Source organism: Lentisalinibacter orientalis (genome assembly GCF_040706535.1).
In the GTDB taxonomy this organism is placed as follows: domain Bacteria; phylum Pseudomonadota; class Gammaproteobacteria; order Steroidobacterales; family Woeseiaceae; genus Lentisalinibacter; species Lentisalinibacter orientalis.
In genome coordinates this window covers 1075256-1132926 of the sequence record NZ_JAPDRJ010000001.1, presented here as the reverse complement: position 1 = coordinate 1132926, position 57671 = coordinate 1075256, and the positions used below count along the sequence as shown (strand labels likewise).

General features: G+C 64.3%; 46 protein-coding genes and 2 pseudogenes (1 of these 48 cut by a window edge). 18 read left to right on the top strand and 30 right to left on the bottom strand.

The annotated features are described in order from the left end of the window. Positions 1 to 121 precede the first annotated feature (121 nt). Complete coding sequence (locus ACJMK0_RS05020; RefSeq protein WP_405236102.1) at positions 122 to 964, top strand: penicillin-binding transpeptidase domain-containing protein; 843 nt, start codon at positions 122 to 124, stop codon at positions 962 to 964. Here ACJMK0_RS05020 and ACJMK0_RS05015 read toward each other — a convergent pair. The 11 genes and pseudogenes from ACJMK0_RS05015 to ACJMK0_RS04965 all read right to left on the bottom strand — a co-directional run bounded on the left by ACJMK0_RS05015 (position 951) and on the right by ACJMK0_RS04965 (position 19215). After that, complete coding sequence (locus tag ACJMK0_RS05015; protein ID WP_405236100.1) at positions 951 to 3104, bottom strand: TonB-dependent receptor; 2154 nt, start codon at positions 3102 to 3104, stop codon at positions 951 to 953. The genes ACJMK0_RS05020 and ACJMK0_RS05015 overlap by 14 nt on opposite strands. 34 nt (positions 3105 to 3138) lie before the next feature. Next, complete coding sequence (locus ACJMK0_RS05010) at positions 3139 to 3906, bottom strand: aspartate/glutamate racemase family protein (RefSeq protein ID WP_405236098.1); 768 nt, start codon at positions 3904 to 3906, stop codon at positions 3139 to 3141. Between the two features lie 14 nt (positions 3907 to 3920). Then, complete coding sequence (locus ACJMK0_RS05005) at positions 3921 to 5012, bottom strand: DUF917 domain-containing protein (protein ID WP_405236096.1); 1092 nt, start codon at positions 5010 to 5012, stop codon at positions 3921 to 3923. Between the two features lie 5 nt (positions 5013 to 5017). Beyond that, complete coding sequence (locus ACJMK0_RS05000) at positions 5018 to 6586, bottom strand: hydantoinase/oxoprolinase N-terminal domain-containing protein (RefSeq protein ID WP_405237894.1); 1569 nt, start codon at positions 6584 to 6586, stop codon at positions 5018 to 5020. A gap of 124 nt (positions 6587 to 6710) precedes the next feature. After that, positions 6711 to 9395, bottom strand: coding sequence for a LuxR C-terminal-related transcriptional regulator (locus ACJMK0_RS04995; RefSeq protein ID WP_405236093.1), 2685 nt, complete (start codon positions 9393 to 9395; stop codon positions 6711 to 6713). Between the two features lie 430 nt (positions 9396 to 9825). Beyond that, complete coding sequence (locus ACJMK0_RS04990) at positions 9826 to 11280, bottom strand: hypothetical protein (RefSeq protein ID WP_405236091.1); 1455 nt, start codon at positions 11278 to 11280, stop codon at positions 9826 to 9828. Positions 11281 to 11385: 105 nt separating this feature from the next. After that, complete coding sequence (locus ACJMK0_RS04985; RefSeq protein WP_405236089.1) at positions 11386 to 13242, bottom strand: DEAD/DEAH box helicase; 1857 nt, start codon at positions 13240 to 13242, stop codon at positions 11386 to 11388. A gap of 140 nt (positions 13243 to 13382) precedes the next feature. Continuing rightward, positions 13383 to 16439: a DUF3427 domain-containing protein gene (locus ACJMK0_RS04980; protein ID WP_405237892.1), complete on the bottom strand. Its 3057-nt coding sequence runs from the start codon at positions 16437 to 16439 to the stop codon at positions 13383 to 13385. Positions 16440 to 16658: 219 nt separating this feature from the next. Further along, positions 16659 to 16949 (bottom strand): annotated as a pseudogene (locus ACJMK0_RS04975) (HIT family protein); the annotation flags it as partial. Positions 16950 to 17014: 65 nt separating this feature from the next. Beyond that, positions 17015 to 18943, bottom strand: a complete 1929-nt coding sequence (locus ACJMK0_RS04970) for a DNA/RNA helicase domain-containing protein (RefSeq protein ID WP_405236087.1) — start codon at positions 18941 to 18943, stop codon at positions 17015 to 17017. Beyond that, the gene (locus ACJMK0_RS04965; protein ID WP_405236085.1) at positions 18940 to 19215 is read right to left on the bottom strand and encodes a nucleotide pyrophosphohydrolase; all 276 of its coding nucleotides are present in this window, start codon (positions 19213 to 19215) and stop codon (positions 18940 to 18942) included. The genes ACJMK0_RS04970 and ACJMK0_RS04965 overlap by 4 nt, the downstream gene beginning before the upstream one ends. Positions 19216 to 19787: 572 nt before the next feature. On the opposite strand from ACJMK0_RS04965, the gene ACJMK0_RS04960 reads away from it, so the two are divergent. After that, positions 19788 to 21104 carry an ATP-dependent nuclease gene (locus ACJMK0_RS04960; protein WP_405236083.1) on the top strand — a complete coding sequence of 439 codons (1317 nt, stop codon included), beginning with the start codon at positions 19788 to 19790 and terminating at the stop codon, positions 21102 to 21104. 52 nt (positions 21105 to 21156) lie between these two features. Continuing rightward, on the top strand, positions 21157 to 21348 hold the full coding sequence (locus ACJMK0_RS04955; RefSeq protein ID WP_405236081.1) for a hypothetical protein: 192 nt from the start codon (positions 21157 to 21159) through the stop codon (positions 21346 to 21348). Positions 21349 to 21430: 82 nt separating this feature from the next. Here the strand turns inward: ACJMK0_RS04955 and ACJMK0_RS04950 are convergent, their stop codons facing one another. Continuing rightward, a complete protein-coding gene (locus ACJMK0_RS04950) occupies positions 21431 to 22939 on the bottom strand; it encodes an FAD-dependent oxidoreductase (protein WP_405236079.1) in 1509 nt (502 codons plus the stop codon). 217 nt (positions 22940 to 23156) lie between these two features. Here ACJMK0_RS04950 and ACJMK0_RS04945 point away from each other — a divergent pair, with 217 nt between their 5' ends. The 5 genes and pseudogenes from ACJMK0_RS04945 to ACJMK0_RS04925 all read left to right on the top strand — a co-directional run bounded on the left by ACJMK0_RS04945 (position 23157) and on the right by ACJMK0_RS04925 (position 24593). After that, positions 23157 to 23459 (top strand): BrnT family toxin, encoded by a 303-nt coding sequence (locus ACJMK0_RS04945; RefSeq protein ID WP_405236077.1) that lies wholly within the window; start codon positions 23157 to 23159, stop codon positions 23457 to 23459. A 5-nt stretch (positions 23460 to 23464) separates the two neighbouring features. After that, entirely contained in the window at positions 23465 to 23665 is a 201-nt protein-coding gene (locus tag ACJMK0_RS04940) for a hypothetical protein (RefSeq protein WP_405236075.1), read from the top strand. Positions 23666 to 23707: 42 nt separating this feature from the next. Then, the gene (locus tag ACJMK0_RS04935; RefSeq protein WP_405236073.1) at positions 23708 to 23905 is read left to right on the top strand and encodes a hypothetical protein; all 198 of its coding nucleotides are present in this window, start codon (positions 23708 to 23710) and stop codon (positions 23903 to 23905) included. A 23-nt stretch (positions 23906 to 23928) separates the two neighbouring features. Next, a pseudogene (locus tag ACJMK0_RS04930) lies at positions 23929 to 24201 on the top strand (type II toxin-antitoxin system RelE/ParE family toxin); the annotation flags it as partial. A gap of 122 nt (positions 24202 to 24323) precedes the next feature. Continuing rightward, entirely contained in the window at positions 24324 to 24593 is a 270-nt protein-coding gene (locus tag ACJMK0_RS04925) for a helix-turn-helix domain-containing protein (RefSeq protein WP_405236071.1), read from the top strand. Positions 24594 to 24636: 43 nt separating this feature from the next. Here the strand turns inward: ACJMK0_RS04925 and ACJMK0_RS04920 are convergent, their stop codons facing one another. Continuing rightward, on the bottom strand, positions 24637 to 24849 hold the full coding sequence (locus ACJMK0_RS04920; protein ID WP_405236069.1) for a type II toxin-antitoxin system HicB family antitoxin: 213 nt from the start codon (positions 24847 to 24849) through the stop codon (positions 24637 to 24639). A 7-nt stretch (positions 24850 to 24856) separates the two neighbouring features. Beyond that, positions 24857 to 25045, bottom strand: coding sequence for a type II toxin-antitoxin system HicA family toxin (locus tag ACJMK0_RS04915; RefSeq protein ID WP_405236067.1), 189 nt, complete (start codon positions 25043 to 25045; stop codon positions 24857 to 24859). A 185-nt stretch (positions 25046 to 25230) separates the two neighbouring features. Between ACJMK0_RS04915 and ACJMK0_RS04910 the strand changes: the two genes are divergently transcribed. Continuing rightward, positions 25231 to 26520, top strand: a complete 1290-nt coding sequence (locus tag ACJMK0_RS04910) for a pectin acetylesterase-family hydrolase (RefSeq protein ID WP_405236065.1) — start codon at positions 25231 to 25233, stop codon at positions 26518 to 26520. Positions 26521 to 26950: 430 nt separating this feature from the next. On the opposite strand, the gene ACJMK0_RS04905 is transcribed toward ACJMK0_RS04910, so the two are convergent. Further along, positions 26951 to 27190, bottom strand: coding sequence for an addiction module protein (locus ACJMK0_RS04905; protein ID WP_405236064.1), 240 nt, complete (start codon positions 27188 to 27190; stop codon positions 26951 to 26953). A gap of 103 nt (positions 27191 to 27293) precedes the next feature. Continuing rightward, on the bottom strand, positions 27294 to 28445 hold the full coding sequence (locus ACJMK0_RS04900) for a Fic family protein (RefSeq protein WP_405236062.1): 1152 nt from the start codon (positions 28443 to 28445) through the stop codon (positions 27294 to 27296). Positions 28446 to 28614: 169 nt separating this feature from the next. On the opposite strand from ACJMK0_RS04900, the gene ACJMK0_RS04895 reads away from it, so the two are divergent. Together ACJMK0_RS04895 and ACJMK0_RS04890 are read left to right on the top strand one after the other, a co-directional pair. After that, positions 28615 to 28881, top strand: a complete 267-nt coding sequence (locus ACJMK0_RS04895) for a hypothetical protein (RefSeq protein WP_405226884.1) — start codon at positions 28615 to 28617, stop codon at positions 28879 to 28881. After that, positions 28874 to 29410: a GNAT family N-acetyltransferase gene (locus ACJMK0_RS04890; RefSeq protein WP_405226887.1), complete on the top strand. Its 537-nt coding sequence runs from the start codon at positions 28874 to 28876 to the stop codon at positions 29408 to 29410. Before ACJMK0_RS04895 ends, ACJMK0_RS04890 begins: the two co-directional genes overlap by 8 nt. Positions 29411 to 29446: 36 nt before the next feature. Here ACJMK0_RS04890 and ACJMK0_RS04885 read toward each other — a convergent pair whose 3' ends face one another. Further along, on the bottom strand, positions 29447 to 31633 hold the full coding sequence (locus ACJMK0_RS04885) for a PQQ-dependent dehydrogenase, methanol/ethanol family (protein ID WP_405226890.1): 2187 nt from the start codon (positions 31631 to 31633) through the stop codon (positions 29447 to 29449). A 153-nt stretch (positions 31634 to 31786) separates the two neighbouring features. Between ACJMK0_RS04885 and ACJMK0_RS04880 the strand changes: the two genes are divergently transcribed. The 3 genes from ACJMK0_RS04880 to ACJMK0_RS04870 all read left to right on the top strand — a co-directional run bounded on the left by ACJMK0_RS04880 (position 31787) and on the right by ACJMK0_RS04870 (position 40765). Continuing rightward, positions 31787 to 37630 (top strand): RHS repeat-associated core domain-containing protein, encoded by a 5844-nt coding sequence (locus ACJMK0_RS04880; protein ID WP_405236060.1) that lies wholly within the window; start codon positions 31787 to 31789, stop codon positions 37628 to 37630. A 110-nt stretch (positions 37631 to 37740) separates the two neighbouring features. Beyond that, on the top strand, positions 37741 to 38313 hold the full coding sequence (locus tag ACJMK0_RS04875; RefSeq protein WP_405226896.1) for an ECF-type sigma factor: 573 nt from the start codon (positions 37741 to 37743) through the stop codon (positions 38311 to 38313). Continuing rightward, entirely contained in the window at positions 38306 to 40765 is a 2460-nt protein-coding gene (locus ACJMK0_RS04870; RefSeq protein WP_405226899.1) for a tetratricopeptide repeat protein, read from the top strand. Before ACJMK0_RS04875 ends, ACJMK0_RS04870 begins: the two co-directional genes overlap by 8 nt. Before the next feature lie 28 nt (positions 40766 to 40793). On the opposite strand, the gene ACJMK0_RS04865 is transcribed toward ACJMK0_RS04870, so the two are convergent. Further along, the gene (locus ACJMK0_RS04865; protein WP_405236058.1) at positions 40794 to 42290 is read right to left on the bottom strand and encodes a hypothetical protein; all 1497 of its coding nucleotides are present in this window, start codon (positions 42288 to 42290) and stop codon (positions 40794 to 40796) included. 229 nt (positions 42291 to 42519) lie between these two features. Between ACJMK0_RS04865 and ACJMK0_RS04860 the strand changes: the two genes are divergently transcribed. Further along, a complete protein-coding gene (locus ACJMK0_RS04860) occupies positions 42520 to 43245 on the top strand; it encodes a hypothetical protein (protein WP_405236056.1) in 726 nt (241 codons plus the stop codon). Positions 43246 to 43290: 45 nt separating this feature from the next. Here ACJMK0_RS04860 and ACJMK0_RS04855 read toward each other — a convergent pair whose 3' ends face one another. Both ACJMK0_RS04855 and ACJMK0_RS04850 read right to left on the bottom strand, forming a co-directional pair. Next, positions 43291 to 44952 (bottom strand): carbohydrate binding domain-containing protein, encoded by a 1662-nt coding sequence (locus ACJMK0_RS04855; protein ID WP_405226906.1) that lies wholly within the window; start codon positions 44950 to 44952, stop codon positions 43291 to 43293. A gap of 91 nt (positions 44953 to 45043) precedes the next feature. Continuing rightward, a complete protein-coding gene (locus ACJMK0_RS04850; protein ID WP_405236054.1) occupies positions 45044 to 46888 on the bottom strand; it encodes a glycoside hydrolase family 3 protein in 1845 nt (614 codons plus the stop codon). 157 nt (positions 46889 to 47045) lie between these two features. Here ACJMK0_RS04850 and ACJMK0_RS04845 point away from each other — a divergent pair, with 157 nt between their 5' ends. Continuing rightward, a complete protein-coding gene (locus ACJMK0_RS04845; protein WP_405236052.1) occupies positions 47046 to 48674 on the top strand; it encodes a L,D-transpeptidase family protein in 1629 nt (542 codons plus the stop codon). 12 nt (positions 48675 to 48686) lie between these two features. Here the strand turns inward: ACJMK0_RS04845 and ACJMK0_RS04840 are convergent, their stop codons facing one another. From ACJMK0_RS04840 to ACJMK0_RS04830, 3 genes are all read right to left on the bottom strand, one after another. Continuing rightward, positions 48687 to 49130, bottom strand: a complete 444-nt coding sequence (locus ACJMK0_RS04840; protein ID WP_405236051.1) for a hypothetical protein — start codon at positions 49128 to 49130, stop codon at positions 48687 to 48689. Between the two features lie 114 nt (positions 49131 to 49244). Beyond that, on the bottom strand, positions 49245 to 49688 hold the full coding sequence (locus ACJMK0_RS04835) for a universal stress protein (protein WP_405236049.1): 444 nt from the start codon (positions 49686 to 49688) through the stop codon (positions 49245 to 49247). Between the two features lie 29 nt (positions 49689 to 49717). Continuing rightward, positions 49718 to 52402 carry an AAA family ATPase gene (locus ACJMK0_RS04830; RefSeq protein WP_405236047.1) on the bottom strand — a complete coding sequence of 895 codons (2685 nt, stop codon included), beginning with the start codon at positions 52400 to 52402 and terminating at the stop codon, positions 49718 to 49720. A 44-nt stretch (positions 52403 to 52446) separates the two neighbouring features. Between ACJMK0_RS04830 and ACJMK0_RS04825 the strand changes: the two genes are divergently transcribed. Next, the gene (locus ACJMK0_RS04825) at positions 52447 to 52686 is read left to right on the top strand and encodes a DUF4160 domain-containing protein (protein WP_405236045.1); all 240 of its coding nucleotides are present in this window, start codon (positions 52447 to 52449) and stop codon (positions 52684 to 52686) included. Next, entirely contained in the window at positions 52646 to 52912 is a 267-nt protein-coding gene (locus ACJMK0_RS04820; RefSeq protein WP_405236043.1) for a DUF2442 domain-containing protein, read from the top strand. Before ACJMK0_RS04825 ends, ACJMK0_RS04820 begins: the two co-directional genes overlap by 41 nt. A gap of 99 nt (positions 52913 to 53011) precedes the next feature. Here the strand turns inward: ACJMK0_RS04820 and vapC are convergent, their stop codons facing one another. From vapC to ACJMK0_RS04785, 7 genes are all read right to left on the bottom strand, one after another. Beyond that, positions 53012 to 53416: a type II toxin-antitoxin system VapC family toxin gene (gene vapC / locus ACJMK0_RS04815; protein ID WP_405236041.1), complete on the bottom strand. Its 405-nt coding sequence runs from the start codon at positions 53414 to 53416 to the stop codon at positions 53012 to 53014. Further along, positions 53413 to 53613 (bottom strand): type II toxin-antitoxin system VapB family antitoxin, encoded by a 201-nt coding sequence (locus tag ACJMK0_RS04810; protein ID WP_405236039.1) that lies wholly within the window; start codon positions 53611 to 53613, stop codon positions 53413 to 53415. Before ACJMK0_RS04810 ends, vapC begins: the two co-directional genes overlap by 4 nt. A gap of 236 nt (positions 53614 to 53849) precedes the next feature. After that, a complete protein-coding gene (locus ACJMK0_RS04805) occupies positions 53850 to 54125 on the bottom strand; it encodes an antitoxin (RefSeq protein WP_405236037.1) in 276 nt (91 codons plus the stop codon). Next, positions 54126 to 54431, bottom strand: a complete 306-nt coding sequence (locus tag ACJMK0_RS04800; protein WP_405236035.1) for a toxin — start codon at positions 54429 to 54431, stop codon at positions 54126 to 54128. Further along, positions 54421 to 55299 (bottom strand): DMT family transporter, encoded by an 879-nt coding sequence (locus ACJMK0_RS04795; protein WP_405236033.1) that lies wholly within the window; start codon positions 55297 to 55299, stop codon positions 54421 to 54423. Before ACJMK0_RS04795 ends, ACJMK0_RS04800 begins: the two co-directional genes overlap by 11 nt. Before the next feature lie 122 nt (positions 55300 to 55421). Continuing rightward, positions 55422 to 55685, bottom strand: a complete 264-nt coding sequence (locus ACJMK0_RS04790) for a hypothetical protein (protein WP_405236032.1) — start codon at positions 55683 to 55685, stop codon at positions 55422 to 55424. 11 nt (positions 55686 to 55696) lie between these two features. Then, on the bottom strand, positions 55697 to 57671 hold the 3' portion of the coding sequence (locus tag ACJMK0_RS04785; protein ID WP_405236030.1) for a choice-of-anchor U domain-containing protein. The gene runs 6149 nt beyond the window's last position; 1975 of the gene's 8124 nt are visible here — the last part of the coding sequence; its start codon lies off the right edge, out of view — the gene reads right to left on this strand; its stop codon occupies positions 55697 to 55699.

Genomic DNA, 57671 nt, shown 5'->3' with positions numbered 1-57671 from the left:
GCAAGCGTGAAGAGGCCTCGCTCAAGCTGCTGCAGGGAAAAATGGATGTCCGATGAAGAAATCCACGTGGAGGCACGATTCGGGTGACAATCATGAGACCGTCCGTCACCCGGTAACCCCAATGCCCACACACCACCCAATCACCCTCCTAACCCTGGCGGTCACCCTACTCGCCACCCCGGCCGCCGCCGACTGGCCCGCCTACGCCGACGGCGACGACGTCTGCCTGGTCATCCACGAACTCGAGAGCGGCCGTGAATACGTGAGCGACGCCGACCGATGCAACGAGCCCCGCCGGCCCTATTCCACCTTCAAGATCCCCAATGCCCTGCTCGGCCTCGAGACCGGCCTGCTCGCGGATGCGGACTCCGTCATGCGCTACAACGCGGCACGCTATCCGGCCGAGGACTGGTGGCCCGCCGGCTGGGACCGGGATCAGCCGCTGCGCAGGGCCATCAACATGAGCGCCGTCCCCCTCTTCCGCCAGCTCGCGGCGGACATCGGCCCGGCACGCCTGCAGGCTTTCCTCCGCGACATCGACTACGGAAACGCCGACATCGGCGGCGAGGCCGATGCCTTCTGGCTCACCGGGGATCTGCGGATCAGTGCGGTGGAGCAGGTGGAGTTTCTGACGCGGCTTGCAACCGGGCGGCTGCAGGTATCGGCCGAGTCGGTCGCGGCGATCAGGGATGCGCTGGGGCGGGAGGTAGCGGCGGAGGCCGTGCTCTACACCAAGACCGGGAGCGGGCGGATCGAGGGGGATGGTGCGAGTGGATTCCTGGGTTGGCAGGTGGGATGGGTCGAGCGTGACGATGAAGTCACCGTCTTCGCCTTCTGGACGGAGGCGGAGACCTATCAGCTAATGAGAAGCAAACGCCAGGAGTTTCTGGAGACGTTCATCGGCCGGGCCCGGCTGACTCACCGTGCCCCTGCCGATCCGGCAGCGCACGCTACTGCCAGTTAAACGTCGCCCCTATCCCATACGTCCGCGGCATCCCGTAGTTCGAGCCGAATCCGACGCTGGAGAACAGCACCTGCGTGCGATAGGTCTCGTCGAAGAGATTCTCCGCCCACAGGAACGCATTCCAGGTCCCGTCCGCATTGGAGATGCCGACACGGGCATCGGCCAGCCAGTAGCTGTCCTCGATGGCCTCGGCCGGTGCGCGGATGATGTCGAAGGTCACCTCGTCCTGGTAATTCGCGGCGAGCATGACGTCTGCCATCAGATCCGGCGTCAGGCTCCATTCGTAACGTACCAGCGCGTTGAAGGTCAGCTCGGGCGAATTGGGAAGCTCGCTCCCTTCCGCCACGCCCGCGACCTCCGAACGGGTGATCTCGGTATCGAGGAGCCCCAGCCCCAGCCGGACATCCAGCCCCACCGCCGGGCGCCACCACAGCTCGGCCTCGGCGCCCGTGACCTCGGCATCACCCACGTTCGTGATCCCGAAGAGCGTACCCACGGGCGAGTCGAAGAGACCTCCGTAGAACTGAAGGTCCTCGTAATCATAGAAGAACACCGCCGTATTGAACTGCATCGTGCCGTCCAGCAGAAGGGACTTCGTGCCTATCTCCCAGGCATACATGGTCTCCTCTTCGAACGCGGTGAGATCGGCCGGGTTGAACGTCAGCTGCCCCTGGAAACCGCCGGACTTGAAGCCCTTGCTGATGCTCGCATAGACCAGCGTGTTCTCGAATCCGGAGTAGTCGACGCCCAGCTTCCCGGACAGGTCATCCACATCGTAGTCGTTGGAGACGGGAGGGAAGACCTGGATCTCGGCCCCGCCGGCGAGCAGGTAGGTGAAGGCGTCACTGAACTCCTTCTCCTCGTTCGTATAGCGCACGCCGGCTGTGAGTTTCCAGTCCTCCTGCCACTGCCATTCCGAGTGGACGAACAGGGCCTGCGAATCCGTCTCCTGGCGGTACTCGTTACCGATCGCATCGACCCCCGCCAGGCCCAGGAGCGGCAGCAGGTCGGATGCGTCGAACCGGTCGCGCGTCTCCACGTCGTCGTTACCGTAGAACGCGCCCCCGATCAGCACCCAGTCGCCGCTGGCGTACGTGGCGCGCAGTTCCTGCGAGAACTGCTCGACTTCATTCAGGAAGACACCATCCAGCTGGATGAGACTCGACGCGTCGCGATCCTCGATGTGCAGCCGCTGCAGTTTCTCGAAGCCGGTCACGGAGGTGAGCGTCAGCGCGTCGGACAGCGCCCAGTCGATGGTCAGCGCGCCGCCCAGGGCATCGAGGTCCATCTCCGACTCGTTGGACGCGGCCGAGGTGAAGGGATCCGTAATATCGTCATCCGCGGGGGTGAAGGGGTTGTCGACCTTGGTCAGCCAGACGTCCGACTGATCCTCGCCGCCGTGCGCATTGAACAGGACGGTGATCTCGTCGTTCGGCTGCCACTGGAGCAGCCCGCGCCAGGAAGTGCGGTCGATCTCGCCGACGTCCTCGCCGGTCAGCCGGTTGGTCTGGTGGCCCTCTCCCCGCTGGTAGGTCTGTGCGGCGAAGCGCCCGTTCAGCCCGGGTACGATCTGGCCGCCGATGGCGCCCTCCGCGCCCATGTACTCGTAATTGCCGACGTCCAGCGTCGCGGTCGCGTTGAAGTCCTCCGTCGGCTTCCGGCTGATGAAGTTCACGGCACCGGCCGTGGTGTTGCGTCCGTACAGCGTCCCCTGCGGCCCTTTCAGCACCTCGATCCGCTCCAGGTCGAACAACTGGAACGTCAGCATGGCGGGTGACACCAGGTACACCTCGTCCACGTAGATGCCGGCGGCCGGGTTGTTGTTGACCGCATAGTCATTGAGACCGACGCCGCGTATCACGACGTTCGGGATGCTGTTCGCGAGGGTCTCGTTGATCTTCACGTTAGGTGTCTGGGCGGCAACGTCTTCGGGTTTGAAGAAGCGCAGCTCGCGGATCTCGTCGGAGCTGAACACGCTGACGGCCAGGCCGACATCGTTGAAGCTCTGCTCGCGCTTCTGCGCAGTCACGATGATCTCTTCCAGCGCCGGCGTGGCATCACCGGCCTGCGTGTGCCCCTGGTTGGGCAGCAGCAAGGCACAGGTCAGAGTGCCGATGGCGGTCCAATGGATTGTCTTCATTTTGCTAACTCCAGGGGATAGTGAGATCAATGTGTCAGCCTTTGTCCGTCATGAATCCCGGCATGTCGTAGCCGTCGATTTGCTTCACGGAAGGCGGCGGATAGGCGAGCTTGCTGTGGCTGAGTCCGGTCTTCACCAACGCGTCTGCCATATGCACCGCAAGCGGTATTGGGTCGATGACCGGGACGTCGTGACCGGCCTCCTGCAAGGCCGCACTCATGGCGTCCGCGCAGCCGAGAAAGCCGGTGCAGCCGAGGATCATGTAATCCGCATGGTCCGCCTCGATGGCGGCGATCGCCTTCCCGGTGAGCGCCTTGTTCAGCGCCTCCATGCTGTGACTGATGTCGAGCACCGGGATGTCGACGGCCTGGAAGGAGGCGTAGTTGTGGGTCAGGCCATAGGTCGCGACCAGATTGTCGATCAGAGGCCTCAGCCGCTCGAGCACGGTGATGAACGCGAAGCGGTGGCCCAGCGTGCTGGCCACATGCATCGCGGTCTGGCACGGCCCGAGGACCGGGATGGACACCACCTCGCGGCAGGCGTGCAGCCCCGGATCGCCCATGCAGTCGATGATGATGGCATTGGCGCCTTCGCGCTCGGCGTCGATGGCCTTGCGTATCGTTCCCGGCAAGCTCAGCGCCTCGTCGAACTCGGATTCGATGGACGAGGGACCCTGATCGATCAGGCTGTGGCGGATCTCGAGATCGTCGCGCAGGAACGGCTCCACCTCGTCCAGCGTGCGGATACCGCGCGTCACGATCGGCGTGATCAGCTGAATGATGGTCTTTTTGGGTGTAGTCATGATTGGCCTCCCGGTCAGTCCGGAATCTCTTCCAGCGGCACGAAGTCCTCTTCGATGCCGAAGCAGCGCGGGCCGAATACGGCCAGCGACTCCGGCCGCCGCATGATCGGTGCAGCGCTGGTGGCAATGACTTTCACGCGCTGGCCGTATTTCAGGTTCTCGACGGTGATGGGTGTCGCCGTCTCCCGGTCCACCAGGCTGATCAGGTCCGGCACGATGGCGCGTGTCCTGCCGTCCTCGCGGGCGACGAGGTGCTCGTTCTGGAAGGTCACCTCCATCTTCCGGCCGGACCCGTCCAGCGCGGCCAGGTGGCAATGACCCACGGAGAACCCGGCCTTCGTCTCGCGCTGGATGTCTGCCACCTTGCCGTCGAACAGCACCTTGCAGTGATTGTAGTAGGGCGTGGTACGCAGATAGCTGACCAGTGTCTCCACCGGGTCGCCCTCCCGGCGGCCCTGCTCGATGGCGCGGCCGATCTCCATGGCGAGGGTCAGCGTGCCGCGCACGGCGCTGCGCTTCAGGTCGGCGCCGCTCATCGGGTAGCTGGATATGATCACGCTGCAGCCGAGGTGCACCGAGGTGATTCGCACCAGATCCTCTGCCGACTTCGCGTCTGCGGTATCGACGATCACCGATGTCAGGTGATCGTCCGTCACCGACAGCGGCGTGCAGGGCACCCCGAAGATGTTGAAGGTGACCATCTGGATCTCGGGGAAGGCGCGCCCCATGCCGTCGGCGTCGATCAGCGGCAGTCCCAGCCGGGCAGCCGCCATCACCGGTATGAGAGAGTTCAGCCCGCCGATCTCGATGCCGACCAGCGCATCGGGTTTGCGGCCCAAACGCTGGGCGAGACGCTCGATCGCGAGGTCCACGTCATCGCCGCAGGCGGCCTTCTCGCCAAGCACCGCGGGCACGCCGAGCATCGCAATCGTGAAGACCAGCGCGTCGTCGTCTATCTCTTCCGCATCGACGATCTTGGGCGCCCCGTGTTCCTTTATCGCATTCAGCGCCAGCAGCCGGCCGATGTACGGATCGCCGCCGCCGCCCGTGCCGAGGAAGGCGGCGCCGGTCGAGATGTGGTGCAGGTCCTCGGTCGTGATCTCCATAACGCTCAGCCCTCATCAGCCGTCAGGGAAGCGGCAAGTTCGCCCGCCACCTTGAGGCGAATCCGCACGGCCCCGCCGGGCATGTAGGCCAGCGGGATCTCCTCCTGTTCGATCACCTGCAGCGTGCCCGCATCCGCGCCGGCCGCGACCGCACGCTCGATGGCCTCCTCGCGGGCCGTCTCCAGCGCCTGCTCGCGCCCCACGGCCTCGTAGGCGAAGATGCGATCCGTCTCGCCGCTCACCTGGGCGATGGAGGCGCCGATGGCATTGGCGACGCCGGCGTGTTCCGGGACGATCATCTCCGAGGTCCCCGGGATCTGCTCTGCCACCAGCACCGCACCGCCGCCCACCAGGATCAGAGGGATCGGGTCGCCGCTGGTCTTCATGCGGTCCACGCCTTCGGCGAGCATCTGGTGGATACGGCGGCGGGCGGCCTTCACCAGGCCGGCGTCGAGATCGGCCACCCGGGAGGCATCGCCGATGTCCGCATCGCCGGCGGCCACGGCGATGTCGGTGGCGCAGAGCGTATCGCCGCCGAACACCTTCGCCTCCTCGCGCAGGCGGTAACCCACCGAGCGCGGCCCGATCCGGATACCGCCGTCCGCATCCCTGGCGACGAGCGAACCGCCGCCGAGACCGACGGCCAGGATATCGGGCATGCGGAAGTTGGTCCGCACGCCGCCGATGTCCACGGTGATAGAGGACTCGCGCGGGAAGCCGTTCGACAGCATCCCGAAGTCCGTCGTCGTACCTCCGATGTCGGCCACCAGCGCATCCTTCAGGCCCGACAGGTAGGCGGCACCGCGCATGCTGTTCGTGGGGCCGGAGGCGAACGTGAGCACCGGGTACTTCTCCACGAAGTCCGCGCTCATCAGCGTGCCGTCGTTCTGGCTGACGAAGAACGGCGCCTCGATGCGCAGCTGCTCGAGTGCGGAACGGAAGGAGGCGAGCACCGAGGCCGAGAGGTCGGCGAGACTCGCGTTCATGATCGCCGCGTTCTCGCGCTCCAGGATGCCCATGCGGCCGATGCGCGAGGACACGGTCACCTGCGCCTCCGGGAACTCGTTCAGGACGATCTCCTCGGCGCGCTGCTCCATGTCCGCATTCACCGGCGAGAAAAGGCCCGTCACCGCCACCGTCTTCAGGCCCTGCCGGCGGATGTCTCTGGCCGCCTCCGCCACCGCCTGCTCGTCCAGGGGATCGGCGATGCGTCCGTCGAACTGGTAGCCGCCGCGGATCAGGTAATGGGCGGAGCCGACGACGGCGGCGATGTCCTCCGGCCAGTCGGTCAGCGGAGGCAGGCCGCGGGTCGAGGGCATCGCGATGCGGATCACGCCGACCGGCAGCAGGTCATTCCGCTGGACGAAAGCATTCGTGAAATGGGTGGTGCCGATCATGACGCCGGAGATGCGCCCGGCATCGATGTCCGCAGCCTTCTGCACTTCGCGGATGGCCGCGATGATGCCGTCGCTCACGTTGGCCGAGGTGGGAGCCTTATGGGTCGACAGCACGGTCCGGCCGTCCATGACGACAGCATCGGTATTGGTGCCGCCCACATCCACGCCGATACGGATCACTGATGCGTACTCCCCGCCTTACCCCGCTCACTGGGAACCTTGCATCGGGCCTCCCGGTGGCAGAACACCTGCCCCGGGTAGGGTGGGGTATCAGATCGGGTAGGTCAGGCCTCCGGCCGGCTCAGAGGAGGCGGCGCCGGATGGTGGCGGAAACCGCATCTTTCCGGGAGTTCACGCCCAGTTTGCCGAAGATGTTCTTCATATGGAACTTGACCGTGTTGATGGAGAGGTCCATCGCATCGGCGATCTCCCGGTTCGAGCGGCCCTGGATCAGGAAGCGCAGTACCTCCTGTTCGCGGGGACTCAGGGCGGATTCCGGCTCGCCGGGGCGGCGGGCGGCGCTCCGCATCTCGGTGGCCAGCTCGGTCAGGAAAACGTCGCGGAGCCGGTTGCCGCGGCGCCGCTCCGAGGCGGCGGCCAGCTCGGCGATCACGTCCGCCAGCACGTCGCTCTCGTCGAGGAAGGGCCGTTTCAGCCCCTCGAACAGGGCCGGCGCGAGCGCGGCCTCGAAGGCGGCATGGGCCTCCTCCTGGCGGCCCAGCTTCCACAGCGCTGCCGCCAGCAACAGCGACAGCGTGATCAGCGAACGGTGATGCCGCCGCCGACGCGCCCGGTCGGCCTCGGGCGCGAGCAGACGCGCGGCGCGGTCGTACTCTCCGGCGGCGAGCAGAGCGCGTCCCGCCCGCCAGATGTGGAGGTGATGCATGACCGGGTCGGTCGATCCGTTGTGATCCTGCGCGGCACCGGCGTTACCGCCGTCGCCCGGCGGTAACTCACCGTACCCCGCCTGCAGCAGATCGATGGCCAGAGCGAGCCGCGTGATGCCGCGATTGACGGCGGTCGACTTCGCCCGGCGCACGATGTTCTGCTGGGCGGCGGCATCCCGTCTCGCCCGCGCGATCTTCAGCGCCGTCGAATACGCCGCCAGGTACACGTCGAACCAGGCATCGAACCGCTCGATGTGCGCGAGCGCCTCCTCCACCAGCTGGCCTGCGGCATAGAGATTGTTCTTCTCGTATTCCACTTCCGCCAGGAACGCCCGGCCGATGGCCGCAGAGTCATGCCCGGCCCCGAAGTTCTCCACCGCCAGCTCGTAGCCCTCCCGGTACAGCGCCTCGGCATCCCTGAGGCGCGCCTGCGCCATGCAGGCACAGCCCTCGTGGAAATAGATGAAGACCTCGCCCCACTGCGAGCCCATCCGGCGGAAGTGCATGATCGCCTGGTCGCCCGCGGCCATCGCCTCGTCCAGCCGTCCGGTCCGCCCGTACAGCGCACACAGCAGGTTATAGCAGACCGCCTTCATCACGTGGTTGTCGTTGGCCAGCGTCTCGCCGAGCTGCTCGAGCTTGCGCACCTCGCTCTCGCCGATGTCGCGGTCTCCATAGCGCGCGAGCAGACTCTCCATCAGCCGCCCCTCGCACTCGAGCTGCCGATCGGTGGATGGGTCGTTCAGGTGCCGGGCCGCGAACTCGCCGAACTCCCGTTCCGCCGCGGCAACCTCACCAACACGCGCAGTCAGAAACATCCTCGCGAGCCAGACCCTGGGATAGCGCTGCGTCACCTCCGCCGGGATCTTCGACATCGCATGCTCGACGATGCCCACGTGGCCGAGCAGCGCATAGTGCCAGCCGCCCAGCGACTCCAGCAGTCCGGCGATCCGCTCCGGATCGCCGCTGCCGAGTGCGTGCTGCACGGCCTCCTGGGTATGGCCGTGCTCGCCGAACCAGCCGGCCGCCATGCCGTGCAGCTCACGGAGCTGCGCCTCGGACTGACGGCGCAGACGCTCCTGCAGAAACTCGGAGAACAGGCGGTGGTAGCGATACCACGCGCGGTCGCGATCCAGTGCATGCACGAACTGGTCGCGGCGCTCGAGGCGTTCCAGGATCTGCCAGGAATCGTGGCGCCCGCAGAGCAGATCGCCGAGCTCGCCGTTCACCCGCTCCAGGATCGAGGTGCGCAGCAGGAAGCGCTGCTCCTCGGCGCCGAGGTTGTTCAGCACCTGCTCCAGGAAATAGTCCACCAGATCGGAGCTGCGGCCGGAGACCTCCCGCAGCGTATCCTCCATGGTCGCGCCCTCGGCCAGCCACAGCCGCACGGTCTGCAAGGCGACCGGCCACCCCTCGGTGCGTTCGAAGAGCTCTTCGGCCCAGCCCGCCCTGACGCCCGGTTGCACCAGAGATCCGAGGAAGCTCTCGATCTCGGCAACGGAAAACCGGAGGTCCGCCTGATCGACCTCGACCAGCGCTTCGCGCATGCGCAGATCGGCGAGCGACAGCTTCTCCGGATACTCCCGCGCGCTGATCACCAGGTGGATGTCTTCGGGCAGATCGGCCAGCAGCATGTGGACCAGGTCCCGGACCTCCGGGGCATCGGCGCGATGGAAGTCGTCGAGGATGATGACATGGGGTCCGCGACACCGGCCGAGCGCCGTCACCACGGCAGCCCGCACCGCCACCGACGGAGAGTTGGAGAAGCCCTGCCGCGAATCCGGAAACTCGAACCCGGCGGAAAACCCCGCGGCCCGGCAGGCCTCCGTCAGATAGGTGAGAAACTGGAAGGGATCCTGGTCGTACTCGTCCAGCGAGTACCAGGCAACGGGTATCGACCGGGACAACAGCGACTCACGCCACTCCGCCAGCACCGCGCTCTTGCCGCAACCGGCCGGCGCATGCACGAGCCCGGCACGCGCCGTGAGAATCTCGTCCAGCCGCGAGAGCAGACCGTCGCGCCCCACCGGCTGGCGCAGCCTGACCGATGGTGCCAGTTTGGATGCGATGACCCAGTCGGCGACGGGGGTTTCGTTCATAGGTTGGAGGGCCTGGGAATCGTCTTCCGGGTGAGCATACCGAAGCGGCCGACCGGCGGCACCAGTATGTCGAATACGGCACTGCCAACATCGGCGGCGAGGCCGATGCGTCCTCGCTCAGCAGGGATCTGCGGATCAGTGCGGCGGAGCAAGTGGAGCTTCCGACGCCACTTGTGACCGGGCGGCTAGAGGTGTCTACCGAGTTGGTTGCCGCGCTCAGGGGTGCGCTGGGACGGGGTGTCGCACCAGGGGTATTGCTCTATGCCAAGACCGGACGCGGGCGGATCAAAGGGGATAGAGCGAGTGGATTCCTGCGGTGGCAGGGGGGGTTAGGTGGAGCCTGACGGTACGATCACCGTCGCCGCATTCTGGACGGAGGCTGAGATCTATGAGGTCATGCGAAACCAGCGGCGCGAATTCCTAGAGACAATCATCCGCGAGAATACCAGTCCGGTAGCTCTATCATCGACCGCTCCCTTGGCACATCCTCTGACCTCTTTTCCGGCATGTCTCTCGCCGAACCTTCCTTAGCCTCTGTGGGTTCTTTGTTCACATCGATATTGCCTTCGCTATCCGACTTCGATGCCTGCTCCTTCGACTTGAGCTTCGGCGGCGGCGCAACCCACGCACGCAAATGCTCACCGACATCTTTATAGAACGCAGGAACTTCATTCGCAGCTGACTCCACGAACGTCTTAACCCCGCCAAATTTTCCAGCCAAGTCAATCACACGTATGACCTCGAAGGACTGCGGCAGGTCTTTGGTGTTTTCGTGAATCAGGCAGTTCACGTCTTCTCTGGCCTGAGCGAGGCTAGCAGTAGTATCTGGAGTTCGCCGCGGCCAGATCGCACGGATCAAGAGATCATCACGCTCCAAACCCTTGAGTTGGCGAAGTAACCAGTTAATTGTCGCCGACGCTCGTTTCTTATCTCCCGGAGCTTCCAGTTTCATACCGAGATTCAACGTCCGTCGCCTAAGATCGGCCGCCACAAGCATAGGGCTAGCTGCATTCGGAATCGATAGTTCAGAAATAAGGGTCGCACTCTTGAGAACCCGGTCTTTATCATCGGCCACTCTCTCCGACGACTCCTTGATGTACTTCCGCGCAAGCTTCACTTGTACTGGTTCACTCACGCTAGCAGTCAGCTCAAGCGCCAAAAATCGAACCAGTTGGTGCCAGCTCAGAACTACTTCAGAAAGCATTGGGTCGGTCTTCTTGAGTGCAGCACCTTGCTTCACCGCACTACAAAGTGTCGTCCAGTCTTTCGGCATGCGACTAAACGTCGACACGCCCGAACTCGGATGCTTCAAGAATCTTATTAGCTCTTTTAGTAGAAAAGCCTGCTCAGGATCTTCGATTGAGTGGGAGTCAATCTGAAGCGTCGCCGAATACATTATCGACAGCCACGAAAAGTGGAAGAAGCCCACCTTTTTCGTCTTGGCTTTCGAAACCCGAATTGGATGGTGCGTGGGGACGGTCGAGTATTGGTTCGAGATCGTCAGTACTGCATCGATACCGAGCAACTTAGCGAGCTGCAAATATTCTTCGCACTGATCCTGCTTTAGCTCGGAGGTGCCAGTCTTCGATTCTATGAACGCCGTCCAGCGTTTCTTCCCCGTCGTAATGACTATCAAACCGTCCGGCCTTATCTTCCTCTTTTCCCCTGGTATTTCTAGCGCAACCTCGGTGTAGCATTCTATTTGTGAGCGCTTGCCGACTTTGATTCCCGCTCCAGACAGCATGGCTCTGGCAAAATCGGGAACGACTCGGAATGTCGCCAACAGTATCGCAGTGGCCTTTTCCTCTTTCTTCGAATCCGGCACAGTCGGGTGCAGTCTTGCAGCTTCACCCGATTTCATTTTTTCGAAAATTGAGTCAACCACGGATGTCCTCCCTTACTTAGTCGCCCGCTTCCCGTTCACAACGAGGAAAATACTCGATTGGCTCTGCCATTTCTGTCCCTGCGCTGCATTAGCGCCATCGGCCCGCTAGGCGACTCGCTCTTGACGATGACGCTCGAACATCTCTTCCAATTTCACGGTGAAAGGTGAGTCTTTGGAACTCGTGATCAGCAGATTCTGGGTCGCCCGCGTCATAGCGACGTACAGTAACTTCGCGTCATCCTCGACTCTTGCATCCTCGAGGCCGAGCGAGCCAATGCCGCATGCTGCAACCGTAGGAAATTCAAGACCTTTACTGCTGTGCATCGTAAGAAGCTTCACGGCGTTCTCGGAAGCTTTGAACTGATGTTTACTGGTCCGATCCCTTAACCAGTTAAAAGGGACCTTGGCTTCTTTCAGTGCGTTTGCTACTGCTTGCCCCATCCAGTTGTGGCAATAAAGTACGCACATATCCGACCAAGCCATATCTCGCCGCTCGTGCAGCTTTCTGAATACTCCCACGATGTACTCTGCTTCCTGCCCGAAAGACTCGAAGCGCTTGACCGCCGGCGGAGAGCCATTTCGCCCTGCTGTATCTGGTTCCACGATTGGAACCTTGTCATCACTACTGTCCGTAGGCTTCACATAGTCATCGACGAAGTCGTAAGCGAATTTCAGAATCTCTGCCGTGTTGCGATAGTTGAGCTTCAGAACGGTTGTGCGTCCCTGGGCCTCGATGCCTACCTCTTTGAGAGAAAATCCAAGCCCAGAGGATCGCTTATAAATTGACTGCGCGGAGTCGTACAGCAGGAGTAGTGAATTCGAGTCTGGGTCGACCATGTCGACAACCAAACGGAGCCACTCCTTCTTGAAGTCATGTCCCTCGTCGATAAGGATGGCGCCGTATTGCCCTCTGGGAATATGTCCTTCGGCAATTTTCTTGATAACGAGGTCCACCGCCGCGTCGAAATTTCCATTGGTCACCGACGGCGGCGAGAAGTTGTAGCTCCTCAGAATCGTATTGCACCAGGCATGGAAGCTGTAGACGTTTACCTTGTCGCTGACACCATGCTCCTCGATGAGCGCCCGCAGCCGCGCTGCGAGCGTGACGTTGTAGCAGAGAACAAGAATCGGACGGTGCATAAGCTTCGCAAGGTGCAGGCACCGGTAACCGAGGATCATTGTCTTTCCGGACCCGGCGACGCCGTGGATTACACGATGGCCCGCGCCCAGACCGCGCGCAAGCTTCTCTTGCTCGAGATCCATAACCTTGACGATATCCGGGACCTCGAAGGCCTCGCCCTCCCTTTCCGAACCGAAATCAAGTTGCGGCTCGGGCTGCATTCGAATCTCCGGGAAAAGGTGCCAGCGAATACGGTCAATCTGCGGCTGTGTGAGTAGCCGATTGAAGCAGTACTCAGACATGTCCCAGAGACGCTTCTGGAACTCCTCAACGTCGGTTGACTCAAGCATCTCATCCTTACAGATCGCCTGAGCCTCGGGAATCACATTGCCCAAGCCGGCCCGTTCAAACTGATGCCGAGTGATGTTCGCGAAAACGACACCATAGCCATACGGCATGATGAGTTTTCCTTTGTACTTGCCTCTCGTCGCGATAAGCTGGGGATCCCGTTCCAGCTGCTCTTTCAACCTGTACGCACAAATGCGTGCCTGCTGTAGCGGGTTGGCTACCGTCTTCAGGCCCGTATTGAGCAATAGCTCGAAGGAGTCCGGATTTGCTCGGCGGATGGTCTCCAGGCGCCAGTCTTTCACTTCCAGCAGTAGAAGACCGCGCAGCGCATGCAGGATCACGAAATCGGTGTATCGCGGGCGATGCCCGACACCGGTCTCATACCAGCACAGATAGTCATCCTCGAGATGACTAGCGAGTCTGCGGGCAAACCGTTTCTCCCCCGATTGCATGCGGGGCAGGCAGCTGTTCAGCGGTGGGATCAGTTCTGCCATACTGAGAGACTTACGTTGCGTGCCAGCTCCCCGGAGAGGATAGCAGTTGCCGGTGAGATGATCTTGATCCAGTCGGCAGTTTCTACGTTTCGAGACAATCGCAGCACGACCGCCTCCAAGTCCCTGCCTCCTACGTCACCCTAGCCTAGCAGGCCAAATCGATCTTTCAGCCCTGCGGGCACTGCTTCAGGAAGCTGCCAACGTACGGTTATTGGCTGATCCCCATCCCAGTCCACAAAGGCTACCTCACCACAATAGACGAAAGGAGCCGCCGTCCCCTTTGGTGTCTTACGCTTATCCCGGACGAATAGATGGACGTCTATTCCTCTATCACCGTGTTCTGCAATCCGCTTGCCTGTCGGCGAACTTCGCTTTGTCCGATTCTGGCTAACCCATTGAAATAGGCTTGGAGATAGGAACTTATCTTCGTATTGATGTTCGGAGGCTAGCCCGCCTTTATCGAGTGACACCAACAGAAAGATGTCATTGCCATCCGAGATGAATCCCTGATTCCATTTTGACGGTGAGAATTCCTTTCCCCAGAGCGGCGGAATCTCTTCTCTCATGTAGTGGCCCCAGAGTTCTGCTGCCCCACCAGCTGCAACGCCTATCGGCCGCAGGTGGTAGATGTCGTTCTCAAGTACGAACTTCGCAGAATCCGCCTTTCCAGGTGTACCGGCGTCATCGCCAAACATCGAACGGAGTACCCAAGGCAAGCCATTCTCCGTCTCACCCTCCCTAACAACTACATTGACCGCTACTTTCTGGAAATTGGCTTGGTGCGGTTCTCCGTTGACGATAATCGGGACCCATCCGGTGGGGATACCCGGGTTTCTGTCGCGCTTCGGTAGGAAAAGTATCGGCTTGCCTCCCGAGTGACTCACCCGGCACACGATAGATGGCGACAAACCGGACTCTCCCTGCGATCGATCCAAGTATTGCGCCAAGCGCCAATCACATATCTCTCGCGTAAGGTGTCGTATCGCTGATTGAAGCGACTCGGGAGCAGCAAAACTCCGGAATTCCTCGTCCTCGTAGCTAAAGTAAGACTTTCCCGCGGTGCCCTGCCCCTCAGACCATGCTTTCATTGGGTTCTTTTCCAACAATACACGCATCTCGTGAACGTCCCCTAGAGCGGCACCAAATTCTTCCTTGAGGGTCCGAATCCGCCTGGCAATCTGCTGAACCTCTACGACAAGATGTTCGATGGGAATAGATCCGGGAAACTTCTCGGCGGCAATCATTGCTAACAGTAGAACCATCTTGAAGCTTTTAGTCATTGGGGTGGTTTCAAGGGCCTCAAAGAATGCCTGGAACCTCTCGAAGGCCTCTGCCTCGTCCTGGCCTAGATCCCCCTCCGCCTTCACAAATCCGAACCACGATCCAAAACCTGTTCTAACTGTCTTGGGGTCGTACCCCTCATGATGGGCTTCAGTCGCCGTGGGCCGCTCACCCTGAAGCTCACGAAAACTCCGATACCATGCAGCCGTTTGATTGGTGATGCCCGATGGTTTTGCCAACTTCTCAAGAATATCCAGGGCTTCGAGTTCGTATTCGATCGCACAGCCTTCCGGCAACTCCAGTTCCCCTGCCTTCAATTTCATCAATGCCCGCTGGATTCCCCCGATACTCGAATCAGCGCCCGGTAGCAACAATGCTGGCACCTGCAGGAACGAACGGTGGTTGCCGATGTAGTCGATGACATTTAGCTGCTGCTTACCCTCGGACATGCGGAGCCCTCGGCCGAACTGCTGCAGCCAGATGATCTTTGACTCCGTGGGTCGCAGCATCATTACCGTATCGACGGAAGGGACATCCACGCCCTCGTTGAACATGTCGACTGCAAAAACGACCCTCAAACGGCCATCCTGCAGGGCTTTTAGGGACTGAGTACGCGGATCAGAGGACGGACCGGAGTGCACCGCCGCAACAGCTACTCCACGCTCCTCAAAGAACGCTTTCATAAAGTCCGCATGCTTTCTTGATACGCAAAAGGCCAAGGTTCGTGACTGAGCGCACTTTTTCCATTGCTCGAAAGCGTTCCGGGCACGCTTCTCTGTTGCGACAGCATGTTCAAGTAGCTCCGGATCGAATCGTCCGCTTCGCCAAGGAATGTTTGAAAAGTCGATCTCGTCTGGGACGCCGTAATAGTGGAACGGTGATAGCAACTTCCTGCCTATCCCGTCAGACAAATCGCACCGGAAGACCAAATTCTCCCCGCAGAGGGCGAGGAGATCGCCGCCATCCGTGCGTTCCGGAGTGGCCGTTAGCCCGAGAAGAAATCTGGGCTCGAAGTAGTCGATGAGCCTCCGATATGTGCTGGCGGCCGCATGGTGAAACTCGTCTATGACGACATAGTCGAAATGACTAGGACCAAACCGCCGAAGGTGATTGACTTTGGAGAGCGTTTGAATAGATGCGAACAGAACATCCGCATCGCGCTCACGCTCCTGGCCCATATAGAGGCCCAATTTCGCATTGGGCCGAATGCGACGAAACGTGTTCAGCGCTTGCCTTAGAATCTCTTCACGATGAGCGACAAACAATACGCGATCGTATTCTTCGCTATCGAATGCTGCGAGCCAGGTTTTTCCCAGCCCTGTCGCCATCACGACAAGGCCCGCCTCGTTTCCTTCTTCCCGTGTCTCTTGGAGCGCATCGAGTGCTTCTGCTTGAATGCCGTGGGGAGTTGGGACTTCCGGCGGTGATTCGTCATCAGGATGCACGCCCGTAACCGCGGGCAATTTTTGCACCTTACGTCGCGCTTCGTAGCTTTCGATCCATCGTACCGTCAGCCACTCGCTATTCGGATGCTGAAACAGACGCTCGAACTCTTGCGTGACGCTCCGGATAAACGTGCCGCGTGATTGGCCAACTAGGCGCTGGTTCCACTCGATACCGCCCAACAGCGCATGCCGAGTTAGGTTCGAACTCCCAATGTAAGCAGTGACGCCCTGATAATCCCTACCGATCAAGTAGGCCTTCGGATGAAAGCCTAGCTCCGCATTGGTACGAAAAATCTTGGCGCGTACTTGGGCCGGATACTGCTCCAGCCAATCAATAACCCGCAGGAGTGCGTTCGGCTCGGTGACGTCAAGGTAATCGCCGGTTAGAAGTCGAATGGCGCCCCTCCGATCGAGGAGATCTAGGAGATGCGGCTCGAGCTGCGTCAGACCGGATTCCGTAATGAAAGCCACCGCCAAATCGATGCGCGACGCGTCCGCTAGATCGTGGGCAAGCGCATCAAGTAGCGGCCTCTCGTTTGACCCGTATACCCGCTCCCCAACGCTGTGATAGCGGGAGTCTCTATCGGAGTCCTCGACACCTTCGGGCACAGCGAGGTAATTCGCCTTTGAGGGGATTACGTAACGCACGCCACCGCGTGGATCAGGAACGTCCCCCATATATCTGGGAATCACGTGGACGTGTAGATGAGGAACCGTCTGCCCACCTGCCTCGCTCACATTCACACCAATGTTGAATCCGGAGGGCGAATGTTTCGCAACAATCGAGCGACGCGCCGCATCTATGCCATCTAGGAGAGCAATCTGTTCGGCCCTAGTGGCTTCAAACCAATTGGCCACATGCCGCCTGGGCACAACTAGCGCGTGGCCATCGGATACCGGGAATCCGTCCCAAAGGCACAAGAAATCTGCCGCCTCATGAAAGACCCTGCTTGGCTCTGGATTGCAGAATGGACAGGTCATCAGTGCCCTTGCTTCAGTACATCACTATGTCGGCCTAGCCCTGTCGGTTCGGGTCTCGCGCCTAACTAACTGGAATAAGAGTCCTTAGGCTCGGCTGCCTGGGCTAGATCGTGCTCGCCAATAGTAGCCAACCCGGCTCCGAGGCCGTTATTGGAGAAATATTCGTTTGTTTCCGGATCAGTGCAGTAGACGAAACACCCCTTCTGCCCACGCGTCATGAGCGTCCGGTACGTATTCTTGATGATCCGATCGGCGAGGGCTCTAGCCTTAGACGGATCCTCCTTGAGCATCTTTTTGTACCCGTGGACTGACCGATCCTGAGAGGATCGCTTGGATGCATCCGTCACGACCTTCCCATCCCGGACTACCAAGTCCGGGCCTATGATGACTCCCACATAATCCAGTTCCAGACCCTGGCAAGTATGGATACAACCGACCTGCTCGACCGAACCCGGGGTAACGATCCATAGCGGCCCATCCGTGTCGAGGTTCCACTGCATGGCGAAATCATATTCAGGAATTGCCACATCCCTGATCGCCGGGTCCTTCTTTCCCTTCCAGTTCCAGCAGTAACCAGCGACAAGCCGTGCCTTCCCGGCGGCTTTGTCCTTCTCGACAATCAGGTTGTAGAGATCGACCGGGCTTTCCAGGACACGAAAATCGTAGTCGATACCTTCGAGAGTCTGGTTCGCCGTCTCGCGAATCTGCAGAGCATTATCGACCCAGGCCAGATACCCTTCTGATCCATTGCAGCGGAACTGGGATTGCAGTTCCATCTGTTGGACATCGGCTCCAAGCTCCTTGCCCCACGCAGCAATCACTTCCTTTTCGCCGATGTCCTTCAGCGTTACCCGCTGATCCTCATCGATGAAGAAGATGCTGAAGCGCGCGGCCTGAATGATCTCCTTGATCTGGTTCTCACCCTGGTTCTGGTAGAGACCCGACTTTTCATTGAGCCGGTGCGCCTCGTCGACGATCAGAGCATCCATGGTGTCCGGGTCCGCGTCGGTATAGCTGCCGGAACCTTTGAACAGATTCGTCAGATGAGACTTCTTGAAGCTTCCGGTCAGTTTGCTGAAATAGACGTTTCTCGGTGCGGCGTTCCGAGTGACATAGTGGGCAAGCCGCCCACGGCTCGTCAGCTCGACGAGCAGGTTGATCGCAACGACCGATTTGCCCGTCCCTGGACCACCCTCGACGATGAGGACCTGCTTCCGCTGCTTTTGCGCCGCATCCGCTAGTGCCAATGCCTGCTCATAGACCAGCTTCTGATCGTCAATCATCTCGAAGGCCTTGTTCCCCTTCAGAAGATCGACGAGATGGTCAGCGAGATTCTTGGAAGGCCGGAGTCGGCCGTGCTCGATCCGGTAGAGGATTCTGGAGTTGTCGCCGTATCTGACGTATTTCTCGATGAAGGCTCGGAGCTTCTCGGTATCCGACTTCAGAAAAGAGGGCGCCCTCTCCGTATGCTGTTGATAAAAGGCAGAGTTTATCGCCGCACCGTCTTCACAGTTGTGCAGGTAGGCACACGGCCTTATGGCGATAACGTCAGACTGGACGGTCTCGTTGAAATCCTGAATAAGACTCGCGTACGTCCATGCCTGATACGACGGATGCAGCACTTCTCGCTCGGCACCGCCGACATACGTCCGCACTACGGCATCCTTGGGAGTTTCGTGCACCGTCTCCCACTGTTTCAGCTCGACGATGATGGCCGTATCCCGCTGATCCCCGTCGCGGCCAGTGAGGATGAAATCGACCCGCTTGGACGTAAGCGGGATGCGGTACTCTATGGCAACATGAGCATCCTTCGGCGTCGACCCTGACACCAGGACGTTATTCATGTACTGCATCGAGTTCCGCCATGAACGGATCTCGTTCTTGCTGGTTCGGTGACCGAGACGATCGACGAACGCCCTCTGGATCTTCTGTTCGATCCGATTGGCGAACACGTCGTCGGTGAACTCCCCCGCAGTTCCCGAGTAGACAATCATCCTTTCTCGTCGTGCTCGTACTTTGTGTACTTGTCCGCGCTGCCCCTGACCTTGTCGGCCGGGTACTTCTTTTCGTTGATCTCGAGTTTTCTATCTACCGCGGTTGGGATGTCAATATCAAGCTTATCGGCTAATCGGATTAGGTAGATCAGGATGTCCGCTATTTCCTCACTGACGGCCTCAAGCTCGCCCTGGGCTAGAGAAAATGATTGCTCCTCGGACATCCACTGAAAGCACTCAAGAAGCTCAGAAGCCTCCACCGCGAGCGCCATAGAAATATTCTTCGGAGAATGGAACTGGTCCCAGTCTCGTCGATGTGCGAAGTCGACGAGCCGATGCTGGAGACTCTTAAGATCTAGCTGATTCGACACCCCACGAGCATAATCAAAAGCTCATAGCAACAGAAGTCCTCGCTCAACTATCGATCCGGAAAGCACCCGCGGCTGTTGGTCAACGACCTCGCGGTTCACTTCCCGTGCTCAATGCGCTCAAGGACGACGGATGACAGTCGGTGGACTTTTCTCGCGTTGGAACCCTATCGGCGGATCAATCGGCTCTACTCAAGAGAATATGCACTTCCAGCTGGCTGCATCTCGGATCGCACGACGGTGGGGAGCCTCTGGACTTGCACTAAGAACGCGGAAGTTGAAAGGCTAGGCTGTAGTCTGCTGTCCTTCTTGGGTGAAGTGGCATAGCCACCGGTCGCCTATCACGGCGCCCCCTCGCACATTCAGGCGGGAAACAGCGCCGATTGTGGATGGAGCGCGTGTGGCCAAGCTACGCTCACGACCAGGAAATTTGATAACGTCAAGAAACTGCTGCATCTGCTCGGATCAAGCTCGATATGACAACCCACACCCAGCCGCCCCCCACTAAAGTCGCCGACGCCTCGCACCCTTTATACGAAGCAATCAAGAACCGGGAGATAGCAATTCTTTGCGGGAGAAATAACTCAGGCAAGTCTTTCCTGTTGAGACAAATGACGAGCGAGATAGGCGAAACCGCATCCTACCTCGGCCCCGCTCGATACCAAAATTTCTCGTTGCTGAGTCCCCATTCGCCGCAAACTAATCGAAAACGCAAGAAGTATGAAGAATTCCTGAATTACTACAGAAAGGATCGCGCTGAGAACCGGGATAACTCCCCGCTCAACCTCCAAACGGCGATCGCTGAGCTAACCGATGATCAGCGGTCCACGCTCTTTACGTTAGTAAACGCGCTATTGGGTTCAGAGGTATCGATCGAAAAGACAATACCTGAGAATGAGATGTCGCAGCGGTTTATTCAGGTAGATGAGTACAACCTGTCATATACCAGCTCTGGGTATCGCCTAGTCACGACATTGCTAACGTGCCTCTTGGATAGCGATTTCGAACACTTTCTGATCGACGAGCCGGAGTTAGGAATATCGCCCGAAGTGCAAGGAGTGGTCGCGGATTTTCTCTTTAATCCATCCAACCGTGAGAAGTATTTTCCCCACATTAGATCCATTACATTAGCCACACACTCTCCAATCTTTCTTGATCGCACCTCATTTCCAAACAACTTCTATGTTGAAAGGTGCAACACGGAAATTCAGATACGCCAAGTAGAGTCCGTACAAGCGCTAAATTCGCTTCAATTCTTTCTGCTTGGGAACAGATTCGAAACGCTTTTTTTGCCGGCAGTCATTGTATTGGTCGAAGGCGACTGTGACTCGCACTTCTTAAGAAAAGCGATAAAACTGAGATTTCCGGAAAGCCTAATATCGATCATTCAGTGTAACGGGGATGGGCAGGTAAAGCAGAAACTGCATATTGCTAGAGAAATGCTTGCGGATCTGAGGAAGAGTCCATACCACGACCGACTATTCGTTGTCTTGGATGAGAAGCATGGTGCGTCGATTCCCAATGAAGTTGAATCGATGGGAGTACCAAGGGAGAACATAATAATCTGGGACCAAAATGGCATTGAGCACTACTACCCAGCAAGCTTACTGCGAGCAATATTCGGCGGTAGCAATGCAATCGAAATTGAAGGCGATGTCGTTTCAGCGAATGGAATTAGCTATCGGAAGGCAGAACTCTGCAAGATTGTTGTTGAAGATATGAGACCAGAAACGGAGCTACCTACTGAAATCGAAGAAAAGTTGCTTGAGCGTCTTGAGCGACTGTTGCGCTAACGCGCGCATCCAGATTGCTGAGGTGACGCGCGCGAGCAAAGGAGGAAGACTGATGCCGATCGATGACTATGAAGACCCAAAGCAGGCGGTCGATGGGATTGCCAACAACATCTTTCATTTGTGTGCAAACGTTGAATCACGCACCCAGAAAGGAGAGGAGTTGCCGTTGGAAGAGGTGCAGGCCATTGTAGAACGGCTTAAAGACTATGCAGCCGATTTGCAAGTGGCTGCTGCAAGAATCTAGGCATTCCGCGCATTGTCTAAGAGTCACCTGGTGCGACTGGCAGCAGGCCAGTGGTTTTTGGCCGATCGGAGTGCGATCAGAGTTAAGGGAAATCAATAACCCTCTCCCCCAACAACCTCCCAAACGTCACCGCCGGCGTCACCAGCATCCCGTTCGTATAAGCATTCCCCGACGTAGCCCCGGCCCCGATCACCTCCCCCACGGCATAGAGATTCGCCACGGCCTCTCCTGACCGCTTCACCACCCTCAGATCCGCATCCACCGCCAGCCCCGCGAAGGAGACCACCGTCCATCCCTGCAGCCGCGCCGCGTAGAACGGCGGCTGCGCAATCGGTAGCGGCCGGTGCTCGCGGCCTAGCGGGTCGGGCTTGCCCGCCGCCAGCGCGCGGTTGTAGTTGTCCACGGTCTCGGTCAGCGCCCCCGGCGAGAGGCCGGTGGCTGCGGCGAGTTCGCCCACGGTCTCGCCGCGGAAGATCATCGGATGGTCGCTCACCGCCTGGCGCATGCGCTCCCGGGTCCAGTCGTCGAAGAGCGGCGGTGCCTGGTCGAGTATCTCGTCGTCGAACACGGCCCAGTGGGTCTCGCCGGGCTGGCGCCCCACCGCCACCTCGATGTGGTGAATGCTCGGGTGGTCCTCGCGCACGAAGCGCCGGCCGTCCGCGTTCACCACCACTTCCCAGGGCGGGCGCACGGGCGGGTTCAGGACGGCGTAGGCCGAGAGCGGCGCCGGGAAATCCGTGCTGGCGAGGACGCCGCCGGCGAGCGGCAGGTAGTGCTCGCCGCCGCGCACGTAGCCGCCGGCGGACTCGCCCAGCGTAATGCCGATACCCTGGGCGTTGTGATGGGCGACGCGGCAGCTGAGCAGTACGCCGTGCAGGGCCTCGAACATCTCCGGGTTGCCGGCGCAGCCGCCGGTGGCCAGCACGACGTTGCGGGCGCGGATGGGTCGGGGTTCGCCTTCCAGCGGGCGGGCGATGACGCCGGTGACCGCGCCGTCCGCATCCAGCATCAGCTCCTCGACGCTGGTGTTCATGAGCGTGGTCAGGCGTCCGCTGCGGATGCGCTCCTCGATGAGCGGCAGCATGGTCTCGTAGATGGACCAGCCGCCCTTCGGGCCCCACTGGTAGCGGGGCGTGCGGAAGTGTTCGTGGCCGGAGCCGGTGACCGGGTGCTCCGGCAGCACCTCGTAGCCGTGCCGGGCGAGCCAGTTGAGCGCCTCGCCCGCGTGCTCGACGAAGCGGCGCGTGAGCGCAGGGTCAGAGGTGCCGTGGTTGATGCGCATGATGTCGTCGTAGTGCGCATCCGGCGAATCCTCGATGCCCTTCGCTTCCTGCCAGACGGTGTTCGCGGCGGCCACCTGGCCGGTGGAGCGGTCGAGCGTGCCGCCGAGGATGCCCGCCTTCTCGATGACCAGCACCCGCATGCGTTTGGAGGCGAAGTACGCCGTGGGCATGCCGGCGGTGCCGCCGCCGACGACGATGAGATCCCAGACCTCGTCGGCCGCGGCGCGGAGGGGGTATGGGAGGAGGGTCAGGCCCAGGGCGGCTGAGGTTGAGGTGAGGAGGGTGCGGCGGGTGATGGGGGTGGGCATGGGCAGGGTTCGTGTGGCGAGGCTCGGGGTAGGTTAGCAGAGGCGGCAGACACAGGTCTCAGGGCCTCTGGGCTTAGAGTTTCTGCAGCAAAAGGCCGGTTTTGGTCTGTAGACAGGTGTTGGCGCCTGCCTTAAGCTGAATCAGCAGTGGAAGCACCCGACCCTTTGGGCGGTCATCGTGCACGCAAGCGCCGATTGATCTACAAGCGGGAGACAGGTGAAGTATCAGTATCGCTTTTCCTGGGATCCGGCAAAGGCGGCCACGAACCGGAAGAAGCACGGTGTGAGCTTCGAGCAGGCTGCAACGATTTTCCGCGATCCGTTGGCGATCTCGGACTACGATTCGGAGCATAGCGGGCACGACGACGAACGCTGGATCACTTTGGGGCAGTCGGAGAACGGGTCCCTTCTCGTTGTGGTACACACTTTCGAGGAGACAGAGAACGACACCGCCGACATTCGATTGATCTCGGTGCGCGTGGCGACCAGGAACGAACGGCGGCAGTACGAAAGCAGGTGACGGCAATGCGAAAAGAGTACGACTTTTCTAAAGGCGAGCGCGGCAAGTTCTTCCGGCAGGACGCCGAGCTGCAGTTGCCAGTGTATCTGGAGGAGGACGTGCTCGAGTATCTGCAGGATCGTGCGCGGGAGAAAGGCGTGGAACTGAACGAATTGGTTAACGCACTGCTCAAGCAGGATATCGCTCTCATCGAATCCGCCAAGTGAGGTCCGGCGGATACGGCCGTTGAGTGCTGCGTGAGCAGGTCTGTGCCAAGCGTCAAAGAAGCCGCGCGAGCCGTCATCGACAATCTGCCGGATGACGCCACGTGGGAGGACCTGATGTACCGGCTCTGTGTCAGGCAGAAGATCGAGGCCGGGCTGAAGACGGCTGATGAGGGACAGACGACGCCTCATGAGGAGATCAGGAGCCGCCTGATCGGGGATGAGTCTTACGACACCCGGTGAGAATCGAGTGAACGGCGCCTGCGGAGGCCGATCTGCGCGCGCTCTTCGATTACATTGCCCGCGACTCTGGCGCTTACGCTGAGCGCTTCATCGATCGAATCCTGGAATCAGTCGGCAAGCTAGCCGACCACCTGCAGATGGGACGGAGCGTCCCCGAAACAGATTCCCGGGATATCCGAGGACTCGTTTTCCGAAAGAGCTACCGCATCATCTTTGCGGTGAGAGGCGACCGCATCCTGGTCCCAGCTATCGTGCATGCGAGCCGGGATATGGAGGAAACGCTGACGAGGCCGTGAGATGTGGTCTAGACGTAGCCGTCTTGGATCCTTTGCTCTGCTATTGCAGCCTTACGGCAATGCCGTATAATTCTCGCCCATACGCAGGCATGTGCGGACAAGTTTTCGAGAGGAGATCGGGGATGCCGAAGAAACGTGACCTTGGCGCGGAGATTCTCGAGGGCTTGAGAGAGCTGAAGGCCGGCAAGTCTGGGCGCGTCATCAATATCCCGCCGGTCGCAGAGATTCGCGAGAAGACCGGCCTGTCGCAGTCTCGCTTCGCTACCCTGCTGGGTGTGTCCGTGAGGACGCTGCAGGATTGGGAACAGGGACGGAGGGCTCCGTCCGGGGCGGCGCGTACGCTGCTGCTGATCGCGTACCGGAATCCGCAGGCGTTGCTGGATGTGGCGTAGTTCTCGCCTGCGAAACTCCAGCCCTACCGCTGGAGGGTAAGACTTACGCGGCTACCTCGACATAGTCGACGCGGCTGGACGCCGGAGGGATCGGGAGATTATCTGCCCGCAGGCCTTCCAGGTGAAACTCGATGGCTTCGCGGATCTGCGACTCGGTTTCCTCCACCGTCGCGCCCGTGGCGACGCAGCCTGGCAGATCAGGCACGTAGGCGGAGAAGTTGTTCTCGGCCGCTTCAATCACTATCGCGTATCGCATTGCCAGATCACTCCTTCAGGCCTGCCTGCTTCAGAATACTGTTGAGGGTGCCCGGTGCCAAGTCGTCCGAGGGTTTGCCTGGAACCGTTACGCGGCCTGGCCGCGTCGGATGCTTGAGCTGACGGTGACTACCGCGGCGCGAGACTTCGACCCAGCTCTCGGCTCGTAATATTGTCAATACTTCTCGCACCTTCATGTTCAGAGGGTGACCGATCGTCTGTTCTGACAGCGACCGGCGATTCCGGGTGAATGCGCGAGGAACGGCGATCGCGACCTTATGTGAAACGCGAGAAACTGCCAGGCGAACAAACCGCTTTGGTCTATACTCATCCCTCACGAACGCCGCCGAAAAACAACCACTGGCGTTCAGGGGGAATCAAAATGAAAAGAACCATCCATTCGATCCTCGTCCTGTGCCTGGCCATCGCGTCCGGATCGGCGCTCGCCGCCCCGTCCGGCCTCAACGACAAAGCCATGGACGAGCTGCGAGCGGCGGGCGTCGACAAGTATCTCGGGACGGCCCAGTCGATCCCCAGTGAGTACGGCGTCTGGACGAAGCACGACTTCGATCCTCGGTATTCGCCGAACCCGTCCTACCCTGGTGGCTTACGCCCTGACGGGCCGGTCTGCATCGCGGGCACGCCCTACTCCGTGTTTACCCGGCAGGGCGATCCCAAGAAGTTGCTCGTTTTCATGCAGGGAGGCGGCGCCTGCTGGCAGAACTTCCCCCGGTGCAACATCCTGGCGGACGACCAGGCTCCGCCCGAGCAAGGTCCTTTCCCGGGTGTTTTCGATCCCACCAACCCGGAGAACCCGTTCGCGGATTACTCGGTGGTCTACATGCCGTACTGCGACGGCTCCACCTTCGGCGGCGACAATGACGTGAAGGGCGACGCCGCGTTTCCGTTCGGCCCGAACCGCTACCACCGCGGGCTGCGCAACCTGAGCGCGGGCATGGACGTGGCAGGGGCGATGTTCCCGAAAGCGAAGCAGATCACGGTGATGGGCCACAGTGCCGGCGGCGTCGCTGCGGCCGCGTTCGCTCCGTTCCTGGCGCGTTTCACCTTCGGCAACAACGTAAAGCTGACCGTGTACAACGACGCCGGGCCGATCGCGGTCAATCTGGGCACGCCGCCCACGCCCACCACGCCGCCGGATATTACGTGGCTGTCGGTCGCTGCACGTGCGAATGACTGGCAGTTCCAGCAGTTCTATCCGGCCAGCTGTGTCGCCGAGGGCCTCTGCAACCCCTTCGGTCAGCAGACCGGCATCATTCACTGGCGGCTCGCCAACGACTCGACCATCCGCGAGGCGTTCTACGAGACCGACTCCGACGCCACCAACCGGTTCTTCGCCCAGGGCGACGGCACGCGGATGGATCCGGAGGAGTACCGCGAGCTGATCCTGACCGAGCACGGCGCGCTGAACGAGGCCTTTCCGCGACGCTACAAGCGCTTCATCGTGAGCGGCGACGACACCCACGGCGGCATCCAGGTGACGGCGGCCTCTCCGAACTCGCCTGAGCCACAGCCCTTCCTGTTCTACACCCAAGAGGCCAACGGCACGAAGCTGAGCTACTGGGCGGGCGAGTTCATCCGCATCGGACAGCGCCAGTCGAAGTTCGGCTGGAAGGACATCGTGGAGGACTACGAGCCGGTAGCGATTCCGTAAAACCCGACGCCGTAGGAGGGCCTTCAGGCCCGACCCGTAGCAGGGCCTTCAGGCCCGACAGGAGACGAGAGGGCCCCTCGGCGAGGGGCCCGTTCTCTAGCTAAGCGCCTGCCTGATCATCCGGGCAACCGACTCTGCCAATATCCAGGTCGTCGGGAATGGTGAGCGATCGCGACGACGATGATATCGGTAGACTGTTGGATGACGACGATGTCATAGGGGAAGCGACCAAGACCCAGACGTCTCGCCCCCTCCTGGCCGGCTCTGCCCGGCATTGTAGTAAGAGGAACGACTTCTTCTTCGAGCAGATCCAACGCGGCCAGAATGGCTTGGGCGAACTCGCCGCCCAGACCGGGCCGGGCATTCTCGTACCATGCGGCGGCCTCCGTCGCCTCTATCGCTGCCTCCTCGAGGACCCGGACACGTGCCACTACGAAGCGCTGAGCCGCTTCTCGAGCCTTCTCCGCAATTCGTCGCGGTCGATGAGTCTGGCTGTGCCCGTATCAATGGCACGTAAACGTTTCAGGATTTCTTTATCCCACGCGGAATCGGCGTCAGCATCCGCGGGCTCGTCGAGACTCCTGACGAGTTCGTACGCAAGCTGGGCCCGCTCCAGCTGGGAGAGAGCGAGCGCCTCTGATCGCAGCTTATCCAGGGTAGCGGTGTCCATTAAGTCCTCCGGCGCATTTGCTTCGCTCTAGATTACCGTTGAACACCATACGCGCCAAACGGAAGCTGTTGCCATGTCACTAATACACCGAACAGATCAGGAATTATTCCAGCAATCGCAGATACCCGTCGTACCGATACAGCCGATCCCGCTTCCGCTCCCCGATCTCCGACAGTATCCCCGCCTCACTCAGCACGTCGATGGCCTTGCCGGCAGTGGGTTTGGTCGTGGAGAGCAGATCCGTCACCAGAGGCATCGTGATGACAGGATGCTCCGGCAGCAGCTCGAAGAGCCGGACGCTGGAGACCGTCGCCTCCGGCATCGCCAGCAGCGTCTGTCGGTCCTCCGTGACCCGGGCGTACAGGGCGCGGGTGGTGCGGGTGACGTCGTCGGCGATCTCGGAGACGCCCGTCAGGAAGAACGCGAGCCAGCCGATCCAGTCGCCCTCGGTCCGAATCGAATCCAGCCGGCGGTAGTACTCTGTCTGGTTCTGCCGGAAGTAGAGGCTGAGATACAACAGCGGCCCGCCCAGCACTTCCCAATGCTCGAGCAGCAGCGCAATCACCATGCGGCCCAGGCGGCCGTTGCCATCGAGGTACGGGTGGATGGTCTCGAACTGCACGTGCACGAGGCCGGCGCGGATGAGCGGCGGGAGATCGTCGTCGGAGTGGATGTAGCGCTCCAGGCCACTCAGCAGATCAGCGACGTGCGTGGGCGGCGGCGGGACGAACGTGGCGTCGCCCGGGCTCGCGCCTCCGATCCAGTTCTGTGACCGGCGGAGTTCACCCGGCTGCTTCGAAGCGCCGCGGACCCCGTGCATGAGGATGCGGTGGCAGTCGTTCAGCAGCCGCACGGAGATGGGCGTGCCGCGCGGGGAACGAATCTGCTCGAACGCGTGGTTAATCGCCGCGACGTAGTTGGTGACCTCTTCGACGTCCTCGATGCCCGAGGCACCCGGCTGAGCCGTCTGCTCCCAGGACAGCACGTCCTGTAGCGTGGCCTGGGTGCCTTCGATCTCGGACGAGAGGAGCGCCTCCCTGCGGACGAAGGCGTAAACGAACCAGTCAAGCGACGGGATCATGGCGCCGGCGAGATCGAGCTGGGCGAGTGCGGCTTCGGCTCGGCGCAGAGATTCGGTCAGGCCCGGGAGCTCAGCCTTGGTCAGCCGCGGTGGGAGAGCATCGGGCACGAACGCCTGCACCGACTCTCCGGCGACGGTCGTGGTGACATAGTGGCCTGTGTGTCTGGTCGTCATAGTAAAGCATTCTTTACTAGTTTGTCGCCCAAGTAAAGCTTTCTTTACTAGCTCTCGGGTGGGGATTCGGCGCCTTTCCAGCCCCAGGGACGGCAATTGCCGATAGTCGATCTTCCTGAGGGCTGATATCTTATCTACAATTTGGTAGAGATTTTTACGAGATACCGAAATGACCACGACCACCCAGATCTCCGCCCACATCTCGAAAGAGACCAAAGCCGAGCTCGAGGCGTATGTGCGTCAGAAAGGGGTGAAAAAGGCCTTTCTGATCGAGGAGGCGCTGCGGCACCATCTCCAGGCGTTACGGGAAATCCCGGAGGACCTGATGATTCCTTCCCGACTGGTACTGACGCCCGAGTCGATGGAGCGGGTTGCCGAGCAGATCGAGCGGGATGAAGAGCCTACGGAAGCGCTGAAATCGCTGTTCCGTGACTGACCGGAAACCGGAGGTTCGCGTCCGGCAGTTACGAACTGACGATAACCGAACCGGTTTCGACAGCGGCAATATCGAGCTCGACCGCTTCTTCCGGCGCTACGCCGGTCAGAACCAGTTTCGTCACCATGTCGGCAGCACCTACGTTGCGGTGCACGGCAATGCGATTGCCGGTTTCATGACCGTCTCCATGGCGGAGCTGACTTCGGAGAAGCTCACGAAGAAGCTCCGACGACGGCTACCCGGCTATCCGATGCCGGTGCTCCGTCTGGCGCGGCTGGCCGTGGACCGGCGCTGGCAGGGGCACGGTGTCGGCAGATTGCTGCTTCGTTCAGTGCTCGAGCTGGCTCTCGAGATGCGCGACCGCGTGGGATGCACCGGGGTTGTCGTGGACGCGAAGGCGGATGCCGTCGGGTTCTATGCCTCTCTCGGCTTCGGAGAGCTCGACCTCGCGAGTGGCGGCGTCGGCGACCGACCCCCGCCCGAGGTGATGTTTCTGCCGATCGCGAGGGTCGCAGCGGGTCGCGGCTGATCGCGGCTGATCGCGGCTGAAGCCGCCTACGTGCTGCTACAGGGCCAGGTCTGCCTGTTGGCGGACGTAGTGGCGGAGCGACTCCAGCTCTGTGTCGGTCAGGTCCGCGAAGGCCGGCATGCCGTTGGCGGCCAGTGCGCCGCCGCGGACGATGCGCTCGAAGGCTTCGGCATCCAGCACCGCCGCGGAGGCGCGCAGGTCCGGCGCCTGGCCGCCGGAGATGGCGCCGCCGCCGTGGCAGTACCAGCAGTAGCCTTCGATCTTGTAGCGCTCGAAGAGGATCTTGCCCGCCTCGGCGAGTTCGGCATCCACCTCGAAGTCGGCCTGGATGGGCTTCGGCACCAGGGGTGGCGGCTGGGGCGGCAGCGTTGCCGTGCCGTCGAGGGAGAACGTGATCAGCCGGCGCGTCTGCGCGCGGTAGGCCCAGCCGAGGTCCGCGGCATCCTGGCCCCCGAGACCGGCGAAGCCGCCGCCGAAGCCGACCAGCAGTGAGAGGTACTGCCTGCCGTCGATGGCATAGGTGATGGCTGGCGCCGAGATGCCGAGGCCGGCGTCGAAGGTCCAGAGGGCATCGCCGGTGCGGGCGTCGTAGGCGACGAACTTACCGTTCGAGCGGCCCTGGAAGACGAGGTTGCCGGCGGTGGTGAGCGTGCCGGCGTTCCAGAAGTTGTCCTGGGGGATCTCCCAGACGGCCTTCTGCGCCACCGGGTCCCAGGCCTGCAGCGAGGCCGGATAGTCACGCGGCTGGTCTTCCGGGTAGGTGATGTTGGCGCCGACGCCGCCCTTCAGCGGTTCCGCCTGGAAGTTCTTGCGGTCGATGCCGACGTCGTCGAAGCCGAGCTTCATGTGCAGCGTGGGGAGATAGACGAGGCCGGTGCCCGGGTTGTACGACATCGCATGCCAGCTGTGCGCGCCCCAGGGGCCTGGCATGACGTCGAAGCGGTCGTCCTCGTAGCGCGCGCCTTCCACTTCCACCGGGCGGCCGGTCTCGAGGTCGACGTGGGTGGCCCAGTTCACGTCGGCGAAGGGCTCGGCGGAGACCAGTTTGCCGGTGGCGCGGTCGATGACGTAGAAGAAGCCGTTCTTCGGCGCGTGCATCAGCGCCTTCACATCCTTGCCGCCGATCTTCAGGTCAGCCAGCACGATGTCCATGTTGGAGTTGTAGTCCCAGGTCTCGCCCGGCACGGTCTGGTAGTGCCAGCGGTACTCGCCGGTGTCCGGGTCGAGCGCGACAACGGAGCAGAGGAACAGGTTGTCGCCGCCGCCGGGGCTGCGGATATTGCGGTTCCAGGGCGAGCCATTGCCGGTGCCGATATAGACGGCGTCGAACTCCGGGTCGTAGGTAAAGCCGTGCCAGGCGTTGCCGCCGCCGCCGTGTTTCCACCACTCGCCGGTCCAGGTCTCGGCCGCCATCTCCATGGCCGCGTTCTCGAAGCCGTCCGCCGGGTTGCCGGGCACGATCCAGAACTTCCAGGCCTCCTCGCCGGTCTCGGCGTCGTAGGCGGTCACGAAGCCGCGGGTCGGCCCCACCTCCGTGCCGCCGTTGCCGATCAGCACCTTGCCCTTGAAGGCCTTCGGGGTGCCGCTGATGTAGAGGGCCGCGTCCTCCGGGAAGGTGCGCACCGACCAGACCTGCTCGCCGGTCTTCGCGTCGATGGCGATCAGCCGTCCGTCCCAGGTGGCGGCGTAGACCTTGTCGCCGTAGAAAGCGAGGCCCCGGGCCGCGCTCATGCCGGGCTGGCGCTTCTCCGCGAGGACCTTGCCGACCTCCGGGTCGAACTCCCACAGCAGTTTGCCGGTGACCGCATTCACGGCACGCACCACGTTCAGGGTGCCGGTGAAATACATCACGCCGTCGACCACCAGCGGCGTGGCAACCAGGCCGACGTCCCGGGGCAGGTCCAGATACCAGTCCACCTTCAGGTCGGCGACGTTGGTGACGTCGACGTCGCTGAGGGGGCTGTAGCGGCGCTCGTAGTGGGTGCCGCCGTAGGCCAGCCACTCGGCCGTGCGGGACTCGTCGGCGAGTGCGGCGTCGGTGATGGCGAGTCCGGCGGGTGGCGTGGCGGCCGGAGTGACAGCGGCCGGGGTGGTTTCAGCGGCCGGCGTGTCTGCCGATTCCGGCGGCGGCGCCTGCTTCGAGCACGCGGCGGCCAGGAGGGCCGTCGTAAGCATAGCCGGCAGCATGGCGAGCCGGGACGAGGTTCTGATTCCTGTTGTCATCGCTGCTCCCCCGAGCTTTAGCAATTGGACAGGATTATGCGTCAGGGTCCGGTGAAAAGCCATTGCCGGGACGGCGCGTACCGCCGCCCTGGCGCAAATCGCGCCCGTTTCTCGCATTGGTCAGTGAAGCCTCACGTGATCGGGAGAACTGCGATGAAGACGGGGATTAGCCGCAAGAACGAAAATTCCAATCCGGCCGGGTCCATGCTGCAGACGGGCTCCGGGAGCATCGCCCGCCTTGCCCTGCTGATGATGATGCTGGCTGGCCAGCCGGCGCTGGCCGAAACCTACAGCTACGACGAAGTCGGCCGCCTGGCGACCGTGACCTTCGACGATGGTTCGAGTATCGGCTACGAGTACGACAAGGCCGGGAACATCACGCAGATCGCCCGTGCACCGGGTGCCTTGCCGCCGGACGGCGAGATCGATACGCCCGACGACGACGTCACGATCGACGCCGGCCAGAGCGTCGATTTCACGGCGACCGTCTCGGATCCCGACAACGCGCTGCCGCTGGTCATCCGCTGGGACTTCGACGGTGCGGCACCGGACTCCGACGAAGAAGACCCCGGCCCTGTGACTTTCGCCGATGTGGGCACCTACACGGTGGAGCTCAACGTGACCGACGCGACCGGCCTTTCCGATCCCACGCCGGCCACACGCGTGATCACGGTCCAGGCCGTGGACGACGACGGTGGCGATGACGGCGGCGATGACGGCGGCGACACCGGGAACGGTGACGACAGCGGTGACGACGGCGGTGGCGGCTCCCTGGGACTGCTGGAGCTGGCCCTTGCGCTGGCCATCGTGTTGCTGCACCGGCTGTTCGTGAGCGGGAGCCGCCTGACCACCCACTCCGGCCGACGGTCTGCGGCCCCTGTCATCGGCCGAGGCCTTGGTGCCTTCCTGCCGGCACTGCTACTCGCTCTCATGCTGCCGGGGGCGGTCCTCGGGCAGTCGCAGTGGATCCAGCTCGACCCGGGAACGGAGGCAAACCTCAACGACGTCTGGGGCACCTCGCCGGACAACGTCTTCGTGGTCGGCGCAGGCGGCATCATCCTGCGCTTCGACGGCACTGACTGGACGGCGATGGACTCCGGCACGACCGCCGATCTGAATGCGGTCTACGGCCGCGGTCCGGACGAAATCTACGCGGTGGGTGCCGGGCAGACCTTCCTGCGCTTCGACGGAACGTCCTGGGCGCCGTTCGCGGGTCCGGCCGATGCAACGACGGCTTTCGTGGACGTCTGGAGCGCGGGTGCCGGTGAGCCCCTCTGGGTACTCAGCGCCCGGCGTGCCTGGTACTGGGATGGTGCGGTATGGACCGTCCAGAGCTTCAGAGACAACCTGAATGCATCGCTGACGCCCAACGCCGAAATGCGCGGCATCGGCGGCACCGCGTCATCGCGCATCGTGGTGTCTCGCCCGGCTGGCGGGACGGATCAGGTAGACGGCGGGCTGTTCGCCAATTTCCGCCAGATATCGGAATACGACACCCGGGGCGTCTACGCCGCGAGCGACAGCGACATCTTCGCGGTCGGCCGAAATTCCTACCGCTTCCAGGGCGACGACGTCCGCAATGCCGGTCAGTGGCGGCCGATATCCATCATGCGCGAGGCCTTCGACGCCTGGGGCAGCTCGGCTTCGAACGTGTATGCGGTCGGCATCGGCGACCTCACGACCGGCGGCCAGATCTCCCATTACGACGGCAACGGCACGAACACCTGGACGAAGGTGTTCGAGATGGGCCTGTTCCGCCTCAACAGCATCTGGGGCGCGAGCGAGGCCGATATCTTCGTGGTCGGCAACGGCGGCGTGGTCCTGCGATATGCAGAGGCGGAAGCGCCGCAGACGGCTGCCAATTTCCCCAACTCGGGCTGGGTCGGTGATTTCGTCAATGCTCATACGGGCGAGCTCGTGCTCGAACAGATCGATTTCGCGTTCAATGCCTGCGTCCCGTTCGAGTTCGCCCGCTACTATGCATCGGGCCTGACGCCGGAGGGTCAGGCGGGCGGGAGCCTGGGGCCGAACTGGGCCCACAGCTTCGAGTGGAAGATACTGCACGACGCCGATACGGCGACGGTCACGACCTGGCGGGGACGCACCCTGGAGTTTGCCCGCGGCGCCGCCGGCTGGGACAGCACCGACCCGTCCGATAGCGGCTACACGTTGCTGGAGGACGCCACCTCCGGTGACCTGATCCTCGTCGACGACGAGGCGCAGCGCCTGTATGTCTTCGACGCGAACCGGGACCGGTTGACGAGAATCGAGGACCGCTTCGGCAACAGACTCACCATCGAATACTCCATAGCGACCGGCAAGCCGGTCTTCGTGAGCGATGGCAAGGGCCTCGCCATAGAACTCATCTACGGCCTCGAGGAACTCGCCTCGATACGCACGGGCGTCGAAGGTGCCTACCGTGAGGTGGTCTTCGAGTACACGGACGGGCAGCTGACATCCGTCACGGATCCGGAACAGGCACGCACGGACTTCCTCTACGAATCCCCGGTCGGCGATCGCCTCATCACGGCGGTGCGCCTGCCCGAGGGCAATGTCCCCTATACGTGGACCTACGGCGCCGACGTGCGCGTCGCGAGCGAGACCGACGCCTTTACCAACGCCTCCACGATCGCCTACCAGAGCGGCACGACGCCCACGGCGATGCAGGCACCGGACGGCAGCGACATCCGGCTGCAACATGACGATGAAGGCCGGCTGGTCGCACTGACGAACGGCGAGGGCGAGACCACGGCCATGGCCTACGACGGCGCCGGCCGCGTCACCAGCGTCACGGCACCCACCGGCGTGGTCACCACGCTCGAATACGACCCGGCCACCGGCAGGATCGTGCGGCATGGCAAGAGTGGTCAGAACGAGACCGTGTTCTCCCATGCCGAAGTGGCCAGCGTCCTCGGCCACCCGTTCTACGACGTTACCCGCATCGAACAGGCGAACGGCGATGCCCTGACGATAGAGCACGATTCCGCGGGACTGCGTTCCGCCATCGTCGATCAGAATCAGCAACGCTGGACCTACGGCTACGATGCCGCCGGCAGCCTGATATCGGCCGGCCTGCCCGGCGGCGCCGGCTTCACCATCGAGCGTGACGAACGGTGCAACGCAGAGACCATCACGGACTCGGCCGGCAACGCGACCCGCTACACCTACGATCGCTACAACCGCAACGTCGCGGTCATCCATCCCGATGCGACGCGGCGGCTCATCGCCTATGACGATGCCGGGCGGATCGTCTCGCTCACGAACGAGCGCGACAAGACCGTCTCCAGGACCTTCGACGGCAACGGCAACATCGTGGCGATCTCCGTGCCGACCATGCAGGATATCACCTATGTCTATGACGACATGGATCGCGTTACGGAGATGCGCAGCCCGAAGGGCGATGTCACCGGGTTCGTCTATGACGAACTCGGTCGGCTGGAGGAGATCTCCGGACCGCTGGGCCGGCGCAACACGTTCGGCTACGACAGGGCCGACCGGCCGGTCTCGCTGTCTTTGGGCGGCAGGACACCCTTCGAACTCCGCTACACGGCGGAGGGTCTGCCCGACGCTTTCGTGGCTCCCGGCATACTGACGCTGGACGCCGAATCGACCGGGGCCCGCCCCGGGCGCACGGACCGCTACTCGGACGGCGCTACCGCACTGACCAAGATCTACGACGATCGCGGCCGGTTCATCGGCTTCGACGATCAGCCCGGCGATGAGCTGCTGCGGATCGAGTACGACGAGCGCGGCAATGTGACGGCTTTCCGGAGCTATGGCGGTGCCATCAGCACCGGGATCGCCTATGACGCGCTGAACCGGCCGATCCGTTTCCGCGACGCCAACGGCAACGACTGGCTCAGGGACTTCGACGGGGCCGGCCGCCTGACGGACATCGAGGATCCACTGGGCCGCCGGACACAGCTCGGATACGACGATCGCAGCTGGGTAAGCAGCGTCCAGTTCCCGGACGGACTGGGTTCAGTAACGATCACCCGCAACCCGTCCGGATTCGAGACCGAGCGAGCCTACAGCGACGGCACGCTGCTCGAGTACGAGTACGACGATCTCGGACAACCGATCTCGGCCAGCGGCGTCGCCCTCGGCTACGACGACAACGGCAACGTGGCGAACAGCAACGGCATCGTGGTGGCACATGACGCCGACGATCGCCTGGAGACCGTGGAGCTGGCTCCCGGCAAGACCGTTACGTACCGCTACGACGACCGTGGCATGCTGACCTCGGTGGAGGACTGGATGGGCGAGGCCGTGACCTTCGCGAACGACGAGGCGGGACTGCTCAACGGCATCTCCCGTGCCAACGGCGTGAACACCGCGCTCGACTACGACGTGGCGGGCCGCCTCGACACCATCGAGGAGCCGGGGATCGCGCTGATCGATCTCAGCTACGACGGACAGGGACGCCTCGCCGAAGCCACGCGAAACGTGCCGCGGCCGGCCGGACTCGCCGACGCGGGCACGACCGCGTACTCCTACGATGCGGCCAGCCAGACCGAGCAGTTCTCCCATGACGCGCTCGGTCGGCGAACCGCCGATGACCGCCGCAGCTACGACTGGAATCTCGCCTCCCGGATGACCGGGTACACGGCCCCGGGGGCGAGCGTGGCGTTCGAGTACGACGCCATGGGCTACAGGACGCAGCGTTCGGACGCGGCGGGTACGCGTGAGTTCGTGTGGAACTACGCGCTGGGACTGCCCTCGGTCTCGGTCGAGCGGAGGGACGGTGCGGACAGCCGGTACTACGTGCACACGCCGTCCGGCGACCTCCTCTACAGCCTGGAGCCGGACGGGGAGCGGCGCTTCTATCACTACGACGAACGCGGCAATACGCTCTATGTCACCGGCGACTCCGGCAATGTGCTGGCCTCCTATGCCTACACGCCCTACGGTGAAGTGATCGCCGAGCAGGGCGGCATCGACAACGCGTTCACTTTCATGGGCAAGCGCGGCGTCATGCGCGAGGCCGACAGCGATCTGTACTACGTACGAGCGCGCTACTACGACGCGAGGACGGGTCGATTCCTGTCCCGGGATGCCGAGCGCTCCTTCTCACCGAAGCGCGGCAACCCGTATCAGTACGCGCGGGGCAATCCCCTGATGTTCACCGACCCGACGGGACTCGACGAAGAAGAGGGCTGGTTCTCGTCCATGGTACGAAGAGGAGGCAACTGGCTCGGTAAACAGGTCGACAACGTCGTGAACGCCGGGCTGGGCGGGGCGACTCTGGCCGGACGGAAATGGGACGCCATGGCGGACGCCGTCCGTGCGGATATCGGCGGCGCCTGGCAGAGCGTCTCTTCGAGGCTCGAGGAGTTCGTCGGCATCCGCGCCGACATCCGCAATAGCACCGGCAGACCCGGCGTTTTCGGCGCCGGGAAGAACATCCGGCTGAGCGCGGAGCAGAATCGGATATTGCGCTCGGTGGCACGGTCCGCGAGGACCCGGGCAGAGGCGAGCGCAAGTGCTGCAAGGAAGCTGCTGAAGACGAAGGCATTCAACATCAATATATTCGGCGCCCTGGTATCGGGGCTGATGGAGTCGTCGCAGCAGTACACGACAACCACCGCCGGGCAGATCGCCGGCAAGGGCCTGATCGGCGCCTCGAATGCAGCCATCGGGCATTCCGGCGGCCCGTTTGCGACCTTCGTCGGCGTCTCGTCCCTGATGGATGCGGGAACGGAGTTTTATTACTCCCAGCGCTACGGCTCTGGAATGGAAGGCATCCGCGTCGGGGCCCACGAAGTGCTGTTCCAGCCCGTGCGCTTGTTCGTCGCGGCCGCAGAGGACTTTGCCACGAAGCCCACCAGCAACGGGGATTCGGCGCTGTACAAGCTGTCACAGACGATGAAGAGCGCACAGGACGACAATCTGGGCGCTTTCACACACTATCTCTACGATAAAGGCGAAGACCTCGAGGAGTACTTCGGCATCTCCGACTACCTCGTGGGTCTGTTCGCAGAGGAAGACGAGGAATAGACCGCATGCGCTTCGCCACCCGCCGGAGCGGCACCGCGCCGATGCCGCTCCGGCGTTTCTTGCGGCGAGCCCGGCGGGAGGCAACAATTGGCCGACAAGGAGGCCGGCTGTTGCAGAACAATCCCGTCACCCAGTTGATAGAGGCAGCCGCACGCGGCGAGGCCGGTGCTTCCGACGAGCTCTTGCCGCTGGTCTACGACGAACTCCGCAAGCTCGCCCATGCCCGCATGAACCGTGAGCGGCCCGGCGCGACCCTGCAGCCGACGGCGCTCGTCCACGAGGCCTATCTGCGGCTCGTCGGCAGCGACACCGAGTGGGACAACCGACGGCACTTCTTCGCGGCGGCGGCGGAGACGATGCGCCGGATTCTGATCGAGCGCGCACGGCGTTACGCCGCCGCGAAACATGGCGGTGAACTGCGGCGCACCGAATTCGACGGTTTGCAGTTCCCCGACGACGTCGACGTCGAGCGCCTGGTCGCGTGGGACCAGTTGCTGGAGCAACTGGCAGCGCAGGACCCGGTGATGGCCGATGTCGTCAAACTGCGCTCCTTCGCCGGCTTCACCATTGCGGAGACCGCGCAGGCACTGGACCTCTCACCCCGCACCGTCAACCGCCACTGGACCGGGGCGCAGGCCTGGCTGCGGCTGCGCCTCGTTCAGACGGAGCACGCGGGTGAGTGACAGGCGCTGGGAACGGCTCTGGGAGCTGTTCCACGAGGCCCTGGAGTTGCCGGAAGGCGAGCGCGAGCGGTTTCTGGACGCGGCCACAGGCGACGATGCGGAACTGCGCGCGGAACTCGCAGCACTGATCGGCGCACACGAGGACGGCAGCCTGGACGAGGGGATCGGCCGCGGCATCGAAGCCCTGCGCCGGCTCGATCCGGACGCGATGATCGGACGCGATATCGGCCCCTACCGCCTCACCGCCGTCATCGGCCAGGGCGGCATGGGGGTGGTCTACGCCGCGGAGCAGTCCGAGCCGATCCGCCGCACCGTGGCACTGAAGCTCATCAAACTCGGGATGGATTCCCGCGAGGTCATCGGTCGGTTCGACGCCGAGCGACAGGCCCTCGCGATGATGAACAATCCCAACATCGCCCGGGTCTTCGATGCCGGCGCGACGGACTCCGGCCGCCCGTACTTCGTCATGGAACGGATCGACGGCGTGCCGATCACCGAGTACTGCGACACACGGCGATTGAGCACGGCCGAACGCCTGACCCTGTTCCTCGCCGTCTGTGGCGGCGTCCAGCATGCACACCAGAAAGGCGTTATCCACCGCGACCTGAAGCCCACGAACGTGCTGATTACCGAGGAGGACGGCGCACCCGTCCCCAAGATAATCGACTTCGGCATCGCCAAGGCCACGGCGCAGAGGGCGGCCGAGAGGACGATGTTCACCCGCGCCGGTGTCTTCATCGGGACACCGGAGTACATGAGCCCGGAGCAGGCCGGTCTGTCGATTCAGGACGTGGACACACGGACCGACGTCTACTCGCTGGGCATCCTGTTGTACGAACTCCTGGTGGGGTCCCTGCCGCTCGATCCCACGGAATTGCGGGCCGCGGGATACGACGAGATCTGCCGTCGTATCCGCGAGGAGGAACCGTCCCGGCCCAGCATGAAACTGGGCACGCTGCAGGGCGGGGCCGACGACCTGGCGCGGAACCGTGGCACCGACAGTGCCGCGCTCGTGCGCTCGCTGCGCGGGGATCTCGACTGGATAACGATGCGGGCGCTGGAGAAAGACCCCGAACGTCGCTACGGGTCGCCATCGGAGCTCGCGGCCGACCTGCACCGGTACATCAACCATGAGCCGGTCGAGGCGGGCCCGCCTTCGGCCGCGTACCGCATCAGGAAATTCGCGCGGCGGCACACGTTGACGGTGGTGGCCGGGAGCCTGATCACCCTCTCGCTGCTGCTGGGCATCGGCGCCGCAACACTCGGCCTCCTGCGGGCACAGGAGGCCGAGCGGATCGCCAATGCCGAGGCCCGCACCTCCGAGGAGGTGACAGAATTCCTGACCGGGCTCTTCCGCGTGGCGGCACCCGGCGCCGCCGACGCCGATTCCGTCACGGCCCGCGAGATTCTCGACCGCGGTGTCGCGCGTATCCGCAACGATCTCACCGCCGAGCCGGTCGTGCAGAGCCGGCTGATGCAGGAGATGGGTTCCGTCTACGCCCAGCTCGGCCTGCTGGAGGAGGCCGAGCGTCTTTATCGGGAGGCGCTGAAGATCCACACCGAACGAGGTGCCGACGCCGAACACGCGGAGACCATTGCCGGGCTGGCCAACGTACGCTACCTGCAGGGCGAGTACCTGAATGCAATCGACCTCTACCGCGACGCGATCGTGCTGGCGGAGACCTCGGATGAGGAGGTGGAGGTGCTCTGGCTCGCAACGACCTACGGCAACCTCGGTTCCGTGTACGACACGTTGTCCCGCAACGACGAGGCTCTCGCAGCGCTGCGGACGGCCCGTGACATGCTGGCATCGTCCGGCAACGCGGACAGCCGCGAGTACGGCCGCATCATGCGCAACGTCGGCATATCGCACTGGCGCGCCGGCGACACCGAAGCCGCTCGTGAGGCCTATGCGGCTGCCCTCGCCGTCTACGACCAGGTCCTGAAGCCTGGCCACCCGGACGTCTCTTACGTCGTCAATTCGCTCGCTATCCTGAACTACAATCTGGGCGACTACGGCACGGCGAAGACCCTGTTCGAACGCGAACTCGCCAACCTGGAGCGGACGCTGGGACCCGAGCACCGCGATACCGCGAGTGTCATGAATAATCTCGGCCTGCTTTTGCTGAAGATGGACCGGCCGGACGCGGCCGGCCCCAGAATCGAGGAATCGCTGCGCATCCGCGAAGCGGTGCTGGGGCCCGAACACGAGGAGGTAGCGACCAGTCTGTGCAACCTGGCGGAACTGCGGCTGATCGAGCAGCGGCCGGATGCCGCGAGGTCGGCCGTCGATCGGTGCCTGGCCATCCGGGAGGAGAAGCTCGGACCGGATCACCCCTACGTTGCCAGCGCGCTGGATATCTACGTCAGTGTTCTGGATAAACTCGGCGAGACGGACCAGGCACGAAACCTCGCGCAGCGAGCGGCCCGGATCCGCGACGCCGCGCAGTGAACCTCATCGCACGCCACGTCGCCTGACCTCAGGGGCAGGCGGGTCCGATACAGCGGCCGTCGGTGAACAGCAGCGTATTGTGACCCCGGTCGCCGCCGGGCTCCGGTACGCCGGCGGCAACGAGGAATAGCGCGGAGTGCGCGCCGTACATGCCGTCCGGCAGATCGGTGGCGGCGTTGACAATGAACACCTTGCCCATGCGGAAGTTGATGGAGTGGCGGTTGCGGTAGCGCTCCGCGTCGAAGTCCTCGTCCTGCGCGAAGCCGTCGAGCCAATCAGCCAGATCGGCCGGGGTAGCCGGCTCCAGTACGCCGGATTCCTGCAGCTGGGCCAGGCCGAGCTTGCCGGGCAGTATCTGCTCGGCCGGGTCGAGCACCACGTCCTCGATGCGGCGATCGCCCTTCAGGGTGGGCTCTGCGGTGAGCTCGCCGATGCGGAAGTAGGTGCCGCCGTGCACCGTGTGCATGCGCGAGACCGGTTCGGCGAAGATCTCGAACAGCCGGTCCTGCACCTCGTCGTACTCGTAGCCCTCGTCCTCGTGCGCGAAGAACGACCGGCAGGCGTTGCGCGCATTCGGGTCGAGCTCCCTCAAGGGCACGCCGGGCTCGAGACCGATGACCCGCTGCAGGCCCCTGCCGCTGGCGATGACGCCGGCAATCTCCGCGTCCGGCGTCGAGAGCACCTTCCAGACCGTCGGTTCACCCGACATCAGTACGAGCACGACCGGGACATCGGTGCGGCCCACCGCGACGGCCTGTTCGCCGGCGCTGTCGTCAGTCGGATCGATGGCGACGCCTTCGAGGTCACGGTCGCCGCGCCGCACGCCGACGGCCTGCAGCTCGATCGCGTCCGGCAGCGCCCCGAGGCCGCAGGGATGATTCGCGTCCCGCGTCGGCGGCTCGACGTGGGCGTACAGCAGGTCGTTCGCCGGATACGCGCCGGCCAGCCGGCCCGCCAGCGCCTCCTTGAAGCCGTGATCGAAGCCCTGCTCGGGGCCGGCGATCAGCACCAGGCCGCCGTCGTCGAGGAAGAGGAAATAGCTGAGCACGTCCTGGCCGTGCCGGGTGTCGCGGTGCTCGTAGGCGGCCACCTGGCGGCTGCCGGCCTCGATGAACACCTCGGCCATCTTGCGGTTGCCGCCTTCGGTGCCCAGCACGAAGCGCTGCAGGTCGCGGTAGGTGCTCTCCTCGGATTGCCGGTCGTTCGAACGGATGGCGAGCACGATGGTGTGCTCGCCGGGACTGAACTTGATGGATTTTCCGCCTTCGAAGATCGACTGCGGATCGGCATCCGCCGGGATCAGCGCAACGACGCTGGCCCCCTGGACGCCGAAGAACCCGATCTGCATGCCGAAGGCCCCCTGGTAGCCCGGCGGCACCGAAATGCCGAAATCCTCGCCGAGCTGCGTCTCGATCTCGGCGGCATCCGCCGTGATGGTGCTCGAGTTGATGAGGCCCATCAGCTTCCCGATACCGAACGGGATGCCGAGCATCAGCAACAGGATGATGACGAGAATCTTGCGCATGGCACTGCCCTGCCCGGCCGAAAGCTGCGACTGTCGAAATCCTAAGGCGATGCCGTACGAGCCGCGCATGCGCGGCACCAGCCTGTGACGATCTTCACCATCGGGCAGCAGATACCGTGATCTCCTTCACAGTCGGATTGCGCTATCTCCGCCCGCAACACCCGTTGACGGACACTCGAGCGGACATCAGCAGGCACGGCGGTCCCGACGACTCCGGCACACCAGAACCATGAAGTGGATCCTGAACATCACGCTCGCCGTGGAGGTGCTCGTCGCGCTCTTCTGGACGATCGCGATGTGGACCGAGACGGGCTCCAGCGGCATCGCCGTGCTCGGCTGGTTCGCGGTCGTCATCGTGGTCTTCGTCGTCGCGTTCCTGCTCGCCGCGCTCATCGCATGGCGGCGCCCGGCGCTGCGGCCGCGGGCGACGATCGCGATGGTGCTGCCGTTCGTCGGCGGCTTCGCGCCCTGGCTGCTGCGGGTCCTGTCGGGCGGGCCGGCGGAACCGGGGTTCGTCTGGCGCGTCGCCGCTATCGTGACGGCGGGCATCGTTGTAGTCGCTTTGCTAAGACCGCGGGCTACAGCGCGACGACTGCCGGGCGCGCTCTTCCGCAGCCGCGGCTTCAACGCCGCGGTGGCGGGCATGCTCATGGTCGGGTGGGGACTGCTGCTGCTCGTCGGCGGCTGGGTGCTGACCGAGGCGGGTCAGGCAGCGCTGTACCGGACGGAGCGCGGCAGCACGGGCATGGCTGCCGCCTACCTCGTGCTGGGCGTCTCGGCCTACCTGCTGCTGCTCGGTGCCGCCTCGCTGCTGACGGCAGCCTGGGGCTGGCTCGGCCTCGCGGGCGGGGTCGAGGGCGCACGGCGGCGCCTGCATGTCGCGCAGCTCGCGGCTGCCGTACCCGGGATACTCGCCGCCGCGGCGGCCTGGGCCTGGCTGATCAGCCAGCGCTGAGTGTGACCGGGGCGGGCTGAGCGCCGGATTCCGCCTGGCGGCGGATCACCGCACCGGCACCTTCTCCACCTGCCGCAGCGCGAGTTCGTAGTCGCGCTGCAGCCGCGGATTGTCCGGGTCGTTCTCCATCGCCATGCGGTAGTAGCGCAGCGCCGCCTCCCAGTCGCCACGGTCGATGGAGGTCACCGCGAAGCCCCACAGCGCGAGCGCGTTGTCCGGGTCCAGCAGCCAGGCCTGGTTGAAGCGGCGGATCGCCATCACCTTGTCGCCGGAGTAGAAGACGTACCAGGCGTTCTTCGCCGCCACTTCGGCGGCGTCCTCGCGGGAGCGGCCGCCCTCCGTCATCATGCGGATGTACTCCTCGTCGGCGCGCTTCTGCTCGGGCGTCTTCTCGGCGAGACCGTACATCGGCCGCTCGTTGATGGGCCAGGCGTCGGCCCCGGGCGCGGAGCGGGTGCCCGGTACCGTGCGCACCAGCGCGAAGTCGTCCACGTACCAGGTCGCCGGCCCGTCCGTGGCCGTGGCGCCGATGGCCCAGCCGTGGACCGCGTCGAGACCCAGCCCGTCGTTCGGGGCATGGGGGCCGCTGTCCTTGCGCATGAACGCCCCGAAGGGGATCTCGATCGTGCGCCATCCCTCGAAGTCGTCTGCCAGATCGTAGACGTAGCGCTCGGCGGTATCCCCGGGCAGGTGCGGATTGCGGTTGTCGATCACGTCCACGAAGAACCCTGCGCCACTGCCGCGGCCATACAGCCGGAAGCTGATGCCGTCGCAGGCGCGCCAGTCGTAGGGGACCCAGAAGGTCGCCTCGTGGCCCTCGTAGAAGAAGAAGTGTGCGAACGCGGCCCAGTTCTGCACGTCGAAGTCGAGCCGCAGCACCCGGTTGTCCGCAGCAGCATCCGGGAGCGGCGGATACTCCGCCGTGGTCGAGAACGCGACCGTGCTGACGCCGTCGGTGAAGGTGACGAAGCCGACCGGGATGCCCTCGTGGTCCGCCGTGGTCGCGACCGGGGTCTCGAAGTCATCGAAGACCACCGTCTCGTGCTCCGCTGCGGCGAAGGCGGCCAGGCGGCTCGCCTTGCCCCGCTCCCGCTCGATGTTGGCCAGCAGCGCCTGGACGGCGATGGCCGTGGCCCTCGACTCCATGGCCAGTCTCGCCTCCTCGGACTCGTCCTTCGTCTGCAGCCCGGCCTCCCGGAAGATGCGATGGTACGAGTTCAGCAGGAACGACATCGCGTTGTTGCCGTCCTGGTCCAGCACATAGCACTCGATGCCGAATATCCACTCGTCGCTCACCGGCAGCAGGAACTCCAGCACCAGGTGATATTGAGCCTGCGGCTGCCGCCCGCTGACGGCCTCGGCGACCTTCGTCATGTCGGTCTGGAAGATGTCCCACTGTGAGGTGCCGAACAGCGGCCCCAGGTCGATGCGGCGCCCGCCGCGCACCGCGTTGATGCCGGCGGCGTTCAGCTGCTCGATGATCCCGGCCTGGGAGCGGAACGAGGCGGCCGTCCTCGTCTCACGGCGGACCAGGGTCGGGTGGACGGCAATGGTTGCGGTGTCCAGGGATTCGACGAAGGTAGCTGCTCGAGAGGCATACGGCCGGTAGCCGCCCTCGTCGAGCATCTGCTGAACCTCGTCGGCCGGCGCCCAGCTGCTCACGAATGCGAGACCCACCGCAGCACAGATGCCCGGAATCAGTCTCATGCAGCGGCCGACGGCCATGACGGAATCAGAATGTGGCTTCGTTAGCTACCACTGTCCTCCGATTCGCGGCCGATCCAATACGGGAAAACCGTTAGCGGGCCGGCCTCCTACCCGTCATTCCGAAGCCATAAGGGAACAGCGGATCGTACTCCTCGTCCCCGACGTTGATCGGGATCTGCGCGGCCTCCCGTGGCCAGGAAAAGCCGAGTCGGCCGGTGAAGTCATAGTCGCCGAACAGCACCTGGGCAACCCCCTCGCCTTCCGAGCCCGGCAGCCAGGCGGCGACGAAGGCGGCCGAGCGCTCGAGCTCCTCGTTCACCAGCAGCGGTCGACCCGAGATGAGTACCGTGACCACCTTCGTGCCCTGCTCGTGGTAGGCGCGGATGAGTTCGCGCTGCTCTTCGGTCAGCACCAGCTCCTCCGCCTTGCGGTCGCCCACGCCCTCGGCATAGGGCTCCTCGCCGACCACCACGATGGCGATGTCGGCGTCGTCGCGCACGCCGGCGGGGCCGGCGTCGATCACGTGCTCGGCGCCGATCACGTTCCTGATGCCGTCGAGGATGCTGGTGGCACCCTCCACCGGCCGGGCCGCGTTGCCATAGAGATCCTCGTGGGCGCCCTGCCACTTCTTGGTCCAGCCGCCGCTCTGGTAGGCGACGTTGTCGGCGTGGCTGCCGGCGACGATGACGGTGCGGTCTTTGGAGAGCGGCAGGATGCCGTCCTCGTTCTTCAGCAGCACCAGGGATTCGCGCACCGCCTGGCGGGCCACGTCGCGGTGCGCGGCAGAGCCCACGGTGTCGGCGCAGGCGTCGGAGCTGTACGGCCGCTCGAACAGGCCGAGGCGGAGCTTCATACGCAGGATGCGGGTGACTGCATCGTCGATGCGGGACATCGGCACCTCGCCGGCCTCCACCAGCCGCACGATCTCGGGGATGCCCTCCTTCCACGACTGCACCAGCATGAACATGTCGATGCCGGCCGTGAGCGACTCCTCCATGGTCAGGCCGCCGAGGCGCACGCCCTCCCAATCCGTGAGCACCACGCCGTCGAAGCCGAGCTCCTCCTTCAGCAGATCCGTCAGCAGCGCCTCCGAGCCGTGGATCTTCTCGCCGTTCAGGGAGCTGAACGACGCCATGACAGAGACCGCGCCGCTCTCGATGGCGTCGACGTAACCCGGCAGGTGGACGGTGCGCAGCTCCTCTTCCGTGATGACCGCATTGCCGCGGTCGACGCCGCCCTCGGTGGCGCCCTCGGCGACGAAGTGCTTGGCGGTGGCGCCCACGCGCTGCTCGTCGGTGAGGTCGTCGCCCTGATAGCCCTCGATGAGGGGGCGCGCGAACAGCACCTGCAGCTCCGCGGTCTCGCCGAAGGCCTCATAGGTGCGGCCCCAGCGGATGTCCCGCGCAACAGCAATGGTGGGCGCGAAGGTCCAGCGGATGCCGGTGGCGGCGAGCTCCCGGGCGGTGACCCGTGCCAGGCGCCGGGCCAGATCCGGGTTGCGGGTGGCGCCGATGCCGATGTTGTGGGGCAGGATGGTGGCGGGGCCGTCGAAATACGCGTGCCCGTGCACGGCGTCGATGCCCGCCACGATGGGGATGCCGGTGCGGGTGGCGAGCGCGGCACGCTGGTAGGCATCGAACATCTCGCGCCAGGCCGCCGCAGTGCCCAGGTTGCCCTCCGGCACGGTGCTGATGATGGAGCCGAGGCCGTATTCGCCTACCTCCTCAGGCGTCGCGGTGGAGACGTCGGCCTGCACCATCTGCCCGGCCTTCTCGGTCAGCGTCATGGCGGCGACAACGGCGGGGATGTCGGCTTCGGAGCGGAGAACGGGGATGCGGGCATCGGGCGCGGGGCGATCCAGCTGGCGGTTGCAGCCGGCCAGCACGGCGAGGGCGGAGAGGGTCACGATGAGTCTCAGCTGGTGCGGGTTTCTCATGGGCATGCGGCCCGCTGAATCACGGGGACTGTCGGCTCGCGGGCTAGTGTAATCGACTGTTGCCGCCGACAGGCGACCGCGGCGTCACGCGATTCTCTGGGCGCTTTCGGGGAACCGTGCTAGAAGGGGTCGCACCCGCGATTTTCCGGAAACCGAAATGCCCCAACCCGCCCGTATTGCCATCGCCATCGCCATCGCCATCGCCATCGCCGCCTGCGTCTTCCTGGCGCTCGCGCCCGCGACCTTGCAGGCCGGTGCCGAGCCCTCCACGCCGCGGGACCACATCCGCACCTACCTCGAAGGCCTGGACGCGGGCGACTTCCCGGCGGCCGGCGGACAGCCGCTGCTCGAGCCCGTGCTGCTGAGTCGGGTCTACCGGGAGCGGGATCACGAGCCGATCTGGCTCGACGACGGCCCGCTGGCCGGCGAGGCGTCGCAGCTGCTCCTGGCCATCGGCGAATCGGTGGCGCACGGCTTTTCGGCGGAGCATTACCACCGGTCCGCGATCGAGCAGCTGATGCAGGCGGGCGACCTGCCCTCGCGCCTCGCGCTCGAGCTGCTGCTCACCGACGCCTTCCTCGCCCAGGCGCTGCACCGCGGCCGCGGCGCGGTGTTCCCGCCGAATCTGGACGCAGACTGGCAGCTACCGCAGGCGGAAGTGGATGCGGCGGCCTTCTTGCTGCAGACGACGGATGCGGCCGGCGACGTGGCCGCGCGGCTCGCCGCGCTCTGGCCGGTGGACCAGGAGTACGCGGCGCTCGTTCGCCGCCGCGCCGAGATTGCCGCCACCGGCGACGAGATGACGGCGCGCGTGGCGCCCGGCCCGCTGCTGCGTCCTGGCCAGTCGGGCGACCGCGTCGTCATGCTGAAACAAAGGCTGATGGGGCCCGGCGATTACTCACCCGTGTACGACGCGGACCTGGAACGCGAGGTGAAGGCGTTCCAGCTGGCCGCGGGGCTGGAGCCCGACGGGCTGGTGGGCGACGGCACGCTGGAGGTGCTGAACGCTCGCCGGGGTTCCTGGATCGATCGAATCGACGCGAATCTCGAGCGCTGGCGCTGGCTGCCGCGGACGACGCCGGAAACCTACATCCGGGTGAACATCGCGGCATACCGCCTGCGCGCGATAGAGAACGGCGAGACCACGCTGGCCATGAACGTCATCGTCGGCAAGCCCTACCGGCGCACGCCGGTGTTCACCGAGACCATGAAATACCTGGTGTTCAATCCGTACTGGAACGTGCCGTTCAGCATCGCGACGAAGGACAAGCTGCCGCTGCTGAAGGCGGATGCCGCGGCCGAGGCGGCGAAGGGCTTCGACGCCAAACCGCGGGGCAGCGACGTGTTCGTGCCGGTGGACGCCATCGACTGGTCGGACGTTACCCCGCGCGGCTTCGACTACCTGCTGCGCCAGCGGCCGGGGCCGCAGAACGCACTCGGCCAGATGAAGTTCATGATGCCGAACCCGTACTCCGTGTATCTCCACGACACCCCGAGCCGGGAGCTGTTCGGGAAACAGGAGCGGAGCTTCTCCTCCGGCTGCGTGCGGCTGGAACGGCCGGAGGCGCTCGCGCGATGGCTGCTCGCGCGCGACGGGCATCGGGACGCCGGCCGGGTGGCGAATCTGGTCGCCTCGGGCGAGACGACGACCATCTACCTGAAGACGCCCGTGCCCGTGTACATCGTCTATTTCACGGCGTTCACCGACGACGACGGCCACGTCGCATTCCGGCGTGACATCTACGCCCGGGACCGGGCTATCGTGGAGGCGTTGCGCGGGACGTGATCCGCGGGGCGCTCAGTCCCAGAACTTCCACCAGGGCTTCTTGCCTTTCTGCGCCTGCTCGTCTTCGGCGTCCTCGCCCTCCGCGGCTTCGCCGCCTTCACGATACTCTTCCATGACCTGCTTGCGCTCGTCGCGGCGCTCGCGCATCTCCTGCGCTTTCTCGCTGCCCTTGTCGGCGCCCTTGCCTGCGGCCTTCGCCTTGCCCTCGGCATCCTCGCCGTATTGCTCCCGGGCGCGTTCCTCGGTCATCTCCTCGGTGCGTTCGCGCTGGCGCTCGAGTTCGCCCGCCTGCTCGCCCAGTTCGGCTTCGGCGCGTTCGCGTTCGGCCTCCGCTTTCTCCTTCGCCTGGGCGGCCTTGCCGGGCTTGTCGTCGGGCGGGCCCTGCTGTGCCAGGGCCGGCGTCGCGGCCAGGGTGAGGCCGAGGAGTATGCTGGTGACGATGATCGGTGCTTTCATGGGGTTTCTCCCTGTGGCGTAGCGGCCATCATGGAAACACTCGACCTAATCGGCGCCCGAGTCAACCGTTGCCGGAACTCCACCGCCCGCAGGCATCCGCGCGAGGGTGGTCAGCTAGTCCGCGCGCTCACGCAGCGGCACCACCAGCACGGGCAGACCGGCGCTGCGCACGACCTCCTCGCTCACGCTGCCGAGCGTCTTGCGATAGAGCATGTCGCGGCCCTGGGAGCCGATGACGATCACCTCCGCGCCCCAGCGCTCGGCCTCGCGGACGATGGTGGGGGCCGGTCTGCCGCGGATCATCAGCGTCTCGCAGTCGACGCCGGCGGCATCCAGCGCAGCGGCACAGCGGTCGAGCAGTTCGCGCCGGTCCCTGAGTTCTTCCGGCACCGGGTCAGTGATGACCTTGCGCACGAGTTGCTGGCCGAAGACGTCCGGCTCGCGCGGCGCGACCTGGATGAGGAGTACTTCGGCCTGCCGTCCCTCGGCGAGGCGGCGGGTGAAGTCGATGACCCGGTCGGCATAGTCGGACCGGTCGACGGCGGCGATGATCTTCATGGGTAATCCGTTGCCCGTGGCCCGCCGGATTATAGCGCCACGACCTGCCCGCTTCCCACGTGTGCGAACCGCCCCGGCGTGCAGGTGAGGATGATGATCTGGCAGTCACGGCCGGCCGCAGCGATGGCGGCGCCCATGGTCTCCAGGCGGGTGGGGTCCGAGAAGCCGAGGGCATCGTCGATGATCAGCGGCACCCCGCCCTGCTCGGCGACGATGCGGGCCGCGGCAAGGCGGGCGAGGATGCCGAGCTGTTCCTGCGCGCCGACGCTCAGTGCCTCGAATGGCAGCGTCTGCTCATCCCGGGTGACGGCCTCCAGCTTCCAGTCGTCGCCGATCGCCACCTCGAAGCTCTGGCCGAAGACGATGCGGCCGAGTCTTTCGATGGCGTCTTTCAGCGGCCGGACATACGCCTGGCGGGCGGCGTCGCGGTGCTGGTTGAGCGTGGTCCAGAGGCGCTCGGCGGCGGCGGCGCGGCGGCGGGTGGTTGCCAGTTCGTCGGCGGTGTCCGTCACCCGGCGGTCGGCGGTCTCCAGGGCGTCGTAGCGGCCGTCGGCCCGGGCGCGCTCCAGGCGGTCGTGGAGGACGGCGAGCTGCTGCTCGGTCTGGGTCAGGTCGCGTTCGGCCCGGGTGAGGGCGTCCCTGGCGTTGGTGTAGAGGGACTCGACGGAGTCGGGGTCGAGCTGGTCGAGACGGCGGCGGATGGCGGCGGTGTCGGCTTCGAGTCGCTCGACCGCGGCGGCGGCGGCGCGGACTTTCGCTTCCAGGGCATCGTCCGCCGCCTCGGCGCGGGCGGCCCGCAGGCGCTGCTGCCTGTCTTTCAGGGTGGCCTCGCGGCCGATGAGAGACTCCTTCGCCTCGCGCAGTGCGGCATCGGCCTCGGCGTGTTCGGCACGCAGCTCCGTTTCGCGTTGCTGGGCGGCCTCGTACTCCGACTCGGCATCCTTGAGGGCGTGTTCGGCGGCGGTCAGGGCTTCGCGGGCCGCGGCGGCGTCGGCCGGGAGGCCATCCTGCCCGTCCCTCAGCTCCAGGAAGGCCTCGCAGCGTTCGCGGAGCGAGCGGACGGACTCGGCAATTTCCTCCGCAATCTCCTCGGCGGTCTCCTCGCCCTTCACCTCGCCCTTCTCCTCGCCCTTCTCCCGGGCCCCGCCCGAGGACAGGATCTCGGCGGCCCGGGCGCGCAGGCGCTGGCGCTCCGCCTCGGCGCTGCGGCGGATCTCGTTCTGCTCGATGGCCTCGGCGAGGTTGTGCACCCGGTAACGCTCGAGGGCGCTCGCGAGCGCCGACTCGGCCTCGCTGAGGTCGCTCTCCAGCTCGGCAGCGGTGCGCGGCGGCGCGATGCGCACGGAGGCGAGTCCGGGGAAGCGGATCTCCAGACCGCTGGCGATGGTGCGCTTCTCGGCCTCGCCGGTGACGAGAGAGACGTCCTCGTCCTCGATGATGAAGTCCACCGACTGCTCCGCCGTGACCGTGACCGCGGTGGCGGCCAGGTCGCGCTTGCTCTTCGCCTTGTCCAGCTCGTGGCTCGCGTCGCGGATGGCCTCCAGGCCGGCGTCGTCGATGGCGATGCCGTTGAGGGTCTTCGAGGTCTGCTTCAGTTGCTCGGCGACGGCGGCGTGGTCTTTCAGGCGCTGCTCGTTCTTCGCCAGGCGGTCGCGGTCCTCAAGGTAGCCGAGATCCCGGCGGGCGGCCTCGACCTGTTCGCGGGCGGCGTTGCGGCGCTTGCGTTTGTCCTCGGCCACCAGGCGGGCGGAGTCGACTCTCTTCGCCCGCTCCCTGGCACGTTCGGCGAGCGGTTGCTGCTTCTCTTTCTCCACCGCGAGCGCCTTTTCGTCGGTCGCTATGGTGTCGGCCAGTGCCTTACGCTCTTCGAGTGCGCGGGCGGCCGCGGCCTGCTGGTCGGCGGCACTGGCCAGGCGGGTCTCGGCGAGCTCGAGTTCCTGCCGGAGCCTGGTCACGCTCTGCCAGGACGCTTCGTGCTCGCGGACCCTGGCCTCGAGGTCCGGGAGGGCCTCGCGGCGGCGGCGGACGTCGGCCTGCAGGCGGTCGTGGGCTTCGGCATCGCGTTCCACCTCCGCGAGCGCGGCGGCGGCGGCGTCGCGCGCGGCGACGGCGGCCTCATGGTCCTGCTCCAGCTGGGCGAAACGGGGTTTGCCGGTCCTGGGGGTGTAGTAACGCTCGTACTCCGCCCGGGCGGCGTCGTACAGGTCCATGTCCTCCACGCCGGTGGTGGCGTGGCCGGCGGCCTCGTCCAGGGCATTGGAGAGGCCCTCGGAATTCCTCAGGTCGGCCGGCGTGAGACTGTCGCCCTGCTCGGTGAGTAGCGCCTGCCACAGGGCGAGGTCCACGGTCTCGTTCAGGATGGCCTCGACCCGCTCGTGCGCCTCGCGGCCGGCGAGCTGCTCGCGCCGCGGCGCGCTCACGTCCAGCGTGGTCTGCGGCGACTTGTTGTAGGTCTTCGAGTAGACGAAGCGGTAGTCGCCGGTCTCGATCTCGGCGGTGACCGTGCTGCCGACGTCGCGGCCCACGGGCATCACCGCCCTGATGGCCTGCTTCTTCGAGGAATCGAGCTCGCGGACGAGCGTGAGCAGCGCCTCCACCAGGGTGGACTTGCCGGCCTCGTTGGGGCCTTCAACAATCGTTACGCCGTCGGCGAAGCGCACGTCGCAGGCGTCGATGCCCTTCCAGTTCTCGAGGGCGAGGCGGCGGAGGCGCATCAGCGGCGGGCGGCATGCGGGGACATGGGAGAGAGTTTAGCAGCATGAGTCCGACCGTCTTCAGGGAGCAAGGCTATCGTTTCTTTTTCTTCTCGCGAGAGGAGGCGCGTATGCATGTGCACGTGATTTCGGGTAGTGGTGAAGCAAAATTCTGGCTGGAACCAGAGATTCAGCTAGCCAGGAATTACGGCTACACTCGTAGCCAGCTAAAGGACATCGAATCTCGGATCGAGGCCCATTACGATGAACTCGTCAGCGCCTGGAAATACCACTTCCGCCGTTGAAGTAACGCAGATCACCAGGCACGGCGTCTGGCTGCTTGCTCATGGCAAGGAGCTCTTCATGCCTTACGATGAGTTCCCCTGGTTCCGCGAGCAGCCGAGAGAGGCCGTGCTGAACGTCGAGGAGCCCGCGCCCGGCCATTTTCACTGGCCGGATATCGACGTGGATCTGACGGCGGAGATCATCGAGCACCCGGAACGGTTTCCGGAACGGGCCGGACCGCGATAGCCGTTATTCGGTCTCCTAAGCCGTTAGCGGACGGCGGGGAACGGGTCGGGGTAAAGGCCGGATTCGAGGTCGCGCCGGGAGTCGCGCCTGAAGGCGCTCCTACGTCGGTTGCCAGACCGTCAGGGGCATGACGGCTGCGATGGATACGAAATCACGATCGGTCGTCAGCATCGTCAGTTTGTGTCGGATGCACAGTTGCGCCAGCAGCGCATCGATGGTTCCGGCCTGGATGCCCCTGCGGCGGCAGCGATTCCGCAATTCCGCAGCGTTGATGTGATCGGCCCGGTCCGGCACGACCAGCGGCAGGGCCGAGAAGCGATCGACTATCTGCCGGTGGGCCTTCGGTTTGCGGAAACCCTGCAGCAGCTCCTGCAGGACGAGGCCGGTGCAGACCACGCTGCCCTCGTCCAGCGCATCCCGGAGCCGCCGGATCTCCGGGACGTCCGGCGGCCGGTCGCGGCGCAACGCCAGTGACCAGACGCTGGTATCGACGAAAAAGGTCAATGCCGCGAGCGCTCCGCCTTGTAGTCGTAGTCTTCATCCCACTCCAGCGACCCGAACAGCTCGGCAACTTCGCTCTGTTCGCGGCGGGCGATGAATTCCTCCAGTGCTTTCGTAACCGCAGCCTTCTTGGTGCGCTCGCCGCTGAGCTCCAGCGCGCGCTCGATCAGGTCCGGGTCGATAGCAAGATTCGTAGCCATTTGTGTGTACCTCTACACATTATTTTACACAAATTGCTTCAGCCGGACAGGACCAGCGTAGCGTGCCGCCGGCCAGGCGGCGGCCTCTATACCCTGCCAATGGCAGCGGATTCGGCTGGTCGGGGCGTGGGAGGACCGGCACTTTGTCATCGAAGCGCCGGATCCGGTCGAAGCAATCCGCTTTCGCAGGGAGCAGATGCGGCCATACTGACGCTTCCGCTGAAACGTCGGGCGCTTCAATTCTCCCTTTCGACCAGCCTGCCCTCCGCATACTTGTGCAGGATGCTGGCCATGAGGGTCTGGTAGGGAATCCCCTCCTCTATCGCGCGCTTCTGGATCGCCTCCACGTCGCGGCTGCTCAGGCGGATGTTGACCCGGCGGTCCTTCCGCAATGTCTCCTGCGCGTACTGCCGATACCGTGCAGCCGCCTTCCGGCCGCCGCGCACGGGCCGAAGCTCGCCGGATTCGTACGCGTCGAGGATTTCCTTCTCTTCTTTCGTCAGTCGTGACATCTAATCGTCCAGGTACTTTCTGGTTGCCTTGCGGCTCGGGATGATCGTCTTCAGGAACACCTCGTCGTCATCCTCGACGAAGGGCACCAGATACGCGTAATCGTCGATCGCAATCACGAACACCCGCTGTCCTGCGTATCGGTCCTGATTCGGATGATCGAGGACACCCACGTTAGTCAATGTGTGCCTATTGTCATCGCTCTTTGTGACTGACGGCCGGCTAGCGCTGACCCGAGTCTCTGTTGCAGCATCCCACGGAAGAACGACTGATCGGGCAATCGCCGATTCTCGTTGATCAGCGGACATTCGAGCGCTGCAGAAGCACGATGGCGACCCCGCCCAGGGTCGCCGCCGACGCAATCACGAGCCGGGGCGTGACGGCTTCTGCGAGCAGCATCACGCCTCCAATGGCGGCGACCACGGGCACCGAGAGCTGCACCGTTGCCGCCTGGGTTGCGGTCAGGCCCTTGAGCGCCGCGTACCAGATCAGATAGCCGAGACCCGATGCGACCGCGCCGGAGGCGACGGCCAGCAGGAAGCCCGCCGGCGTGCCGTGCCAGCGGCCGACGAACGCGATACTCGCGAGGAGCACCAGCGGCAGGCAGTAGAGGAAGTTGTTGGCGGTGGCGGGCAGCGGGTCGCCGCTGCCGCGGCCGAGCAGCGAGTACACGCCCCATGCGATGCCGGCTATCGTCATCAGCACCGCGCCGTCCATCGCCGGCGCGGTCACGCCGGGGGAAACCAGCCAGACGAGACCGCCGATCGCGAGCGCGAGCCCTGCCCAGGAGACCGGCGGGAAATGCTCCCCGGCGCGCAGCGCCGCGACGAACATGGTCACCTGCACGGCACCGAACAGAATAAGCGCGCCGGTCGCCGCACCCAGCGTCAGGTACGCGAACGAGAAGCACACCATGTAGCCGAACAGCATCACGGCGGCCCGCCAGCTGCCCGGCGCCCGCCCCTGCCTGCGCCACCGCGGCGCGACGATTAGCGACAGCATTACGACGCCCGATGCGACCCGGACGGAGGCGAAGCTGGCGGCATCGATGAGCTCCGCACCGAGCGCCATGCGGCACAGGATGGAGTTGGCCGCGAAGGCGATCATCGCCACGGCGGTCAGCGCGAAGGTCGTCAGGGCGCCGGGTGACGGCGAGCGGGAGGGCGGGATTCTCATCGTCTGCCGAGCCTATCAGGGTCGGGCGGCAGGAGGGCCTTCAGCCCCGACAGGAATGGGCATGTAGGAGGGGCTTCAGCCCCGACGCGTTTCCTGGTCGGGCCTGAAGGCCCTCCTACCCGTTAGTTGCGGGTGACGGTGGCGCCCTGGACCGGGAGGCCGGCGGCGTCCAGCGGCTGGCCCGTGGCCGTGTCCTCCAGTTCCAGGGCCATCAGTTCCGCCGTGAAGGTCACGGATGACGGTGGCGGCGGCGGTGGCGGTGGCGGCGGCGGGTTGGTGCCGCCGTTGTCGCCGCCGCCGCCTCCGCCGCCGCCGCAGGCGGCGAACATCAGGAGGCACGCGGCAGTCAGGCATCCGCGTCGCAGTCTGTCGATCATCGGTTTCATAGCGGCCACCTTCAGAAGTCGTAGGTAATCAGGAAACGGGTGGTGCCCTGGGGCAGCTCGAAGGGCGAGCCGAGCTGCAGGTTCAGGGTGCCGTCGTCCGTCGAGTAGGTGCCGGAGCCCAGGCGGGTGTCGCCGGCGTCGACCGCGCCGTTGCCGTCCGCGTCCAGCCACAGGCTGACCCGCTGCACGTCGGCGGCGTCGTCGCCGGAGCCGGAAGCGCGTAGCGTCAGGCGCCTCAGCACCACGTCGGCCGTCGCGCTCGCGAGCTCGAAGCGCAGCAGCGGCACGTCGTCGGCGCCGGCATCCACCTCCCGGTCGGCGACGGCGAGTCCGGCGGCATCCACCGACGGGCCCGTGGTCTCGAGCGCAATACCGCCCGGATCGACAATCGTGCCGTTGCGCTCGCCGTCGGCGTCGTTGGGGCCGCCGTCTTCCAGCGTGAGCTGCACGCAGTGGTGGCCGGCCGTGAGCCCGGCGGTGTAGCGCGCGCTGCCCGGTTCCGGACAGATACCCGGCTCGCCGGCTGCGGAGGCGAGTGCGTTACGTGCGTCTTCCACGAAGTCCTGCCAGCCGAGGTTGGCCACGTACTTGCGCCAGACGGCCCCGGCGGGCACCGGCTGGGGCAGGGGGATCACCACCCGCGCGGTGTCGGCGGGACCGTAGGCGCTGCGCACCTCGAAGTCGTGGAGGCCGAGCGGATAGTGATAGCGCTCGTCGTCCACGTTCACCGCCGGCCCGCCGTCACTGCCGTGGTTGCGGATGTCGGTCATGGTCACGCGGGCGTCGTTGCCGCTCGCGAGTGCGGTGCGGCCGAGCGAGAGAACGTTGCCTTCCTCCGCCTGCAGGATCGCCGGGGAGCCGGTCTCGGCCAGCAGGTGATGCCAGTCCTCGCTCGGGTCCAGCCAGGCGGGCACGCCGTTGCGGTTGCGGTCGGCGATGCCCTCGGCTGCGTCGGCGACGCCGTCGCCGTCCCGGTCGGCGTCCGGGGACAGGGCCGGTGCGGCAGGCACCACCCGCAGGTAGCGGTGCACGGTGGCGGAGCGGGCCGGCAGGCCGTCGTCGGTGGCGGTCACGACGACCCGGTAGGTGCCCGCGGCCACGCCGGCCGGGTCGAAGGTGAAGGTCCGTTCGTCGTAACCCTCGGAGGGCACCAGCGCGCCGTCGCTGGCGCTCCAGTCGTAGCCGACCGCGTCGTCGTTCGGGTCGCCGCCCTCCACGCTGACCCGCACCGGGCCGCCGTCGGCGGTCACCGTCGTGCGCTGCTCGGAGGCCTGCACGATGTCGATGCTCGGGGTGGGCGCCAGGTTGGCTTCCGAGATGGTGACGACGGCCTCGTCACTGCCGCCGACGACCGCGTTGCCCGGGTCGCCGAGGCGGACGACGATCGTCTCGTCCAGTTCGGGCAGCGCGTCGGCGAAGGTGCGCAGGGCGATGATGGTCTGCGTCTGATCGCCGGCGAGACCGCCGCCCTCGAACCGGATCTCGGACTCGCCGCTGTCGAATTCGTAGTCCTCGCCCTCGGTGGCCGTGCCGCCGACGGTGTAGGGCACCACCACCGGGTACTCCGGCGCCGGGCCGTTCAGCCGCACGGTGAGCACCCGCTCCGTGCCCTCGCCCATCGGCAGGGCGCGGGTGGCGAAGTTCACCAGCGGCAGCACGTCCACCTGCTGGGTGTCCGCGGCCTCGTTGCCAGCCGCATCCGTCACCCGCCAGGTCACGACGTGGCGGCCCGGCGGGAACGGTGCCTGCCGGTCCGGCGTGGCAGCAAGCGTGCCGTCGCGGGCATCGCTCGCCGTCGGCTCGCCGAGGTCCACCGGCGTGTGCGGGCCGATGGCGTCCACGACGATATCGGCGGGAGCCGTAAGCTGCGGCGGCACGTCGTCGACGTTGGGATCGCCGCCGGCGCGGAACTCGTCCGCATTGCTGCGCCCGTCGCCGTCGGCGTCGGTGTCGGCGTCCGCGGGATCCTCCGGGTTCAGGCCGTTG

What these genes read in the sequence shown, in the direction of transcription:
- ACJMK0_RS05020 (WP_405236102.1), top strand. Translation starts at nt 122, where the DNA reads ATGCCCACACACCACCCAATCACCCTCCTAACCCTGGCGGTCACCCTA.
- ACJMK0_RS05015 (WP_405236100.1), bottom strand. Translation starts at nt 3,104, where the DNA reads ATGAAGACAATCCATTGGACCGCCATCGGCACTCTGACCTGTGCCTTG.
- ACJMK0_RS05010 (WP_405236098.1), bottom strand. Translation starts at nt 3,906, where the DNA reads ATGACTACACCCAAAAAGACCATCATTCAGCTGATCACGCCGATCGTG.
- ACJMK0_RS05005 (WP_405236096.1), bottom strand. Translation starts at nt 5,012, where the DNA reads ATGGAGATCACGACCGAGGACCTGCACCACATCTCGACCGGCGCCGCC.
- ACJMK0_RS04995 (WP_405236093.1), bottom strand. Translation starts at nt 9,395, where the DNA reads ATGAACGAAACCCCCGTCGCCGACTGGGTCATCGCATCCAAACTGGCA.
- ACJMK0_RS04985 (WP_405236089.1), bottom strand. Translation starts at nt 13,242, where the DNA reads ATGGCAGAACTGATCCCACCGCTGAACAGCTGCCTGCCCCGCATGCAA.
- ACJMK0_RS04970 (WP_405236087.1), bottom strand. Translation starts at nt 18,943, where the DNA reads ATGATTGTCTACTCGGGAACTGCGGGGGAGTTCACCGACGACGTGTTC.
- ACJMK0_RS04965 (WP_405236085.1), bottom strand. Translation starts at nt 19,215, where the DNA reads ATGGCGCTCGCGGTGGAGGCTTCTGAGCTTCTTGAGTGCTTTCAGTGG.
- ACJMK0_RS04960 (WP_405236083.1), top strand. Translation starts at nt 19,788, where the DNA reads ATGACAACCCACACCCAGCCGCCCCCCACTAAAGTCGCCGACGCCTCG.
- ACJMK0_RS04955 (WP_405236081.1), top strand. Translation starts at nt 21,157, where the DNA reads ATGCCGATCGATGACTATGAAGACCCAAAGCAGGCGGTCGATGGGATT.
- ACJMK0_RS04950 (WP_405236079.1), bottom strand. Translation starts at nt 22,939, where the DNA reads ATGCCCACCCCCATCACCCGCCGCACCCTCCTCACCTCAACCTCAGCC.
- ACJMK0_RS04940 (WP_405236075.1), top strand. Translation starts at nt 23,465, where the DNA reads ATGCGAAAAGAGTACGACTTTTCTAAAGGCGAGCGCGGCAAGTTCTTC.
- ACJMK0_RS04925 (WP_405236071.1), top strand. Translation starts at nt 24,324, where the DNA reads ATGCCGAAGAAACGTGACCTTGGCGCGGAGATTCTCGAGGGCTTGAGA.
- ACJMK0_RS04920 (WP_405236069.1), bottom strand. Translation starts at nt 24,849, where the DNA reads ATGCGATACGCGATAGTGATTGAAGCGGCCGAGAACAACTTCTCCGCC.
- ACJMK0_RS04915 (WP_405236067.1), bottom strand. Translation starts at nt 25,045, where the DNA reads ATGAAGGTGCGAGAAGTATTGACAATATTACGAGCCGAGAGCTGGGTC.
- ACJMK0_RS04910 (WP_405236065.1), top strand. Translation starts at nt 25,231, where the DNA reads ATGAAAAGAACCATCCATTCGATCCTCGTCCTGTGCCTGGCCATCGCG.
- ACJMK0_RS04905 (WP_405236064.1), bottom strand. Translation starts at nt 27,190, where the DNA reads ATGGACACCGCTACCCTGGATAAGCTGCGATCAGAGGCGCTCGCTCTC.
- ACJMK0_RS04900 (WP_405236062.1), bottom strand. Translation starts at nt 28,445, where the DNA reads ATGACGACCAGACACACAGGCCACTATGTCACCACGACCGTCGCCGGA.
- ACJMK0_RS04895 (WP_405226884.1), top strand. Translation starts at nt 28,615, where the DNA reads ATGACCACGACCACCCAGATCTCCGCCCACATCTCGAAAGAGACCAAA.
- ACJMK0_RS04885 (WP_405226890.1), bottom strand. Translation starts at nt 31,633, where the DNA reads ATGACAACAGGAATCAGAACCTCGTCCCGGCTCGCCATGCTGCCGGCT.
- ACJMK0_RS04880 (WP_405236060.1), top strand. Translation starts at nt 31,787, where the DNA reads ATGAAGACGGGGATTAGCCGCAAGAACGAAAATTCCAATCCGGCCGGG.
- ACJMK0_RS04865 (WP_405236058.1), bottom strand. Translation starts at nt 42,290, where the DNA reads ATGCGCAAGATTCTCGTCATCATCCTGTTGCTGATGCTCGGCATCCCG.
- ACJMK0_RS04860 (WP_405236056.1), top strand. Translation starts at nt 42,520, where the DNA reads ATGAAGTGGATCCTGAACATCACGCTCGCCGTGGAGGTGCTCGTCGCG.
- ACJMK0_RS04855 (WP_405226906.1), bottom strand. Translation starts at nt 44,952, where the DNA reads ATGAGACTGATTCCGGGCATCTGTGCTGCGGTGGGTCTCGCATTCGTG.
- ACJMK0_RS04850 (WP_405236054.1), bottom strand. Translation starts at nt 46,888, where the DNA reads ATGAGAAACCCGCACCAGCTGAGACTCATCGTGACCCTCTCCGCCCTC.
- ACJMK0_RS04845 (WP_405236052.1), top strand. Translation starts at nt 47,046, where the DNA reads ATGCCCCAACCCGCCCGTATTGCCATCGCCATCGCCATCGCCATCGCC.
- ACJMK0_RS04840 (WP_405236051.1), bottom strand. Translation starts at nt 49,130, where the DNA reads ATGAAAGCACCGATCATCGTCACCAGCATACTCCTCGGCCTCACCCTG.
- ACJMK0_RS04835 (WP_405236049.1), bottom strand. Translation starts at nt 49,688, where the DNA reads ATGAAGATCATCGCCGCCGTCGACCGGTCCGACTATGCCGACCGGGTC.
- ACJMK0_RS04830 (WP_405236047.1), bottom strand. Translation starts at nt 52,402, where the DNA reads ATGCGCCTCCGCCGCCTCGCCCTCGAGAACTGGAAGGGCATCGACGCC.
- ACJMK0_RS04825 (WP_405236045.1), top strand. Translation starts at nt 52,447, where the DNA reads ATGAGTCCGACCGTCTTCAGGGAGCAAGGCTATCGTTTCTTTTTCTTC.
- ACJMK0_RS04820 (WP_405236043.1), top strand. Translation starts at nt 52,646, where the DNA reads ATGAACTCGTCAGCGCCTGGAAATACCACTTCCGCCGTTGAAGTAACG.
- ACJMK0_RS04810 (WP_405236039.1), bottom strand. Translation starts at nt 53,613, where the DNA reads ATGGCTACGAATCTTGCTATCGACCCGGACCTGATCGAGCGCGCGCTG.
- ACJMK0_RS04805 (WP_405236037.1), bottom strand. Translation starts at nt 54,125, where the DNA reads ATGTCACGACTGACGAAAGAAGAGAAGGAAATCCTCGACGCGTACGAA.
- ACJMK0_RS04800 (WP_405236035.1), bottom strand. Translation starts at nt 54,431, where the DNA reads ATGTCCGCTGATCAACGAGAATCGGCGATTGCCCGATCAGTCGTTCTT.
- ACJMK0_RS04795 (WP_405236033.1), bottom strand. Translation starts at nt 55,299, where the DNA reads ATGAGAATCCCGCCCTCCCGCTCGCCGTCACCCGGCGCCCTGACGACC.
- ACJMK0_RS04790 (WP_405236032.1), bottom strand. Translation starts at nt 55,685, where the DNA reads ATGAAACCGATGATCGACAGACTGCGACGCGGATGCCTGACTGCCGCG.